Source organism: Paraburkholderia sp. BGA-UO-ETr-F21 (assembly GCF_059567925.1).
Map to the genome: position 1 here is coordinate 1 of NZ_JCAQOY010000011.1, position 42,888 is coordinate 42,888.

The 42,888-nt window shown below is 60.5% G+C and carries 42 protein-coding genes and 4 pseudogenes; 33 read left to right on the forward strand and 13 right to left on the reverse strand.

Annotation, left to right across the window (positions count from 1 at the left end):
* A partial coding sequence (locus tag AC57B1_RS09660) for a tyrosine-type recombinase/integrase (protein WP_496417395.1) occupies positions 1–854 on the forward strand: 854 nt, incomplete at its 5' end.
* Here AC57B1_RS09660 and AC57B1_RS09665 read toward each other — a convergent pair.
* The 4 genes from AC57B1_RS09665 to traA all read right to left on the reverse strand — a co-directional run bounded on the left by AC57B1_RS09665 (position 811) and on the right by traA (position 8,436).
* On the reverse strand, positions 811–2,280 hold the full coding sequence (locus AC57B1_RS09665) for a site-specific integrase (RefSeq protein WP_496417396.1): 1,470 nt from the start codon (positions 2,278–2,280) through the stop codon (positions 811–813). The genes AC57B1_RS09660 and AC57B1_RS09665 overlap by 44 nt on opposite strands.
* Positions 2,273–3,433 (reverse strand): hypothetical protein, encoded by a 1,161-nt coding sequence (locus tag AC57B1_RS09670; protein ID WP_217863861.1) that lies wholly within the window; start codon positions 3,431–3,433, stop codon positions 2,273–2,275. The genes AC57B1_RS09665 and AC57B1_RS09670 overlap by 8 nt, the downstream gene beginning before the upstream one ends.
* A 533-nt stretch (positions 3,434–3,966) precedes the next feature.
* Positions 3,967–5,067 (reverse strand): tyrosine-type recombinase/integrase, encoded by a 1,101-nt coding sequence (locus AC57B1_RS09675; protein ID WP_496417397.1) that lies wholly within the window; start codon positions 5,065–5,067, stop codon positions 3,967–3,969.
* Between the two features lie 543 nt (positions 5,068–5,610).
* Positions 5,611–8,436: a Ti-type conjugative transfer relaxase TraA gene (gene traA, locus AC57B1_RS09680; protein ID WP_496417398.1), complete on the reverse strand. Its 2,826-nt coding sequence runs from the start codon at positions 8,434–8,436 to the stop codon at positions 5,611–5,613.
* A gap of 270 nt (positions 8,437–8,706) precedes the next feature.
* Here traA and AC57B1_RS09685 point away from each other — a divergent pair, with 270 nt between their 5' ends.
* Complete coding sequence (locus AC57B1_RS09685; protein WP_496417399.1) at positions 8,707–9,129, forward strand: conjugal transfer protein TraD; 423 nt, start codon at positions 8,707–8,709, stop codon at positions 9,127–9,129.
* A gap of 269 nt (positions 9,130–9,398) precedes the next feature.
* Here AC57B1_RS09685 and AC57B1_RS09690 read toward each other — a convergent pair whose 3' ends face one another.
* Entirely contained in the window at positions 9,399–11,387 is a 1,989-nt protein-coding gene (locus AC57B1_RS09690) for a ParB/RepB/Spo0J family partition protein (protein WP_496417400.1), read from the reverse strand.
* A 221-nt stretch (positions 11,388–11,608) separates the two neighbouring features.
* Here AC57B1_RS09690 and AC57B1_RS09695 point away from each other — a divergent pair, with 221 nt between their 5' ends.
* From AC57B1_RS09695 to arsC, 11 genes are all read left to right on the forward strand, one after another.
* A complete protein-coding gene (locus AC57B1_RS09695) occupies positions 11,609–12,022 on the forward strand; it encodes an antirestriction protein (protein ID WP_496417401.1) in 414 nt (137 codons plus the stop codon).
* 62 nt (positions 12,023–12,084) lie between these two features.
* Positions 12,085–12,405 (forward strand): hypothetical protein, encoded by a 321-nt coding sequence (locus AC57B1_RS09700; RefSeq protein ID WP_496417402.1) that lies wholly within the window; start codon positions 12,085–12,087, stop codon positions 12,403–12,405.
* A complete protein-coding gene (locus AC57B1_RS09705; RefSeq protein WP_496417403.1) occupies positions 12,402–12,596 on the forward strand; it encodes a hypothetical protein in 195 nt (64 codons plus the stop codon). The genes AC57B1_RS09700 and AC57B1_RS09705 overlap by 4 nt, the downstream gene beginning before the upstream one ends.
* 55 nt (positions 12,597–12,651) lie before the next feature.
* Positions 12,652–12,975: a DUF3717 domain-containing protein gene (locus tag AC57B1_RS09710; protein WP_496417404.1), complete on the forward strand. Its 324-nt coding sequence runs from the start codon at positions 12,652–12,654 to the stop codon at positions 12,973–12,975.
* Positions 12,872–13,282, forward strand: a complete 411-nt coding sequence (locus AC57B1_RS09715) for a hypothetical protein (RefSeq protein ID WP_496417405.1) — start codon at positions 12,872–12,874, stop codon at positions 13,280–13,282. The genes AC57B1_RS09710 and AC57B1_RS09715 overlap by 104 nt, the downstream gene beginning before the upstream one ends.
* 346 nt (positions 13,283–13,628) lie before the next feature.
* Positions 13,629–14,168 carry a hypothetical protein gene (locus AC57B1_RS09720; protein WP_496417406.1) on the forward strand — a complete coding sequence of 180 codons (540 nt, stop codon included), beginning with the start codon at positions 13,629–13,631 and terminating at the stop codon, positions 14,166–14,168.
* 19 nt (positions 14,169–14,187) lie between these two features.
* Positions 14,188–14,505 carry an XRE family transcriptional regulator gene (locus AC57B1_RS09725; RefSeq protein WP_168796000.1) on the forward strand — a complete coding sequence of 106 codons (318 nt, stop codon included), beginning with the start codon at positions 14,188–14,190 and terminating at the stop codon, positions 14,503–14,505.
* A 381-nt stretch (positions 14,506–14,886) separates the two neighbouring features.
* Positions 14,887–15,153, forward strand: a complete 267-nt coding sequence (locus AC57B1_RS09730; RefSeq protein ID WP_496417407.1) for a DUF1488 family protein — start codon at positions 14,887–14,889, stop codon at positions 15,151–15,153.
* A 618-nt stretch (positions 15,154–15,771) separates the two neighbouring features.
* Entirely contained in the window at positions 15,772–16,530 is a 759-nt protein-coding gene (locus tag AC57B1_RS09735; protein WP_496417408.1) for an FAD-dependent oxidoreductase, read from the forward strand.
* Positions 16,531–16,537: 7 nt separating this feature from the next.
* Positions 16,538–16,867 carry a hypothetical protein gene (locus AC57B1_RS09740; RefSeq protein WP_496417409.1) on the forward strand — a complete coding sequence of 110 codons (330 nt, stop codon included), beginning with the start codon at positions 16,538–16,540 and terminating at the stop codon, positions 16,865–16,867.
* Positions 16,864–17,286 (forward strand): arsenate reductase (glutaredoxin), encoded by a 423-nt coding sequence (gene arsC / locus AC57B1_RS09745; protein ID WP_496417410.1) that lies wholly within the window; start codon positions 16,864–16,866, stop codon positions 17,284–17,286. The genes AC57B1_RS09740 and arsC overlap by 4 nt, the downstream gene beginning before the upstream one ends.
* A gap of 261 nt (positions 17,287–17,547) precedes the next feature.
* Here arsC and AC57B1_RS09750 read toward each other — a convergent pair.
* From AC57B1_RS09750 to AC57B1_RS09760, 3 genes and pseudogenes are all read right to left on the reverse strand, one after another.
* Positions 17,548–17,745 (reverse strand): annotated as a pseudogene (locus AC57B1_RS09750) (integrase); the annotation flags it as partial.
* Between the two features lie 199 nt (positions 17,746–17,944).
* On the reverse strand, positions 17,945–18,091 hold the full coding sequence (locus AC57B1_RS09755; RefSeq protein WP_496417411.1) for a GDCCVxC domain-containing (seleno)protein: 147 nt from the start codon (positions 18,089–18,091) through the stop codon (positions 17,945–17,947).
* A 327-nt stretch (positions 18,092–18,418) separates the two neighbouring features.
* Positions 18,419–19,513 carry an ArsO family NAD(P)H-dependent flavin-containing monooxygenase gene (locus tag AC57B1_RS09760; RefSeq protein ID WP_496417412.1) on the reverse strand — a complete coding sequence of 365 codons (1,095 nt, stop codon included), beginning with the start codon at positions 19,511–19,513 and terminating at the stop codon, positions 18,419–18,421.
* 367 nt (positions 19,514–19,880) lie between these two features.
* Here AC57B1_RS09760 and AC57B1_RS09765 point away from each other — a divergent pair, with 367 nt between their 5' ends.
* From AC57B1_RS09765 to AC57B1_RS09815, 11 genes are all read left to right on the forward strand, one after another.
* Positions 19,881–20,132: a DUF4148 domain-containing protein gene (locus AC57B1_RS09765; protein WP_496417413.1), complete on the forward strand. Its 252-nt coding sequence runs from the start codon at positions 19,881–19,883 to the stop codon at positions 20,130–20,132.
* A 213-nt stretch (positions 20,133–20,345) separates the two neighbouring features.
* Positions 20,346–21,464, forward strand: coding sequence for an FAD-binding oxidoreductase (locus AC57B1_RS09770; protein ID WP_496417414.1), 1,119 nt, complete (start codon positions 20,346–20,348; stop codon positions 21,462–21,464).
* 530 nt (positions 21,465–21,994) lie between these two features.
* Positions 21,995–22,510, forward strand: coding sequence for a hypothetical protein (locus AC57B1_RS09775; RefSeq protein ID WP_496417415.1), 516 nt, complete (start codon positions 21,995–21,997; stop codon positions 22,508–22,510).
* Positions 22,507–24,111: a phospholipase D family protein gene (locus AC57B1_RS09780; RefSeq protein ID WP_496417416.1), complete on the forward strand. Its 1,605-nt coding sequence runs from the start codon at positions 22,507–22,509 to the stop codon at positions 24,109–24,111. The genes AC57B1_RS09775 and AC57B1_RS09780 overlap by 4 nt, the downstream gene beginning before the upstream one ends.
* Positions 24,112–24,512: 401 nt before the next feature.
* Positions 24,513–25,058 (forward strand): sigma-70 family RNA polymerase sigma factor, encoded by a 546-nt coding sequence (locus AC57B1_RS09785; protein WP_496417417.1) that lies wholly within the window; start codon positions 24,513–24,515, stop codon positions 25,056–25,058.
* Between the two features lie 85 nt (positions 25,059–25,143).
* Positions 25,144–26,142: a hypothetical protein gene (locus tag AC57B1_RS09790; RefSeq protein ID WP_496417418.1), complete on the forward strand. Its 999-nt coding sequence runs from the start codon at positions 25,144–25,146 to the stop codon at positions 26,140–26,142.
* Between the two features lie 103 nt (positions 26,143–26,245).
* A complete protein-coding gene (locus AC57B1_RS09795; protein WP_496417419.1) occupies positions 26,246–27,232 on the forward strand; it encodes a permease in 987 nt (328 codons plus the stop codon).
* 28 nt (positions 27,233–27,260) lie between these two features.
* A complete protein-coding gene (locus AC57B1_RS09800) occupies positions 27,261–27,503 on the forward strand; it encodes a thioredoxin family protein (protein WP_496417420.1) in 243 nt (80 codons plus the stop codon).
* Positions 27,504–27,594: 91 nt separating this feature from the next.
* On the forward strand, positions 27,595–28,866 hold the full coding sequence (locus AC57B1_RS09805; protein WP_496417421.1) for a hypothetical protein: 1,272 nt from the start codon (positions 27,595–27,597) through the stop codon (positions 28,864–28,866).
* Positions 28,863–29,594 carry a hypothetical protein gene (locus tag AC57B1_RS09810; protein WP_496417422.1) on the forward strand — a complete coding sequence of 244 codons (732 nt, stop codon included), beginning with the start codon at positions 28,863–28,865 and terminating at the stop codon, positions 29,592–29,594. The genes AC57B1_RS09805 and AC57B1_RS09810 overlap by 4 nt, the downstream gene beginning before the upstream one ends.
* Entirely contained in the window at positions 29,595–30,257 is a 663-nt protein-coding gene (locus AC57B1_RS09815; RefSeq protein ID WP_496417423.1) for a hypothetical protein, read from the forward strand.
* A 180-nt stretch (positions 30,258–30,437) separates the two neighbouring features.
* Here AC57B1_RS09815 and AC57B1_RS09820 read toward each other — a convergent pair whose 3' ends face one another.
* Genes AC57B1_RS09820 through AC57B1_RS09830 form a run of 3 tightly spaced genes read right to left on the reverse strand, consistent with a single transcriptional unit; the run spans position 30,438 to position 32,998 of the window.
* Complete coding sequence (locus AC57B1_RS09820; protein WP_496417424.1) at positions 30,438–31,328, reverse strand: cation diffusion facilitator family transporter; 891 nt, start codon at positions 31,326–31,328, stop codon at positions 30,438–30,440.
* 31 nt (positions 31,329–31,359) lie between these two features.
* On the reverse strand, positions 31,360–32,544 hold the full coding sequence (locus tag AC57B1_RS09825) for a thiolase family protein (RefSeq protein WP_496417425.1): 1,185 nt from the start codon (positions 32,542–32,544) through the stop codon (positions 31,360–31,362).
* 31 nt (positions 32,545–32,575) lie between these two features.
* Positions 32,576–32,998 carry an OsmC family protein gene (locus AC57B1_RS09830; RefSeq protein ID WP_496417426.1) on the reverse strand — a complete coding sequence of 141 codons (423 nt, stop codon included), beginning with the start codon at positions 32,996–32,998 and terminating at the stop codon, positions 32,576–32,578.
* A 382-nt stretch (positions 32,999–33,380) separates the two neighbouring features.
* Here AC57B1_RS09830 and AC57B1_RS09835 point away from each other — a divergent pair, with 382 nt between their 5' ends.
* The 6 genes and pseudogenes from AC57B1_RS09835 to arsA all read left to right on the forward strand — a co-directional run bounded on the left by AC57B1_RS09835 (position 33,381) and on the right by arsA (position 38,146).
* Entirely contained in the window at positions 33,381–33,650 is a 270-nt protein-coding gene (locus AC57B1_RS09835) for a hypothetical protein (protein WP_496417427.1), read from the forward strand.
* A gap of 55 nt (positions 33,651–33,705) precedes the next feature.
* A pseudogene (locus AC57B1_RS09840) lies at positions 33,706–34,254 on the forward strand (arsenic resistance protein); the annotation flags it as partial.
* Positions 34,167–34,433 (forward strand): annotated as a pseudogene (locus tag AC57B1_RS09845) (ArsC/Spx/MgsR family protein); the annotation flags it as partial. The pseudogenes AC57B1_RS09840 and AC57B1_RS09845, both read left to right, overlap by 88 nt.
* Positions 34,426–35,148 carry an arsenical resistance protein ArsH gene (gene arsH / locus AC57B1_RS09850; RefSeq protein WP_496417428.1) on the forward strand — a complete coding sequence of 241 codons (723 nt, stop codon included), beginning with the start codon at positions 34,426–34,428 and terminating at the stop codon, positions 35,146–35,148. The pseudogene AC57B1_RS09845 and the gene arsH, both read left to right, overlap by 8 nt.
* Positions 35,149–35,212: 64 nt before the next feature.
* Positions 35,213–35,491 carry a hypothetical protein gene (locus AC57B1_RS09855; protein ID WP_496417434.1) on the forward strand — a complete coding sequence of 93 codons (279 nt, stop codon included), beginning with the start codon at positions 35,213–35,215 and terminating at the stop codon, positions 35,489–35,491.
* A 651-nt stretch (positions 35,492–36,142) separates the two neighbouring features.
* Positions 36,143–38,146, forward strand: a complete 2,004-nt coding sequence (gene arsA / locus AC57B1_RS09860) for an arsenical pump-driving ATPase (protein ID WP_496417429.1) — start codon at positions 36,143–36,145, stop codon at positions 38,144–38,146.
* An 82-nt stretch (positions 38,147–38,228) separates the two neighbouring features.
* Here arsA and AC57B1_RS09865 read toward each other — a convergent pair whose 3' ends face one another.
* Both AC57B1_RS09865 and modA read right to left on the reverse strand, forming a co-directional pair.
* Positions 38,229–38,456 carry a hypothetical protein gene (locus AC57B1_RS09865; protein ID WP_496417430.1) on the reverse strand — a complete coding sequence of 76 codons (228 nt, stop codon included), beginning with the start codon at positions 38,454–38,456 and terminating at the stop codon, positions 38,229–38,231.
* Between the two features lie 11 nt (positions 38,457–38,467).
* Positions 38,468–38,890, reverse strand: a complete 423-nt coding sequence (modA, locus tag AC57B1_RS09870; RefSeq protein ID WP_496417431.1) for a molybdate ABC transporter substrate-binding protein — start codon at positions 38,888–38,890, stop codon at positions 38,468–38,470.
* On the opposite strand from modA, the gene AC57B1_RS09875 reads away from it, so the two are divergent.
* The 3 genes and pseudogenes from AC57B1_RS09875 to AC57B1_RS09885 form a co-directional block, all read left to right on the forward strand.
* Positions 38,889–40,430, forward strand: a complete 1,542-nt coding sequence (locus tag AC57B1_RS09875; RefSeq protein ID WP_496417432.1) for an IS3 family transposase — start codon at positions 38,889–38,891, stop codon at positions 40,428–40,430. The genes modA and AC57B1_RS09875 overlap by 2 nt on opposite strands.
* A 507-nt stretch (positions 40,431–40,937) precedes the next feature.
* Positions 40,938–42,440, forward strand: coding sequence for an IS21 family transposase (gene istA / locus AC57B1_RS09880; RefSeq protein WP_496417433.1), 1,503 nt, complete (start codon positions 40,938–40,940; stop codon positions 42,438–42,440).
* A pseudogene (locus AC57B1_RS09885) lies at positions 42,427–42,768 on the forward strand (ATP-binding protein); the annotation flags it as partial. The gene istA and the pseudogene AC57B1_RS09885, both read left to right, overlap by 14 nt.
* Positions 42,769–42,888: the final 120 nt, after the last annotated feature.

The following is a 42,888-nucleotide window of genomic DNA, read 5'->3' on the forward strand; positions in this document are numbered from 1 at the left end:
GCGAGCGCTGGGTGGGACCCATGCGCCCGCGCACCTCGCCGGAGTGGCGACCATTCTCCGGTGGGCTGTCGGCCCGCTCGACCGCCTACGCGCTGTCGGTGCTCGGGGCGATGTTCCGCTGGCTGATCGAGCAGCGCTATCTGCTGGCCAATCCGTTTGCCGGCGTCAAGGTGCGCGGCACCAGCCGCTCAACCGTGCTCGACACGTCCCACGCCTTTACCGAGGGCGAGTGGACGCTCGTGCGTGCCATTGCTGACGGACTTGAGTGGTCATATGGCTGGGAAGCGCCGGCGGCGCAACGCCTGCGCTTCGTGCTGGACTTCGCGTATGCGACCGGCCTGCGCGTCAGCGAACTGGTCGGCGCCTGTCTCGGCAACGTCGACACCGACGCCCGGGGTGATCATTGGCTGAACATCATCGGGAAGGGGCGCAAGGCCGGCAAGGTCGCGCTGCCACCACTGGCTCGTACTGCGCTGGACCGCTACCTGGTGGAGCGAAGGCTGCCGGTCACGCCGACCCGCTGGCATCCCGATACGCCTCTCATCGGCAGGTTCGAGCAGGACAACGCGGCAGGCATCAGCGGTGTTCGGCTATGGGAGGTCACACGGCGTTTTTTTGCGAAAGCGGCCGAAGTCATCGAGGCGGACAACCAGGTGCTCGCGGAAAAGCTGCGCCGCGCGAGTCCGCACTGGACTCGGCACACGCATGCAACCCACGCCCTGGCTCGCGGCGCCGAACTGACCACGGTACGGGATAACCTGCGCCATGCCTCGATCACGACGACGTCGATCTACCTGCACAGCGACGAAGTCAAGCGCGCCCAGCAGATCCGGAACGCCTTCGCGGAAAGATAGGGTTCCAGCTGAACCGTCCTGAAACGGCATGCTCTTTCCGGTTTATATAACCTGGACGCTTATGATAGGAATTCGCGCGTACCTTGTTCATCCCCCCCTTACGGGCGTTGTCACGCCCCACAACAGAGACCCTCCCGTGCCGCTTATACGCGACGAATAGAGCGTTGCGATTACGGCGGGCTCGTTCAAGTTCGACTTCCGTCTTGACGCGAGATTGCTCGTCAAGTCGACGGGCGGTTGCTGTATGCTCCAGGACCTTGATCTGATTGTCACCTAGCGCTCGTTCTGGCGCTCCTAGCCGTGTCGCGATAGCAACCGCCTTGCCAACGATCTCCGGCACCATCCACTCTGCTGGTGTCGGCTCACGCTGGAGCTTGTACGTGGTCCCCCGAAGCCAGAAGAACGCTTCGCCGTCGAATCCCTTTCTTTTTACGAAACATCCCACTTCCAGCGACGCCAGTTCCGAGTCGCGCATGCCCGAGAAGGCAGCGCATACGATGTAGCAGGCGGTCCTTAGATGAAGGAGGTCGATCGCTACCTCTCGACGCAGCTGATACCCATGTGCGCCGAGAAGCTGCTTCTCCTCTTTTGAGCATCGATGGTAACCCTTCAACCGAACGTATTTCTCCTCAGTGGCATAAACACTCGAGAAACCGTTCGGGTAGGTCTTCCGGTGAGCCTTTTTGACCTCAGCAAACCGGCGCGTCGCGTACACCGCTAGCTGATCACGCAGGGACAGGAGCGAATCTGAGCGATTCTCGACGTAGTCGAGCGCTGTACGTACTAGCTTGCTCATGAGTCGCTGAGGAATGACTTCAGTCGTTGCCTGCTTCCAGCTTTGCAGTCTCGGTTGACGGCCAGCCCGGGCAAGTTTTGTTGTGCCGCCGTGATCGAGCTGCCATGGATATTCCCGAATCCGGTCGATGAGATGATCCCCGAGTTCGTAGTAGCTCGTGACCGTGCCCAACACGCTCGCAGCCGTTCCGGGCCGGAGTGTTCCCGTCAGACTTGCGGCAAAGCGGGCGCAGTGGGCCGGCGTAAGCTCACTGAACGTCATCAGGTTTTCGTCTAACATCCACGCAAGCAACTTTCTGATCTGGGTCCAGTTTGTTCGCATCGTACTTACTGCTACGGGCGTGCCCCGTTTCCCACCGGCTACGCGCCATCGCGTGTACAGGAAGCGTTTCACCGATGCGAGCAGTGGTGCGTATGTGGAATCAGTCAGTCGACACCCGCCTTTGAACGGGTAGGAGAAGATGATGTGTACTGCTGTACGGTTTCGCGGCGCAAAGTACGGCTCCAGGTTCCAGGTGTCGTCGCCATAACGCGAAACAATCGTGTTGCCTTGCTGACTGACGATGACATCATGTAAATCTTCGGCTCGAACGGAAGCCAGATCGACCAGATGGTTGGTTAGCTCAGCCATCGTCCCGCCCGAGGAGCATGGTTCGATCACGCCACATTGGATGGGGATCAACGAAGGCCTTCTGCTTCGCCCGCTCCACTGTCGAAGTCGCGAACTGAGGCGCGATGACCCGGTCAATTTCCCTGATCACCCACCCGTAGACTTTGTGCCATTGGTTCCTGCCGAGGAGATTCCTCTCCTTCACAAGCAGCCAATAGAAACTGTACATGCGATAAAGGTCGCTTTCCATCACAACCTGGTTGGGACATCGGAAGCAATGAAGGAATGCAGAACATGCCGTGTGGCCATCTTTCGGCGCATACCGCCCATTGAGTGGCGAGGAGCACCGGCCAACACCTGTATTGCTCTCGCCAGCCAGGATACGCTTGATGTCGTCGACTTCGATGCGCATCTCCTTTGCCAGGCGCGCCAGCGTTGCTGCATCCCTCCCGGTTCCCCGGAGTTCGACTTCCAGACACTTGCCGAGGAAATGGTGGTTGCGCATCATCTCAGGCGTCACAGCAAGGTAGTGGGTATCCGTGACGTGCGGCCGGTTGCCAAGGAGGTTTGCAGTCATAGCAACGTCACCACCCGTCAACTCCCACATGCGAGATGCAAACGTCTTTCGCAGGCGCATCACAGATAACATCAGTGGGGCCTGGTTATTGGACACGACGTGATCGTCGTAGGAGACCAGGTGGTGTCGCGTCACGAAACGCTCAATGGACGTGTACAGCACTTTTTTAGAGAAGGCGGTCACGGTACCAAGGCTGACCCAGCGGCGAGATCGGCGATACAGCCAAAGGTGATTCTGCAGATCCGGAGGTGCCTCGGCGACCAATTGCTCGGTAAAGTTCAGGACGTCACGTATGAGGGAGCTCGTGTCCGCAGCAAGTACGCTGATCTCTTCGACGTTGTCTGGCTTGCGAACCGATAGTGTGGAGATGCTGTTGCCGCGTCGCTTGTAAGTCGTCAGCAGCGAATGTGTTTCCGGTTTGAGAGGATGCGGCTGGACAGCATCGCGTCTCATCTCGGACAGGGAGGTCGGATTTCTGCCGGTTCGCGCCGCAACGAGAAGGAAGTACGTTAGTAACCGGTCCGGCTCGGTGCCCACGAATGTCCCTGCGCGGATAGCCCGAAGGTCATTCGCGAGCGCGGACAGGAGTGACTGCATCTCCTCCTTTGTGTAAGGCGCAGGTGGCTTATGCGAGCGCGCAGCATATGGAAACAGCCCTCGTGGAAAGCAGTCCATCCGGAGCTCGCCCGCCGCAACACACTGCATGAGCACTGTTTTCAGGCCCACGTATAACGAACGCACGGTCCCGTAAGACAGTCGCCCACTTTCAGTTCTTGCGGGTCGACTTCGCAGCCACACGACGAAGTCCTCCAACACTTTGCGGTCAATATCCGAGATTCGATGTACGGGGTGGGGCGAGCCTATGGCCGAGTCGAGAAACTCGAACCATACCGATACGCCACCTCGATATATGGATTCGACACTGACGTCCGCAAGAATAGGCTGGAGCCGTCGTAGACCTCTCACCAACGACAGGAGGAGGTCGTCGCGGCCAGCGTTGGCCCGTGTTCTTGCGTGACATTGCCAGCGGCGGAAGTCCAGGCTCCTCTTTGTTTGGACGACCCAGGGGTTGTCGCTGCTAGGAGTCGCACGCTGTTCAGGTGCATGGGCAAGCTTATAACTCTTCCGTTTCACCGCGCGTCTCCTGCAATGAGAAGTGCGTCTATTTCCTGCTCGTATTGGTTCAGATGCATTTCGCCGAGCATGTCGAGGCAGTGAACATACGCGGTCGTCGTCGAGATCGACGCATGTCCGAGTCGATCGCGCACCCAGGCAAGTGCATAGCCAAGGTTACGGTTTTGACTCTCCGCATACAGTTCGAGTGTGGCGAAGGTGTGGCGCAGCATGTGCGGAGTAACCTTGAAGTCGAGCGACGGCTTCGCAGGAGCATCGGGGCTGCACAGTTTTCGATAGGCGTTACATAGTCCTTTCTCGCTCCACGGCGCGCCGAGCCGGTTGAGAAATACATACGGCGAGGCTTTCCCGTAAGTCATGCGATAAAGATTGGCCCGTACGGCTCCTTCACCAAAGTTGGCAAAGTCGAACAGGTCCTTGATGAGTTGCCCGGAGGCGTAGATCCGGCGAGGCCTGCCTCCCTTAAGCTTCATGTCAGACGGAGAGAGATCGATCGCGATCCGGTGCGAACGTCTAGCTGACGCCGGATCGAAGAGGTACTTCATTGGGAATGTTCTACATTCTTCGTTGCGTAAGCCGGTCTGAAGCATCAGCTTTGTCATCAATCGAATGGTGTTGCCGCGGCAGTTCTGTAGGAGCGCGCGACACTGATCAATAGTGAGGAACCGGACGGAGTGGCGGGGCACTTTAGGGAGCGTTGATTCCTTGATCGCGCTGCGAATCGGCTCGTCTCCGGCACCCGATACCCCGATGTCCCACGGAACATCGGCTATTCGATTGCGCGCCGCAGCCCATTCATAAAAGCGCATGATCTGGGACAGCCTCTTGCGCACGGTACTCGGTTGCATGGCGTGTCGACCGGAGCGGCGGTCCAGAACGTCAAGAGACCAGTTGCGATACAGCGCGACGTTCGAGATCTCACCCGCATCGACCGAATGCTGCGGTAAGGCATCCCAGCTCAAAGAGTTTGCCTCGAGCCAGGCAAAGAAATCGTAGACAGCCTCAGCGTAGCTCTTCCATGTTGCGGGACTTCTGGTTCTGGCGTTTTCGAGAGCCACCCACATGAGGTAGTCGCTCGCCGGCTTGACCAGTTCCATGTCCTCGGAACACAGGAACGGTATGCCTGGGCATTGCCGACCTTTGTAGACAAAATCGCGCGTCGTGTAAAAGAGCCTCACGGCAGCCCCGCAGTCGCATTGTTGCGCGCGTCGATGCAGATTTTCACTGACCGAACAAAGTCTTGGCCGGTGATGTGGGCCGCGAGATCAATCGCACCTGCGCCACCTCTCCCGCTCCTGGTTGGCGGTACGAGTTCGTTGACCCACTTCTCGCCAGTGAACACGAAACGGAAGTCCCGGCCGGCGTGGTTCACGTGTACGCGGATGCTTTGATGAGAAGTGGCGGACCTGTATTCGCGGTCCAACTTGCAATACGCCCCAAGGAAATGAAGCAGCACGTGAAAGGGCACAGCTCTCGCTGTTGCGATCTCGTCGGCAGTCCAAGGCCCCATGAAAGCACTCCTGAACGACACTAATGCCACGAAATATAGGCTAGGAAGATCTCTTTTGTGTAACTGTTACTGGATTACAGTTCAGATCAATTGGTTCATTCAACGTTGGCCGATTATCCCGATAACCAGATTAATCACTAATTTCTGGCCCGCCACGTCCGCGCGATGCCGTGCGCTCTCGCGGTGGCTTATCTCGCTCGACCGCCTGGCCCGCCGCTTCGCGCAGTTGAGCCTTGAACTCGTTGCGCCGTTCCTGACGTTCTTCTGGCGTCAGGTCGGCGAAACGCCGGGATGCGGTGGCTGGCGTCGGCGCTCGCGGGTGTCCGGCAGTTGCTGCGTCGATGCCGGCGCGTTGCGCCCGGGCCTGCGCTACTTCGTTGACAAGCGCCGCCGCTCGCGCGGGGCCGCTGAGCTCAACGAGCGCGCGCCAGGCACGGTCATCCCGCTCGACTACGTGGCGGATCTCGCTGCGCATTCCCGGATCGAGCCGGTTCAGGCCGACACTCGCCCGCTTCAGCGCCGCGCGGTCCTTTGCGGGCACCGGCTTGCCTGCCCGGTTTGCGGCTGCCGCAGCGGAGAGGGCATCGGCATACTGCTCGACTGTACGATCGAGGGTCTTTTCGGCCCGTTGCGGTCGAGGTGCATTCGAGAATTCGACACGACGCCGGTTCAGCGTGTGCCGGTAGCCCAGTTCCGGCCGGCGATCACGCTCTGGCTGCAGTTCATGTTGCGCGCTGAACGATTTTTCGTCGGCACGCGACAGGCTGCGCATCAGCGCTGCGCCGTCCGCGAACTCATCCCGGCCGGCCGCTACAATCAGATTTTCCCTGTGCCGGGTCATCGCGACGTAGGCCAGCTCGGCATGCATGCTCTTCGTCGCCAGCACATATGCGCGATCGACTGTCACACCCTGGCTCTTGTGGACCGTGAGCGCGTAACCGTGATCGAAGTGGCCGTACTGCGCCGTATCGACCGCGAGCTGTCGGCCATCATCGAGCCGCACGTGCAGGACGGCGCCGGGCGCTTTCCTGTCAGGCATTTCGATCTGTTCGACCGTGCCCATCGTCCCGTTCTTGACCCGCATCACGTATTCGTTCTGCAGGAACATGATCCGCTCGCCGGCGGCGATCGCGATGTGTCGGTCCTCGGTCCGCACGGTTTGTTCGGCGCCCAGTTCGCCGGCAGCCCGTCGCAATTCGCGCACGCGCGCATTCAACGCCTCGCGCTGCTCGTTGGTGTGAGTCAGCAGCAGCTGGGTCTTGCCGGGACTGGCCCGGCGATCATCCTGCCACTGCGCAATCAGCTGTTCGCGCGCGTCGGCGACGGTCGAATACAGTTGTACGCCACCGCGCGCCGCGTACGCGGACACGGCCGTTGGCACATCGTGCCGGGCCAGCGCCGACGTTGCTTCGCGCTGCCAGGGCTCGTCCTGCCGCTTGATCTCGGTCAGGCTTTCGAGGCGGTTTGCTGCGGCCGCTTCGCGCGACACGGCGCGGAAAGCATCGCCGGCGTCGACCGCATGCAGCTGCCACGCATCGCCCACCAGGCGTACGCGCGCACCGGCTGCCTGCGCGTGGCCAAGCAGTTTTTCCATCTGCCGGGAGCCGACCATCCCGGCCTCGTCAATCACCAGAACCGTTTTTGCATCGAGCGTCACCGTGCCGCGCTCGATGCCCGAAAGCAGACTGTGCAGCGTCCGGCTGGCGATGCCGGCGTCACGCTGCATGTCGTCGGCCGTCTTGCCCTGCAGGGCTGCGCCGATCACGCGCACGCCGTCCGCCTCGAGCGCTTCGCGTGCGGCCGCGAGCACATAGCTCTTCCCAGTACCTGCTGCGCCGTTCACTACCACGAGGTGGCTGCTGCCAGCGAGCGCGACAAAAGCCGCATCCTGTCCTGTATTGAACTTTCGGGTTGCGCGAAGCGTTTCACGCACTGCGGCGTCGCCCACCGCGCTGTCGCCGGCGCGACCCATTGCGCGAGCACGATCGACCAGGCGCACCTCAATCGCACGCAGATCTGCCGACGTGAACCATTCACCGTTGCGACCGGAATCCTTCAGCGCGAGCAGTTCCTTCGAATTCATCAGCCGCGCGTACACCTGCCGGAACTGTTCGGCACCGTCGGTATTGCGAAAGACGAACTGCTCGACGTCGCGACGTGAGAAGGTGGATTGATTGATCGTCAGGGCGGCGACACCAATCGCCGGATTGATGAGCAGTCTCTGCCCATTGCGGTACGCGCGCTGGCGATTCTCTTCGAGCAATCCGGCCATCACACCACGTTCGCCCGCGTAGCGCGCGACGCCTACTTTCACGGACGGCTCCAGGTCGATACCCAGCGTCCGGTAGCTGCGATGGTCAATGCGGGCCTCGATGCCCGCCCGTGCCATAAAGTGATTGGCGGTGACCGCCCATTCTTCCCGCACATCACGAACAAACTGGCGACTGCTCAGATAGCGGTCCTTTCCGGCTCCGCCTTTTTCGGGCTCTTTGGCATTCCATCGCCTGAAGTATTGCACTGGATCGCGGGCGATGCCGTCGTTCACCCGCTCCGTGAACATGATGTGTGCGTGCGGCTGTTCCAGCCCGTCGCTTGCCGCCGGATTGTGGATCGCCCACGTGTACGCATGACGCTCGCCGAGTGTGTGTTCAACAAACTCACGCACGAGCGCCACGCGCTGTTCATCGTCCAGTTCACGCGGAATCGATACCTCGATTTCCGTGTACGGCCGACCGTTAGCCCGCTCATGGATGTCCGCTGCCTGCCAGAAAATGCTCGCGTCGTGCGCGGCCCATGCTGGCATGTTGCCGCTCTCGGTCATCTTGAGGTCGCCACGCTCTTCGTACTTTCCACCGCGAGAAATGTAGGCGTAGTGATCTTCCCGCGCAATGTACTTTGCGTGTTCCCCTGCGGCGGCTTTCCCACCTGCTTTCACGGTCAAATGGTACGTTGGCATTGGCGGCTTGGCTTTCGTCTTATCATAAGCTGTTTCTATGCTAGCATAGAAACGCGGAAGCGCGCTTTGACTCGCTTTGCTCGTCAGATACTGCCGGGTCACGCCTCCCTAGTAGCTCGCTTTTGTGGTTTTCATAATCCGGAATGGCTTGCAGGAAGGGGGCCGAATGATCGGTCTGCGCCCTCGCTCGATGCAACGTGAATTTGATCCAGGAGAAAAATGATGGCAAAGGCCGAATGGCTCACGGAACACGTCCAGTACATCAAGGGTTTGAAGTCGCCCACCGCCACCCAATCGCTGCTGGTCGAACTGGCCGCGATTCCGAATCCGTCCGCACAGGAGTCCCGCCAGCTAGACAAGCTGGTCCGACTGGAGAAAATTAACCAGAAGGCTGACGCGATGAAGGCCGAAGCAGCCCGCATGCTGAGCGCGCGGCGCGAGGATCAGCGCAAGGCCCGCACGCGCGAACTGATCGAACTCGGCGGCATCGTCTCGATGGTTGATTTTCCGGTGGATCGCGGCACGCTGACCGGCGCGCTACTGTGGGCGCTCGATCAGTTCAAGACTGAGGATGAATTGCAGCACACGCTCAAGAAACGTGGCGATGCTTTCATCGCTGAGCGCGAAAATGAGAAGAAGGCAGAGTCGCAGGCCAGCGCGGAAAGAGCTGCTGCGGAGCAAACCCCGGCGTAGTGTGCGGGTGCCCAGCCGGATCGTGCCTGCGCTGCGCTCCGGGTCGGCGCTCTCCCCGCACCAGTCGGCGCGGGTCCCCGTGCGCCTCGATCCGGGCGCGCAGGCGCGCGCGATATCGCAGCGGTCTGCGTGGCTTCGGGCTTGCAGGAAAATAAAAAGCGCGTCGTGGGGAACGACGCGCCGGAGGCCTAAAAAGGGATTCTGGAAAATGAGCCGGTATCGATCAGCGCCCCGGTACAGCTTCTTCCGGGGCGCGGCGCTCGGCTCGCTTAGGCGGCTTCTTCCTCCTCCTCGTCTTCGTCGTCATCCCATACGACCGGCGTTTCCCGGCTCACCAGCACCTCGGGCAACCAGCGTGCATCGGCCAGCAACCGTTCGGCCGTCTCTGCCGCTGCGTCTTTCTTCAATTTCTCCAGTGGTGCCGCCGCTTCGGGGGAGAGCGCTTGCGCTACCACGTCAACGATACGTGCTTTCGAAACGTGGTTCAGATAGCTCGTTCGCGTCGGCGTCCAGTACTGCGTCATATCGACGTTCAGCAGATTCATCAGCACGTTCACCGGGTGTGCGCCATCCGATTCGCTCACGCCGTTGACGGTCGCGGCCACGCAGAATGCGAACAGATTGCTCAGCACGTCTTCGCTCTGCGCCATCAACCAGGGCAGCACATCGCTGAAACGCTTCGGCAGAAGCGCGGCCCACTTTTCGCGCTCGGCCGAAATCTCTTTCCATGCGGCGCTGGCTTCCATGTCGTCCGCTGTCTGCAACAGGCGGTTGTGAGAGCACGTGGCCCGCACGTCGGCGGCATGCTGGTCGTAGACGCAGACATAGCGGTCATCGAACACAACCGGGATCAGGCGGTGCATCAGTACCGCCAGTGCGGCCACCGGGTTTCGTGCAAGTTCGATCTGGACGGCGGCGGTACGGTGTGCCGTCAATCGCCTGCTGAGGTCTTTGCCGTGCAGCGGCTTTTCTGCTGGCGCTGGCAGTTCGGCAGCGCCCGTCAGACCTTCGCGGTTCACGCTGGCCCGGTCCTCGGGTTTGACCAGTCCGCGCTCGATTACGGCCTTGCCGTCATGGTCGAGCGTCACGAATGCACCGGCACGCGCCTTCTGGTCTTCGCTCCAGATTTCGAGGAGTTCAGCAAAGTCGTCCAGCGCCTGGGAAGCGGCGTCCGCAGCGGTTTCCAGTACGTCGCGGCGGGCGTCGTCCTCGGCTTCGTCTTCGGCGTCGTAGTACGCATTCAGTTCCGCTGCGGCCTGTTCGCTCACCTTCTTCAGCGCGCGAAGCTCGGTCTTTTCCTTCTTCGTGTACTCGCGCGACGCCGACGGCAACCGGCCAAAGCGGGCCATTTCGCCAAAGTCACGGCGCACGCGTGTTTCGACCCAACTCCAGCCCTCGTTGCTCAAGGTCTGCGCGACAGAAACCAGCTTTTCTGCGACCAGACGGTGCAAAAGTTCTGCGTCGGTCACATACCCGGCGTTCTGCTCGTCGCTAAAGAGGTCCCGGCGAACGTGACCGCCTGCCGCCTCATACGCGTCGAGCGTAACGAACGCAACCAGGTTGCTGTCGGACACATCGATCTCGCTGTTCGTGATCGCGTCGCGCAGTTGCGCCGGGTTGCGTTGCCACGGCTGGGCGGCATCAAACCACAGACGTTCCTGCAGTTCGTGATCGTCCGTCAGTGCAAGCGTGCGGATCTGTTCCAGCGTCATGCCGTCATCGCGAAAGACGTCGATCAGGCGGGGCGACACGTTCGCAAGTTTCAGGTGCCTTTGCACCTGGATTTCAGACAGCGAGAAAAGAGCAGCAATGTAGTCCACTGTACGGCCTTCATTGACCAGCAGGCGGAATGCTTCGCAGGCGTCCGCCGGATGCATCGGCTCGCGCTGCTGGTTCTCGATTAGCGACACGGCGACGGCATCGGCTTCGCTCACAACCTTAACCGGTACGGGGTAGCTGTCATCGATCCTGCCAGTCGTGCGCAGCAGTTCCAGTGCGAGCAGGCGACGCTGGCCCGCACATATGCCCAGCTTGCGCTGCTTGCCGCGCGCCTTCATTTCATGGGCGACGAGGTTTTGCATGACGCCTGCCGCGTCGATGTTCTCGGCCAGTGCTTCGATGCCGGTAGGCGCTTTGCGACGCACGTTGTGCGGCGACTTGCATAGCAGACCGAGCGGCACGTACTCGATCTGGGTGTCGTTGCCGAAACGGCTTTCGACAACGGTTTCGGTTGCACGATTTTCAACGATTTGATCCACGGTTATCTCCGGTTATGGCCATCGCTACATGCGAGGCACACAACCATTATACGGACAAAATGCCCTAAGTAAAGATTATATTAATGGATGTCATTTGAAATTTTTAATTGAATAGAAAAAATGATTTAAAATGAAAATCAAATTACTCTTTCGTTAGGACAAAATGTCACTATAATTAAGTTGTGCCTCGCATGTAGCGATGGCCATAACCGGAGATAACCGTGATTGATAATGAAACCAGAATCTCTTCAAGCGTTGTTGTTGGTGAGTTGCGTCTGAATTTCCTTCCTCACTACCTGGGCGCGCAATACCTCCAGGGCGAGTCGTTGGTGTACGACTGGGCCGCGCGCCTTTCGAGTGCCTACAACGGCGGTTCGTGGGACTTCTTCCAGTTGTCGAACGGCGGCTTCTATATGGCCCCTGCAAACTGCGGACGGGTGCATGTACGGTGGCATATGAACGGCTACAGCGACATGATGGGCGCGGACGCCTTCGGCATCGTCGTCACGCTGTTTGCCCTGTGCCATCTGGCGGAAAAGTGCGGCGATGACAGCATTATCGAGCACTACCACGAACTGCGCGCCTACGCGACGCAGCACGTAGAGGCCGCGAACATTCTCCGCGCTATCGACTAATCAACCAGCCCCGGCCTGCGGGCTGGGGTCTTTCGCCCTATCTGAAAATCAGTGAGGAAGAAATGGACCTGACGCAAATTCGCCCAACCTGGCTGACCGCACTTCTGCCTTTGCTGGCCGTCTACCAGTACGGGGACCGTGAAATTGTGCGTGCTGAACTGTTCCGTATGGCGCTGTCGGCGGATGCGGCGGCGAAGACCGCCGACGCGCTGCACCGCATCGCCAACATGCTCGACCGGGACGGTCATGCGATCGACATGCACCGCGAAGAGCTTCGCGCGATCGCGCGTGCCGCGCTTTCGGAGTTCGACCGCGTACCAGCCCGCGCGCCTCTGGTAGCGGTTCACGATGCGGTCCGCCACACTCGCGGGCGTGCCGCATGACGACAGAACTGAAACGGGGTTGCGAACTGAAGCGCGGCGACGTGCTGCGCACATGGTTCGGCAATCAGACGATTCTTGAAATGCTGCCGTACCGCGGCCCGTTCGACTTTATCTGCGGCGTGGCGAAGTTGCCGGATGCAGAAATGTCGATCGACCGGGGCGGACTCTACGAAGTGTTGTTCGCCCAATAACCTGAACCGCCCGCGTGCGTATGGACACATTTGCGCGCGGGCTTCGGAGCGTGACATGCCAACCTTTACAATTGCCGAGATTGAACGGGCGATCAACGTGTGGCGAAACCGCCAGGCGTCTGGAGAAGACGCGGCGCTGTGCCCGAAAGCGCGTCACCTTGCCGATATCTATGGCGAGATGATCTACACACACGCAACGGCCATCGACGTGTCTTCGCTGTCTGCCGAGCAGGTGGAAGCTGTGACGACTGCCCTTTATCAACAGGAATGCCGCTATGACCGACGAATCGAAGTTCCCCCCCGAAGCGCTCGAACAGTTTCGCCGCGAGCAGGAGGAAAGCGACGCCCACTTTACTGCCGCGCCTGCGCGGTTTTTTGAGGCATGGAAACAGGCTGTGATGCTGGCCGGTCCGGTGTATTTCGGCGATGGCACCAGCGAGGCTGTTGAGACGGCGAAAGACAAATGGGCGCTCGCGCCCAATGGCGCGGTCATTCTCGATGCCTTCGGTGTTCTCAGCAGCGGCGAGCAGACCTTCCTTGCCGCGCTGTATTCGTTCTACAACTCGCACGATAGCGTTCTTCTGTGGGAGAAAGCGGGCATCAGGGGCTTCGCCGACCTGTCAGGGCTGGACCTTGTTCGTCGCAAGCTGATCACGGAGCTTTTGCTGAACTACGTTGGTTGGTAACGGGCAGGTGTATCTGTGTCCGAGGCTGACAGGCTCCGGCCCGCCAGTCCGATCGCAGACACGGGTGCCGGGCAACCCCCTTCCTGCTAAACCAGGACTCGTATTGGCCGTGAGCTTATCGCGCGCGCCTGCGCGCCCGGATCGAGGCGCACGGGGACCCGCGCCGGGAGGCGTGGGGAGAGCGCCGACCCGCAGCGGCAGCGGAGGGACGATCCGGTGAGGCGCCGTGCAACTGTGGCCGGGGTCGTCAAGCAGCCGCAGGCTGCGTGTTTCCACCGCGGCGAAGCCGTGGGGGCTGGATCGAGGACAGAGGCACCGATGAATCGTTCAGGATCAGGAGGGCACCATGCTTCGAGTGCAGGTCTGGGATGACGACGCGAACCACTACGTCGATGTGGTGCTCAGTTTTGACCAGTGGGGGGCGGTCGGATTCAGGCACAGGCAGCTTGGCGATACGCCGGCGGAATACGACGATCCAGGGGAGGCATGGCGAGATGCGGCTGACCTGCAGAAACGATTCGACGACGTGATCGTTACACTGTTCGACATGTCGACCGGGGAGCGACACTTTGATGAGCGCAACCTGCCGGCGGTTGGCGCAGATGCAAGTGAAGCTTCGGCGGCGCCCGAAATCTGGACGGACGACTGGATCATCCAGCGTGCCGTGCGTATACGGGCGGTGAGTGCTGGCGGTGACGTGTACGAACCATGGCCGGGATATACGCACCCGATGACTCGCGATCAGGCAGTCAAGGCGCTCGAGGAGTGCGAAGCGCGGTGGCCGGAACATGAGTTCCGCGCGCATCGATTACGGCTGGAAGAAAAGGTCGCGGCGGACGTGATCGACCGGGCGCGAAGATCCGTCCGATCCAGGAAGTACGACTAAGGGAAAAGGCGATAGAAAAATGACAGTTGATATTCATACACCCATTCGGGCCGAGTGCTTGCTCCCGGCGGATGAGGGCTGGGAGCGGCCTCGGGGCGCTGAAGTTCAGGAGGTGGTGCGACGCATCGGCCTGTCGGGTCGGGCTCTTGCCCGGGTGCTCGGGCTGAGTGAGCATGGCGGCCGCCAGGTCAGACGCTGGATAAGCGGAGAAACGCCCGTCCCTTATATAGCGTGGGCAATTCTCTGCGATATGGCGGGCCTTGGCACGATCTGGCGTGGCAAAACGCTTGAATTGGGGTTGAGTGGCATGGCTGAATCAGCATCCGATGATGAATGATCTCGGTGCGGTCATCGGCAGCGTTTCCTCTTCGCGCTTGGATGGCCATTCAAACGGCAGTTCCGCTCAGTGTCCGCGGCGCATGATTGGCCGAAACAGTTATTTTGAGCGAGATAACCAGAATGCGGAATGTTCCGCCCTCGGCCGCCCGACGGTTTAGGCCGGCACCCCGCATCGGAACGCTCGTCGTCAGTCGACTTCTCCGTTCTCGACTTTCCGGCTTGTCTCTTCCGGAAGCGCGATTTCGGCACCCCGCTTCCGCTCCCCCAACGCTCAATGTTGGGCAAAAGCGACGAGCGTCGTTTCGGTCTTGTTGAACTTTCCGCCGTCTCACCCGTACGATAACTACAGTACGTGGAAACAATCAATCGAGCGCCTATCGTGGAAACCCTTGAACTTGAAGCCAGCGTTTCAAAGGACGGTGTCGTTTTTGCGCTGTCACTGTGCGGCCGCGACATCGCATGCGTCGTCACGCGGGAGACACTCGAGCAGCATTTCTGGGTGCAACCAGGAGCACCTGATGCGCGCGTTCTCAATGCCTTTTCCGAAGGCCGCAGGCGCATCGTGGCTTTGGCGGAACGTAAGGCCCGTGCCCGGCCAGGCGAGCGTATCGTGCTGACCGTCGATGACTTCGACCTGAGGAAATAGCGCGTCGGGCAGCTTGAAGGACGATGCGGAACCAGCCCCGGGGTGAAGGGGACATGACGGCGGAAATCACGGGATCACCGGAGGCCGTGGCACTTGAGCGCGTCGCTGACGCGGCACGGGAAGTGCAAGCAGCCCTTTGTTCCAGCGGTCCCGACACCCAGCTAGCGCGTAGTACATCAACGCCTCGAGAGCGAGTGTCTCCTGGCCATACTGCAAGACTTCTGATACCCCAAGCGTGACGGAAACCGACACCACCGTGCAGTTTTCGTAAGGTGTTCACGTTCCCACCTGGCTCGTAGCGCCGCTGCAGCGCCTGGAGAGCTCACCGGCAGCGACCGCCGCACGACTCAATTCCATCTGCTGTTTCGCGAGAGGCACGCGCTATCTGGGGCAACAACTCCGCGAGCTCCTGCAGCGTAACGTGCTGCTCGGCGCATGACATGGCACCCACACCGGCATACAGTTCTAACGCCCGCTCTATCAATAGCTGCAGACGTGCGGCGGACGGCCCGAGGCCGCTGGTGATCTTCGACAGGTCAGAAGCCAATACACACCTCACAGACTCACATCGAACACAACATATCCAGTATTATCGAAGTATTATCCACTTGACCTGATATGTCTATCGGCAACGCCTCAGCGGCTACTCCAATCGATGTCGTCGTTGTCGGCGGCGGTCAATCTTCGCTGGCAGTCGCCTATTTCTTGCGCCGGGCCGGCATCGGCTACGTCGTGCTCGATGACCAACCGGCTCCTGGCGGAGCATGGCAGCACACCTGGGACTCGCTTCACCCCTTTTCGCCGGCACAGTGGAGTTCGCTACCCGGATGGTTGATGCCCGCTACATCAGAGCAGCTTCCGTCGCGAGACCATGTCATTCACTATCTCACTGAGTACGAGAAGCGCTACGAAATTCCGGTCCGTCGTCCTGTGGACGTGACATCGGTGTCGCGTCGCGAAGGCGGGCTGCTTGTATTGACGGACCGCGGCGAGTGGCTTGCAAAGACCGTGGTCAGTGCCACCGGAACATGGGCGCGCCCATCTATTCCGGACTATCCGGCGCAGGCCTGCTTCGAAGGTGAGCAGTTGCACTCAGCTCACTACAGAAAATTGGAGATATTCCACGGAAAGAATGTACTGGTTGTAGGTGGTGAAAACTCAGGTGCACAGATACTCGCTGAACTGCCGCAGGTCTGTCACACAACATGGGTTACGTGGGAAGAGCCCACTTTATTGCCGGATGATGTTGACGGACGCGTGCTCTTCGAACGGGCAACAGAACGGTGGAAAGCCCGTGCGGAAGGTCGCGCTGACCCCGCACCGACAGGCGCGGCTGGGCGACATTGTGATGGTGCCGCCCGTGCGCGACGCTCGTGAGGGGGGAGTGCTGCATTCTGTGCGACCGTTCACGCATTTCACGGTCGACGGCGTCGTATGGAAAGACGGCTCCCACGCGTGCGTCGATGCCGTTATCTGGTGTACCGGCTTCCGCCCGGCACTCGAACATTTGCGGCCTCTGCATGTCCTTAACGACGCCGGCCGCGTCGATGTAGTCGAAGGTCGCGCGGTGCTGGAGCCCCGGCTCTGGCTGGTCGGATACGGCGAGTGGTGCGGCTTCGCATCCGCCACGCTCATCGGCGTGATGCGCTCTGTCAGGTCAACGGCAACACAGATTGGCCAATATTTAACTTCTTTTGAGGACACAACTCCATGAGCGTCACGATTTACCACAACCCGGAATGCGGCACCTCGCGAAACACGCTGGCCATGATTCGCAATGCCGGCATCGAACCGATCATCATTGAATACCTGAAGACACCACCGACCCGTGAACGGCTGGTGGAGCTTATCGGCAGGTCCGGCCTTAGCGTGCGTGAAACATTGCGGCAGAAAGGTACGCCTTACGCGGAACTTGGTTTGGATGCCCCCTTGCTTGGCGACGACAAGCTTCTGGATGCAATGTTAGAACACCCAACACTCATCAATCGTCCTTTCGTGGAGACTCCGCATGGCGTTCGGTTGTGCCGGCCGTCCGAGGTCGTTCTGGACATCCTGCCGGAGGCGCAGAATGTGCCGTTCACGAAAGAGGACGGAGAAATTGTTGTCGATGAGCATGGGCGTCGCGCGAAGTAGAGAAATCCACCGCTGCCAGCGGAAGACTCTGAAATGTCCTCATCCGTGATGGATCGCGAGTGGCCATAGGCGCGCTATCAACCGCCGATGAACGACATTTCAACCTTAGTGTGACCGTGGGGGGCGCTGCTTTCGCCACCCTGCTCTGAATAGCGGTCTGCCCTCCGCCTCCCCAAGTCAGCAACCAGTTGGCGCAACGCACTATCAGCGCGTCCGTTTCGCAGTGGCGTTCGTATGTCCAGGCCGCGGGAGCCGAACAGACACCAGTTGGCGACGGATGCGCCCGAGGATGCCATGTGCGGACTGTCCCGCGCGCAGGTTGCTAGACAGGTAACGGCTGATCGCGTCCCGAGCCGGCAGGCCTGCATACCAGGCGCGCAGCGCAGCCAGTGAGTCGGCATCGGGAAAGCCATCCAGTGTCGGGGCGGAAGCGGAGGAGGACGTGAGGCGCGTTTTCATGACATGGAGTTTGGTCCATGAAGGTGTGCCTTGAGATAAGAAAACTTATCTTAATATCATTGTTAAGTGCGCTTCCTTCTACCGGCAATCCCGAAAAATTCATCACGTCGCATCTGGCTCGCCATTGCAATTGGTCATGCCGCCTGGACTGCAAAGTCTCACGAATGCCGCTCAGCAGCGAATGAATGGACCAACCGACTCAAGCGCAGCAGCCGTGTTGCCGTTGGATCGGCGGGCATGGTGCCGAACCAAACGAACAGAACACGCAGCAGTCCCTCGACCTCGGCCGCAGTAAAGTCTTGCAGTTGAGGCACTCGTAGTAGAACTGGCAGGCGTCCGGCGACATGATTTCCTGGTGTGCGAACCCGCGTGGCGGACAGGTCAGCACGGATTCGAGAACTGCTCATGGTGGCCTCACTTTATGCGGTGGCCGGATTGCCTGCGGGCGCGGTTCGGGGGCGTCAGATTTTCTGCCCGGGCCCTGCCGGGGTCGTACGTGACGGTGGCGCTCTTCTTGCAGATATCGACCTTGACAGCACAGACGTCAGACACCTTGTCCGGTGACGTCTTGACCGTGATCGACACGGCTCGCAATCTATGCTGAGCGGTGCCGGCGGATTGACGCTCCCGATACGGTCACAATCTTCATGCGAGAACAGAAAGGAGGCCGTTCTCACGGGGTTGACAGATACGCATGGATTTCGCTTACGGCTTCCCTCGCGCTGCGCATAACTCCAACGAGCGTCGCAGACGCGTAGCCGCACCAATCCCCATATCCGACGAGCCACAAGCGAAGCTCTCCTGTGGCCCGCATGCCATCAGTCTGCACCATCCCGCTCTTGTCCCGGAGATCTAACGCGTCGAGATGGTCCAGCGCCGGGCGAAATCCGGTGCACCAAATAACGACATCGACGTGGGAACGCGAGCCATTTCCCCAGATGACACCGTCCGCCTCGAATCCGACGAATGGGCGAACCGCTTTCAGGACGCCGCGCTCACGCGCCTCGCGAACGGGCGACACCATGACGATCTCTTTGAGACTCCCGACGGGTGCAGGGCCAGTTGCCTCTTCGCCGCGCGCCGTCCATTTTGCCGTCGCGCGCTCAAACAGAACGCGGCCGTCGACTTCATCAGGCAGGAATGTGGGTACTTCCTGCGTGACCCAGACTGCCTTACAGACCTGCGACACCTCGGCCAGAATCTGTGCACCTGAATTGCCGCCGCCAACCACCAGTACATCTTTCCCGCACAAGCCGTCGGGGTTCCGATATTGGGCTGAGTGCAACTGCTCTCCCCTGAAGCCACGCTGTCCGGAATACTCCGGAATGTACGGGCAGTCCCACGTGCCAGTCGCGCTCACGACCACCTTGGCAAGCCACTCGCCGTGGTTCGCTGTCACCAGAAGCCGGTCACCACTGCGCGACACGGACGAGACATGGACGGGGCGCCGCACCGCAATCTGGTAGCGCCGCTCATACTCGGCCAGATAGCGAACCACATGGCCGGCAGGCGGGTACTCATCTCGCGCGGGCGGCATCTGCCAGCCGGGAAGCGAACTCCACTGAACAGGGGAAAAGAGGTGTAGCGAGTCCCAAGTGTGCTGCCATGCTCCCCCCGGTGCCGCCTGTTCGTCCAGGACCACATATTCGATCCCGGCTCGCCGCAAGAAGTACGCCGTAGCCAGTGCCGACTGGCCGCCTCCGATGACAACGACATCGATTGCGACGGGTACGTGTGTCTTTAAGTTGAGCATAGGTGAAATGGTCATTTGCAGAATAATCGAGACAGATTGCCATCAGCATGTTGACTTGCATCAACACCCGCCGCAGTCTGCAAGCGATGTGCTGTTATCGGAGCTTCCGGGGTAGCGCAGCGACCGGGTTGGCGGCATTGCGGTTGCGACGGCGGCTCGAAAAGCGCTTCGTCGTCGACAAAGTAGTTCGGCATCGTGATCTTGTTCTCGTACTCGATACCTTACCCTTCCCAAGGGTCTGCAAGGTTACATTATGGATTGCTCGGCCAAAGGCTTCGCATGCGCCTAGCGCAGTGACCAAATTTGCCCGATATCGGCGATATCCTGGCATGCGCCGAGATCGACCGGCTATCGTCCTGACGGCGAAGGCGAAAATTACCCGGTGGACGTACAGAATGCGCAACGTGCGTTGACTGCCGCGCCGAACGCCGCCACCTCGGTGGGTGGAACGCCTGCGGGCACTAGCGCAGCGGGTGCGCCGGCGCGTCTTGGGAAAACGCGTGATCAGGTCAGACAGGAGCTCGATCAAGCTCGCAAGAGCGGCGAGATGGAGCGCACGGTCTTTTCTTCCGGTGACTCCCGTAGTGATGAGCAGCACACGTCAACCGTCCTCGAGCAGGGTACACATTATTGACGTGCGTCAATCGGCTACATGCCTGTCACGCGCATGCTGCAGAGAGAATCCGGGGCGACGTACATGATCAGTCAGACGGCGCGCTGCGATCACAGCATGTTGCCAGGTAATCATAAGGGTGGGCGTGACGCTTCAGGTTCGACAATGAGCCGCTCCTTGCCGCGCGCACCACTCGCGCCACGCGCCCCTGCTCAACCTCAATTGGAGACACAGATGATGCCGAACCTGCCCACGACGGCCAACCCGGTCGCATCCCCTTTTTCACAACCCTGGTTTGCCATTCCCAGGGAGCTGATTTCATGGAATCCATCGGTTAACGAATCGGCCTGTATTGGCTGCGGGACATGCGTGACGACTTGTGGCAGACACGTTTACAAATTCGACTTTGAGAGCAAGAAGGCAGTCGTCGTGAATCCGACTTATTGTATGGTCGGCTGCACCACGTGTGGCAATCTTTGTCCAGGCCAGGCGATCACCTTTCCCAACCCGAAAGACGTTCAGGTCGCCCTTGCCCGTCCTGAGGTTCATCAGGCGGTGGAGGACAAACTTCTCGCTAGAGCGGATGAACTCAAGCTCAACGACGCCTTGCCGCATCCTGACAAGCAGGTTCACCTGGTCGTAGAAAAGATCGTCGAGTATGGCGACAACATCCGCGTAATTACCCTGCGTGGGGCGAAGTTGCCTGATGACTGCATGTGTCAGTTCGCCGCTGGCGACTACGTTGAAATATGGACGCCTGGAGCCAAATGGCTGTCTCGCGCTTACTCAATTGGCAATGCACCGCGCGCAGACGGAAGCCTGGAAGTTCAGATTCACAGAGTCCCAGGTGGACGATTCAGCACCTGGGCCTTTGAAAAGGCAGAGGTTGGACAAGTGCTCACCGGGCGGGGTCCAATTGGCCATTTCCGACTGCGTTCAGCTCCGGAAACACCGCTGCTATTTGTAGCGCGCGGGACGGGCTTTGCGCCAATTAAGGCCATGATCGAGCAGGTTCTGGCAATTGACGGAAGCCGTGACATCCAGCTCTTCTGGGGTGTGACGGATACTGCCGACTTTTACGAACTCGATATTGTTGGAGCCTGGATGGCAAGCGCGCCGAATTTCCGGTGTACGCTCACTGCACGGGTGACTCGACCTGGATTTCTTGCCCCACCACGTATGACTTTTGCGGAGGGGACGGTCTATGACGCTCTCGCGCGGACCACTGACCGTTTAATCGGGCGGGACGTCTATATGGCGGGTCCGACAAAGACGATGCACGAATCGATCCGCACGCTTGCCGCATTGGGCGTTCCTCGTGAGCGGATACTGGCGGATTCATACGGCGAATAGATGCTGCGCGGATTGTATTAGAGAACCTGCGCTCCCTGCCAGGTGAGGGGCCGATGACGGCAATGCCTCAATGATCCCTCTCATATTGCCAGGCGTAGATGCGCTACCTTGGTTACCCGTTTCGCGGTGCGATGCTTGCGACCTATTTGCGAATTTCAGCTTTGACCTACGTTTCCGTTGACTCATCGCAGTGACGAAGGTCGTCTCGGTCGTGCTGAGTTCGCATAGCGTTTTCGCTCTGGTTATCTGCACGCCGAGTCAAGGGTCATATCCAGACCCCTTTGTTTGGTATTTTGGTAGTTGGTGCCAGAACTTCCGAACAGCGGAACGATGCGAAATTTTTTGCAGGAGTTAGCAGTTCTGCGCGACTCACAGGACCGGTTGGTGGGATCAGCTACGCGCATTCCCCGTCGTCTACCTCGTCGGCTGGAAGAAGACGAGGAATAGGTGCAGGAGGCGATCGGACATTTCCCACTCGCGATGATGCTCACCGTCGTCCTTGTGCCGTCGAAGCTATTTATGGCCCGAAGGTGGATACCGTGATCTTGTTGGCCGATGCTGGTCACCATTTGAGTAACGTCGTTGGCCTGGTGCTGGCCTGCGGTGCCTGGCAGCCTGGTTGCACGCTGACCGCCTGCCGTATTCACCAGCATGCCTTCCGCCTTCTTCAACGCGCTGCTACGGTTGGTGCCACGGCTTCACTAGCCAGGGGAGTGGCGGATCGGTCTCGATCACCCGAGCCCCGTGACGGCCACACGATCATGACAGGCGGGGACATTGGCATCGCTGTTGAGACGGCCACCGCGCTGCTGTTCATGCGTGATCGCGAGGTCAACTGCAATAGTCGCGGCACATTCGTGCAACACGTCAACCGGCAGATGCACGACCTGGCACGGCGGGCTGCGCAACCAGTTCTTCCGCTCACCGAGGACCTCTTGTGCGCGATGACATGGGGTCATCGGGCGGAACACGGTTCTTCAGATATGCGTCGAGCCCGTCGTCGCGACTTGTTCCACAAAGTTGAACCATCGGTGAGGATGCCGTGATCCATCCATTCGATGGCGTAATCGCCAATCTCAAATGCGGAATCTCCCGCCGATGGGTGGCTACGATTGCGCTGACGCTGCTCTTCGCTGGTTGCCTGTCCGCTCGATTCGCCGTGCCGCGAGTGCCGTCGTATGCCTTCGACCAGCCGCTTATAACGGTGCTGGGGAGAAGCTATCTGCCACAACTGGCAGCCACGCCGGGCCAATCGGGCTTTTACCTGCTGGTCTCCGGACAGGACGCCTTCGCCGCACGCGCAGCTCTTGCAGAATCATCGCAGCGCACGCTTGATCTGCAGTACTACATCGTCAAACAGGACACGACTGCCACGATGCTGCTATACGCCGCACTGCAGGCCGCAGAGCGCGGTGTGCGTGTGCGCCTGCTGATCGATGACATGAATGCCGTTGATCACGAGTCGGATCTGGCAATCCTCGCGCAGCACCCCAATGTAGAGGTGAGACTGTTCAATACCTTTGCGCTGCGCGGCGGCTTCGGCCTGTCACGCGCGCTTGAGTTGCTCGGCGACAGTGATCGTTTGAACCGACGCATGCACAACAAACTATGGATTGCCGACGGCGCGGTTGCGGTGATCGGCGGGCGCAATCTGGGGGACGCGTATTTCAACGCGTCGCCGGAGCGAGACTTTGGTGACCTCGATGTGCTGGCCGCCGGGCCCGTCGTGAGTGAGGTATCCAGCAGTTTCGACCAATTCTGGAACAGCGAGTGGGCGCTGCCGATCGAATCGATCACCGGTCCCTCGAAGACGAACGCCGGGTTGGAGCAGGCACGCAGCGAGATGGGCGAGCGTGCGAACCGGTTCCGGGAAGGCGACTACGTTCGCTCGCTGCGCGAGAGAGCATTTGGTCGCCGCGTGCGAGCGGGGACGGTTCCCTTGATCACGGCACCTGCGGAGGCCCTCTACAACGTGCCAGGTCTTCGACGGATTGACGCAGCCGAAACGAAGGGGCCGATCTTTTCGGTGTTGCACCAATCCGTCGAGAATGCGCAGAAGGAGGTAATCATGGTGACGCCCTACCTGGTGCCTGGCGAACGCGGATTACCGGTGCTATGCGGGATTGCCCGCCGCGGGGTACGGGTGCGCATCCTCACCAATTCGCTGGTGTCCACCGACGTTCCGGTGGTGCACGCGGGTTACGCGCGCTATCGCCCTCGCCTGCTGGCTTGTGGCGTGGAATTGTATGAGCTGCGACCCAGCCGAGCCGATACCAGGCCAGCGCGCACGGGGCTGTCTTCTGGCGCGAGTCTGCATACCAAAGCAATCGTGGTCGACGGCAAGGATGTGTTCCTCGGGTCGATGAATCTCGACCCACGATCCAAGCACCTGAATACAGAGGTGGCGCTGAGAATCGAGAGCCACGAATTAGGAAGACAACTGACAGGCCTGTTTGACGACGCTACCGCTCCGGACGAGGCGTTCCGCGTTGAACTCGATGAAGCCGGCAATGCGAATGCATCGCTGCATTGGGACTGCATCGAGAACGATCGCCCCGTGCGTTATCGCCACGAGCCATTAGCTAGCGAATGGCGTCGCTGGATGACTCGTCTGCTGGGGGTGCTGGTGCCGGAAGCGTTGCTGTAGCCGACCCAAAGCTGAAGGCGAGGCAAGGTTAGATGGCGTCGCCGTGGGTATCGTGGCGGCGTCTGGACGTCGCTGCTTTCTGTCTCGCAGCGGCACTGTCCGGCGCGGTAGTTGTGTTCGCCCCGCCACCACTACGGGGTCGCATCATGACATAACACTTTTCACCACCATGCCGATGGCGCGGAAGGCCAAGCGACTTTCGGCAGATGGCGAAAGGGCGACGGCAATCGTGAAGAAATCATCAGTGACCGGGCCTTGTTAACATTGTTCGCCAGGATACGACGTCGGCTACTGCCGCCGATCTGTGGCTGCAGTTGCAGCCACAGATCGACGATACATCGGGTCAGACTGATATCGGACTGCAAGAAAACCAGGTGCATCAACATGGCTGTGAGGCTCAAATGACCAGATCACCCAATGCCTGTGCGCTGAGTGCGTGGCACCAGTATCGATCGGAGATCCAGGGGTATCTGACCCACCGTCTCGGGAACCCCGCTTTGGCGGAAGATGTTCTGCAGAATGTCTTTTTGAAGGCCATGCAGCAGGGTGGCGCATTTTGCACACTCGACAACCCGCGCGCCTGGCTGTTTCAGGTTGCGCGCAATGCACTGGTCGACGACACCCGTCTGCGCAAGAACGCGGTACCGCTCCCGGACGATCTGATTGAAGATCGCGACGACATTGCGCCGATCGACGCGCTGGCTGATTGCCTTGGTCGCGTGCTCATGGAACTGTCCGATCAGGACCGGGAGATCATTCAACGTTGCGATCTTGAGGGCATGAAACTGCAGACATTTGCCGACGCGCATCATCTCAGTCTGCCGGGCGCGAAATCCCGCGTCCAGCGGGCACGACAACGGATGCGCGACGTTTTGACGCGCAACTGCCAGGTCCGTTTTGATGAGGGCGGTCGGGTTTGCTGCCATGTGCCACGCGAACCGGAATGAACGCGACATTGTTTATTGCCGGGGGCTGCATCCTTTTCGGCGCCCATTCGTCTCCTGTAAGAAACCATCGATCTGGAGCACGGGAATGAATCCTGTTTTTTCCGCAAAGCGTCGCCATGTTCTTGCCGCGGCGCCTGCTGCCGGCGCTGCCCTGGTTGCCGGCAGCGCCCTTGCAGGCACTGATGCGCTCCAGTCCGTGGATGATGGCACAGTCAAGGGGCCGGTGACTTTTTACGCGGAGCTTCGCTTGATGCCCCAGATCAAGGCTGGATTCGATGCCGCCATGCAGAATTTCGTAGAGCGTGTGCGCGCCCAGCCCGGCTTTCTCAATGCCGCTCTCAAGCAGATGAGTGGAGAATCGACCATGGTCAAGAACTATCCGGAGTCCTACAAGGGGGCGCTGGCCACCGCGTATCTGGACGGGTTGCAGGCGCGCACCATGCCTTTGTTCTACAGTCTGTTTGCACGATTTGCCAGCCTGGGGGAATTGCGGGCAGCCGGAATTGATGCGACGTTTGACCAGTTTCTTTTGCCCCACCTGCATCCGGTCTCAGCCAGGGACGGGAGAACCACTCCAGGCTCCGCGTCCATGGCCGTTTATCGCCGCATATTCGAAACGCGGGTAGCCGGCGATCGCGACGGTATTTACCACGACCGCGAGGCGCTGCTGCATTTCTTCCGGCGCCCCGTACATGCCGCGCCAGGCGAGTGGGTGACCGTCGCCAATCACGTGTTTGTTGCCGAGAAACGCGTGGCTGAGTTTGATGACCGAATTGGGCCGCTGCTCGAGGTCGCTCAACAAACCTGCCAGCCCGAGGGTGAGGCCGGCGGCTCCGGCATGCCGGGCAGCCGCGATAACCGCTTCTATCGCAAGGCGGTGAGCACGGAGATCCTCCGGGAAATCCGCCCCGAGGGGGCGCTACGCGCCTATCTGATGCACGGGATCTGGGAGTCGGTGTGGGATCACGAAAATTCGCATCTCGATGCGCGCTTCAGGGCCGCAGCGGCGCCAGTCGGCGCAATGGTTGAAGTTGGTCCGGTGGAACCCTTTTATCTCACCCGGCTCAGTGTAAGCCCGGTTTGAAGCCAGGAAGATGTGCTCTGGAGAATATGGCATGACTACGCAAACGCAAACCTCGAACATCCCTGCTGGAAAAGGGCACCGACCAGCCTGGCGGGCGTGGCTGGTGCCGATCCTGTTCATTCTGGCCTGGTGCCTGCTGTACAGCGTCCTCGAACCGGCAACGGGCGCGGTGATGCATCTGCTGCCCATGGCGTCCGATTCACGTCTGTATAGCGCAACGAGCTTCTTCCTGTTTGAAGTGCCCAAGGTGCTGATGCTGCTAACGCTGATCGTGTTCGTTGTAGGCGTACTCCAGAGTTTCTTCAGCCCGCAGAAGACACGCGCGATTCTGGCAGGCAAACGTCAGACGTTGGGCAGTGTTCTGGCAGCCGCGCTCGGTATCGTCACGCCCTTTTGTTCCTGCTCGGCGGTGCCGATGTTCATCGGTTTTCTGACCGCTGGCGTTCCGCTCGGCGTCACCTTTTCGTTTCTGGTGTCGGCACCGATGGTCAATGAGGTTGCACTCGCCCTGCTGCTCGGCATGTTCGGCTGGAAGATCGCCGCGCTGTATCTCGGCCTGGGCCTGGCAATCGCCATCGTCGCCGGAATTGTCATCGGGCATATGAATCCGGTGCAACTGGTCGAGCCCTGGGTATTCGACATGCCTGCCGTCAATGCTGACGAGGCCGGACTCGACTGGGCACAGCGCTTCGCACAAGGCTGGAAGCATGTGCGGGAAATCGTCGTGAAAGTGGCTCCCTACATTGTTGCGGGTGTGGGTGTCGGGGCATGGATCCACGGTTACGTGCCCGAGAACTTCATGGCGAGTCTGATGGGAAAGAGCGCCTGGTGGTCCGTACCGCTGGCGGTACTGATCGGGGTGCCGATGTATTCCAATGCCGCCGGGATCATTCCCGTGGTACAGGCGCTGCTTGGCAAAGGCGCGGCGCTTGGCACCACGCTCGCGTTCATGATGTCGGTGACCGCGCTGTCATTACCCGAGTTCATGATACTGAAGAAGGTGATGCGACCCAGGCTGATCGCCCTGTTCGCCGCCGTGGTGGCGATTGGCATCGTTCTGGTTGGCTACGTATTCAATCTTGTGATGTAGCCGCAATTTTATCCACAGGAGAAGGATCATGATCGAAATCAAGGTACTTGGCACAGGCTGTTCGAAGTGCAAGGCTACGCAGAAGCTGATCGAAGATGTGCTCGCGGTGAAGCGTATCGCAGCGAGAGTAGAAAAGGTGGAAGACATCCCCGGCATCATGAAATACGGTGTGTTGGGCACGCCCGGCGTAGTGGTCAACGGCAAAGTGATGCACGCTGGCGGCGTGCCCAGCCGGGCACAGGTGGAAAGCTGGCTGGCCAGCGTGTCCTGAGGACCGGCTGGCTGGCCGCGACCGGCATCCACGTCAGGCGGGGCATAAAGATGATTCTGGCAACCAGGCTTCAGAGGCAGGCTCTGATCTGATGGACAAGCTGACGCTCCCGGCAAGTACAGACTCGCGCGCCGCATTACCGGCGGTGACGCCGGGATTCATCCTGCTGTTTTCTGTCTCTTTGGGGGCGCTGACAGGAGAGCAGGACATCGGCTCGCGTATTGAAAGATTCGCGCGCGATGCCCCGAGCTCGCCGTTCACCACAGAGCAGTTGGCGGCATATCAGACGCTTCGCGCCGAGACCGAAGCCCACGTTCTCGGCGTACCTTTCCTCGCGGCGGAACGGCAACAGCATTGGCCAGTCGGGCGCATCCTGTTCGATGTGGATAGTGCCACGCCCGAGACTCCCAACGTGGCAGACGTGCATCTTTACACGCATGTCGCAGGCATCGCGCTCTGGGAGGTCTGGTTACCTGGCCCGCTGCAGGGACTGGATGTCAGTCGCTGGATAGCGTGGCTTGATGATGCGCCCGAGGGCCTTCCGGCGAGGATGTGGCAGGTACTGCAACCGTTAAACCACGAATTGGGCGGATCGGATCACTACCGGCAGTACTTGCCCTGCTGCGTGCTTCGTCTGGAGGATCAAACGCTGGACGCCTTCCTGAACGGGTTCTCAAACGATATCGTGCGATTGCTGTGGCGCGACCGGTCCACCCGGGCGCTCAAACAGACGGTGGTGGAAACCGAACTGGCGCGGGACTATTGTGCCCGCGAGGGTGGCATCACCCTGCTCGGCCGCCGTGCAGCACTCGACATCCATGACAGGCAGGACGACGCGGCCATCCCCGCCTTCGACATCGGCGTGCCGCCGCGCAGCGCGATGCCGTTTGTCCTCACGTTGGAGCTGCTGCTGATCGAGCGCGCGGTACTGGTGCAGCTTTACGAACGCCTGGCTCGCACCGGGCCAACGACGATTGGCGGCTTGCTGGAATTGAGGCGCGAGGTTACCGACAGCCTTGAGGAATATTACGGCGCCACCATCGCGACGACACGATTCGGCGACACCGTGGCAGAAGACGGTGAGCGCATACTCGGTATCGTGGACGCCTACGATGCGGTGATGGAACGTCTTGAAACGGTGAGCTTCATGCTCACGACGCGCTACCAGTTGCGCATGACCGAGCTGCAGTTCTGGTTGACGGTCGTGTTCGGGGCGACGGAAATTGGCTTTATCGCGTCTGGCCTTGCCACCTGGTTCTACCGTACCGAACTGGGCGCTGTACTGGCCTGGACTGTCGGCGCCACGCTCGTGGCAGGCGGTGTGCTGGTTGCTCTGCTCAGAAGGCGGATGGAGAGGCTATGACACGACCACGATTGCCTGATGACGCGCTCGCGCGTGCGAGTGATGTCGACGCATCCGTCGTCACGGCTGGTCACCTGGATAGCGAGAGAACCACAAGCGAAGCGCTGAACCGTGAATGCTTCTGTATCAGTCTGGACGCTGAGGCGCTGGACCGTGCGCTCGAATCGGAGTTGGGTCAGCCGGGCTTGTATGAACTGGTCAGGCAGCGCTGCCCCTACCTGTTTGCAGCACAGCCAGTTTTCATCTCCGATGTTCACGTGCAGCGCATGGCCCAGGTGGTACGGGCTATCGAATCCGTGGTCGCATTGCCGGCGTACCAGCAGGAAGTTTTGGCGCGAGCCCCGGTCGTCGCCCGTCACGAGCCGGGCAACCGGGGAGTGTTCTTCGGCTATGACTTTCATCTGGACCAAGGCTCCCTGGGACTGATCGAAATCAATACCAACGCCGGTGGAGCGTTGCTCAATGCCGTCCTGGCCCGGGCGCAGCGCGCCTGCTGCCCCGCAATGGCAGGCATGGTTCCGTCTCCAGCGTCCATCGACGCGTCCGAGCGTGGCATCGTCGCGATGTTTCTCAGTGAATGGCGACTGGCGGGACGCACGCGACCGCTGCGCACCATCGCAATCGTTGACGAGGCGCCGGAGCAGCAATATCTGTATCCGGAATTCATACTATTCCAGCGCCTGTTCGAGCGCCACGGCATCTCGGCCCTGATCGCCGATCCTGCCTAGTTGGTGCTGGAGGCCGGTGCGCTTTGGCACAGCGGGGCGGAAGTCGACCTTGTCTATAACCGGCTGACGGATTTCGCATTGGCGGACCCCAGCAGCGCGCCGTTGCGGGAGGCCTACGTGCAACGCAGCGTCGTGCTCACACCACATCCGCGAGCTCATGCCCTATACGCGGACAAACGGAACCTCGCGCTGCTCAGCGATGCCAGTAGCCTTCGGGCACTTGGCGTATCGCCGTCCGCGCAAGCGATGCTGCTGGACAGCATCCCGCACACGGAAATTGTTGACGTCGCGCATGCCGAACGCTTGTGGACGGAGCGACGTACATTGTTCTTCAAGCCGAGCGCGGGATTCGGCGGTCGCGCGGCGTATCGTGGTGACAAGCTCACAAAGCGCGCATGGCAGGACATCCTCGCGGGTGACTATGTGGCCCAGACCATGGTTGCGCCTGGCCTGCGGATCATCGGGCACCACGACCTGACACAGGCGCTCAAGTTCGATTTGCGCAACTACGCATACGACGGCTCGGTTCAATGGGTTGCGGCTCGCCTGTATCAGGGCCAAACCACGAATTTCCGAACTCCGGGCGGTGGGTTTGCACCGGTGTATACCAGCGCGGATGGCCAGTCCGGCACAATCCCGTCGCAGCGAGTGGGCAAGACATAAAAGACACAAGCCCCGACCGGACAACGGCGGCGTCCGGTTCGGACTCAGGAGGCAAAGCAGGCCGCCCTCGATCGAGTTGAGTCGACACGGGACAATGACGCATCAGTTCGATGGATTGATCTTGCGATAAAGGTAATGGCGATACGCGAAACACATAGAAAGCTGGCAGGTGTCCGGCCGCTAGACCCTGTCGACATGCTCGATCGCGCCCGTTTCGACCTGAATCGTAGGGTGCGTGATACTGAAGCGGGCGTGCAGCGTTTCGTCGAGTTCGCGAAGAAACGCATCGCCGGGGTGGCCGTTCGGCATCACGAGATGCGCGGTCAGGGCCACTTCGTGGGTGCTCATTGCCCAGACGTGAAGGTCATGCACATCCTGAACACCAGGCAGTGCCAGCAGAGTCTGGCGCAGGGCCGATAGGTCGACATGTTCGGGGACGCCGTCAAACAGCAAATGCAAAGATTGCCGCAGGAGCGACCAGGTGCCGACGACGATCACGGCCGCAATCGCCAGGCTTGCAGCGGGGTCGATCCAGGTCCATCCCTGCCAGACATAGAGTGCTCCTGCGAATACCACGCCGACCGAGGTCAACGCGTCGGCGAGCATGTGGAGGAAGGCGCCGCGTATATTCAGATCCTCTTTCCCGCCGGCCATGAACAGCGCCGCCGTAATGCCGTTGACGGCGACGCCGATGCCGGCAACCACCATCACCGTTGTGCCCTCGACAGGAGCGGGCGAGTGTAATCGTTGCACCGCTTCCCACGCTAACGACCCCATCGCCACAAGCAGGATCACGGCATTGGCAAAGCTCGCCATGATGGAGCCACGGCGCCAGCCGTACGTGTGGCGGTCATTCGGATGCAGACGATCGGCCGCCAGGGCCGCCCACGCCAGCAGAAGCCCGCCCACGTCGCTGAGGTTGTGTCCCGCGTCAGCGAGCAGCGCGAGCGAGCCGGCACGCCAGCCGAAAAGCGCTTCGATCACCACAAAGGTCATATTGAGCGCAATGCCAATCGCGAACGCGCGGCCAAAGCTCGACGGCGCGCGATCGTGGTCGTGGGCGTGGCTCAAGGCGATCGCTCCCTTTCGCTTCGCGCGGACATCACAACATCTCAAGCGCGAGCGCAATGCCCTGACCGCCACCAATGCATAGCGTAACGATGCCACGTCGGCCGCCGCCCCGCTGCATCTGGTGCACAAGACGAGTCGTCAGGACGGCGCCGCTTGCCCCAATCGGGTGTCCATGGGCGATCGCACCGCCTTCCGTATTGACGATGTCCTCCGCAAACCCCAGCTCACGCAGGCACGCCAGCGCGATCGCTGCAAACGCCTCATTGATTTCCACACGGTCCACGTCGGCCACCGACCAGCCAGCACGATCCATGGCCTGCCGCACGGCAGGAATGGGTCCCAAGCCGAAGAAGCCCGGCTCCACGGCCCCCACGCCATAACTGACGATCCGCGCCATCGGGGTCAGGCTGTTGCGCTCAGCCCAGCCACGCCCGGCAACGATCATCGCGGCGGCTCCGCTGTTCAGGCCGGGCGCGTTGCCAGCCGTGATAGTGCCGTCCTTGCGGAAGGCCGGTTTAAGCGCGGCGAGCGATCCGGCTGTGGTGTCGGGCCGATTGTGTTCGTCCCTGGCAAATACAGTTGGTCCCTTGCGACCGGGCACCTCGACTGGCGCGATCTCGGCGTCGAACAGGCCCGCAGCCTGGGCCTGGGAAAAACGCTGCTGTGAGCGCAGCGCCCAGCGATCCTGGTCTTCCCGGGAGATGCCGCACTTCGTCACCAGGTCCTCGGTATGCCAGCCGGAATGCTGGCCGCTGAAGGCGTCGTTGAGCCCATCCATCAGCATGCTGTCGAACAAGGTCACGTCCCCCATGCGGGCGCCCCAACGCCCCTGCGGCAACAGGTAAGGGCTGCGATCCATATTCTCCATCCCGCCGGCGATCGCACAATCAATCATGCCGGCCCAGACCTCCGTCACTGCGCTGGCGATCGCCTGCGCGCCCGAGCCGCAGACGCGATTGACGGTGAGCGCAGGAACTCCAACCGGCAGGCCACCGGCGATACCTGCCTGCCGCGACGGGTTCATTTTTACCCCCGCCTGAATCACGTTGCCCATGACGAGCGACTGAACCTTGTCCGCGGACAGTCCGGCACGCTTCAGACTTTCGCGGATAACGACAGCGCCGAGCGCTGGCGCTGGCACATCCCTGACTGCCCCGCCGTAAGTGCCTATCGCGGTGCGGACCGGGCTGCACAGGACGACCTCTATGTTGCTCATGGACTTGCTCCTGACGGTAATGGCGCGAAAATCACATCGCGCGCCGGATCGTGCCCGACAAAGCGGTGCCCGGGGCGATGGTGTTAAAGACGGTTCCGTATTTCTTCACGTTCTGATGCAGCAGATCGAGTTGCCGATCGTCCTCGTCCGTGTCGACGACGATTTCATAGTCGACGGATTCGAGACGGGGCGGTTTATCCTGGCGAACTCCACGTACACGCACCTCGACGCCGCGTAGCTGAAACTTGATGATGGGGGCGACGCGCTCGATACTCTTGATCATGCACGCCGACAGCGCGGCGAGTAGCAACTCAGCAGGATTCAACGCGTCTTCGCGACCGCCCAGGTCCGTGTCGAGGGTGATCGATGCGTGCTTGCAATGCGCGACACTACCGTGTGCGTCGATGCGTTGGGCGTGAACCAGAAAAGTCATCTTTGGCTGGGTTTCACTCATCGGACCATACTCCTGGTTCTGGCTTGGCTATGCCCAAGGCGCCTATCTAAAGACTGACGTGTCAACCGCGGGATCGCGGCAACGTTCCGGTTTTGCCGGTCGCCAATCGCACTGGCTAAGTCTGTGCGAACCGGTTCGACGGCTTGACTCGATGAGGTGCCGCGTAATGCCTTGGAGTCCCCGCACTGCGCTGCGCGTGCCTTGATGCCGGTACCATGATGTCGGCGGGTGCCACCAGATGACTTGATGCAGGTCAACGAGTCTATTGCGCCCGAAAGGCATGCTGTCCTGAGTATCATCCGGGTCTCAATGAAAGAAGCTCTCGGTTTGAACGACGGCGGCGATGGTGGCGCGACGATCCAAGACGAATGAGGGAACGGCCTTGAAGGATATCGAGCAGGAAGTCGGCCAGCTCTGGGCGCGGATCAATCTCATGCAGGCACAGACCGAGGCGGTCGAAACCGTGCTCCAGGCTACATTGCCTCTAGTACAGGATTTGCCGGCGTTTTCGGTGGCACTGCGTGCGATCCTGAATGAACGGAAGGCAAACTGGCTGTGTCGCGGCGTTGACGAGAAATTCTCGACCGAATACACCGAGCGTCTGCGTTCATTGGTGCCTCAGCATGTCATGGACATCGTGAAGACGTCGTAGCCCTGCTTACTTTCATTGAGGATGAGGAATGGTGAGGCTCGGGTAGCAAAGCGACAAGAACATCAAGGGCATCGGCGTCACGCTGGTGGTGAACTGGCTGATCAAGCCTTTCTCGATGGCGTTTCTCGGCTGGCTGTTCATCAAGCACCTCTTTGCGCCAATGCTGCCTGCGGACCAACTGGACAGCTATATTGCCGGCCTGATCCTGCTCGCCGCCGCACCGTGCACGGCGATGGCGTTCGTCTGGAGCCGGCTGACCGGCGGCGATCCGCTGTTCACGTTGTCACAAGTCGCGTTGAACGACAGCATAATGGTGATCGCTTTCGCGCCGCTGGTAGGCCTGCTGCTCGGCATTTCCGCGATCACGGTGCCTTGGGCGACGCTGCTCACCTCGGTAGTGCTCTATATCGTCATCCCGGTGGTTCTCGCGCAGATCATGCGAAAGGTATTGCTTGCCAGGGGACAGGATGCATTCGATGCGGCCATGGCAAAAATCGGCCCGTGGTCCATCGCCGCGTTCCCGTGCGTGACGTGCTGCGCCGCAAAGGCACGCCGTACGAGCAACTCGATCTCGACAACCCGAAATGGAGCGATGCGGATTTGATCGACTTTATGCTCGCTCATCCGATTCTGATCAACCGCCCGATCGTGGTCACGCGGCTGGGCACGCGCCTTTGCCGACCGTCGGAGGTGGTTCTCGACATCCTGTCGAATCCACAGACAGGAGCGTTTTCCAAGGAAGACGGCGAAGTCGTGATTGACGCAGAGGGAAAGCGTGTCTGACCTCCTGAATGACTTGCCGCAAGTTGATGCCGCGCTGTTTCGCGTGCCGGACGCCGGTCAGTTGCGACCGCCCGAGCCGTCTACCGATCCACCCCGGTTCCTGCTGCTTTATGGATCGCTTCGCGAGCGATCGTTCAGCCGGTTGCTGACGGAAGAAGCGGGGCGGCTGCTCACTGCGATGGGCGCAGAGGTGCGCGTTTTCAATCCGGGCGGATTGCCCCTGCCGGACGATGCACCTGAGACTCATCCCAAGGTGGTCGAGCTTCGCGAGATGGCGCAATGGTCGGAGGGCATGGTGTGGTGCTCCCCGGAGCGGCATGGTGCGATGACCGGGATCATGAAGACGCAGATCGACTGGATTCCCCTGTCGGTTGGCGCAGTTCGTCCGACTCAAGGGAAAACACTCGCCGTCATGCAGGTCAGCGGCGGATCGCAGTCGTTCAACGCGGTGAACCAGATGCGCGTGCTGGGACGCTGGATGCGTATGCTGACGATCCCGAACCAGTCGTCAGTCGCCAAGGCATTTCTGGAATTCGACGATGCAGGCCGGATGAAACCTTCCGCTTACTTCGATCGGGTCGTGGACGTCATGGAAGAACTGGTCAAGTTCACGTTGCTGACCCGCGATATCGGACCCTACCTCGTCGACCGGTACAGCGAACGCAAGGAAAGCGCCGAGGAACTGTCGAGGCGCGTGAATCAACCCGGCATCTAGGATTCCGTGACCGGGTCGCTGCAAGGGAAAATGCAAACTTCGCCCGATCGGCGGGGTGTTTTGCGTGAACCGCATCCACGCTACCGCATACCCGGCGCTGCGGGCCGAGTTCGGCGAGTCGGAACAGAAGCGGCTTTTCACGCCGACTAACCCGGTAGTCAACGACGATCCTGATGCAACGCTCGCCCGCTGCAACGAGCACATCGCCTTTGCCGGTAACCACACTTTCCCGTTCATGCTGCGTCCGTACCGCAACCTGCGCTCGCTGCTGTTTAATGTGTGTCAACATGCTGTCGCTGAAGTCAAGTTCTGCTCAATTCCAGTTGCCGCTTCCGAGCGATGAGTTAGGGGAGCGGACTGACGCAGCCCGACCGATACTGTTGAAAAAGTCGCTGACCGTCTTTCTAGCGAGATTTTTAGGGGTATTCTTACCATTACCCGGCATCCGCGAGCGGTTTATAGGCCGATCTGAGAGGTCGATTTTGTCGCGAGCGGATCGCAAAATCCATGCAGCGACTTTTTCAACACTATCGACCCGAAGCGGTCTGTCGTCGCGCTCGTAACCGGTCATTCATCTCGCGGATCTGGTCGCCATATTCTGCCAGCAAACCATCAGTTATGATCTCCGCCATGGGTGGCGCAGGCACTGACGTAGCCTTGGAAACCGCCGATGTGGCGCTGACCTGTCCAGGCTGCCGTTTGCCATTGCCTTGAGCCGCGCCTCGCACGCGATCATCCAGCAAAACCTGTGGGCCGCGTTTGGGGTCGTGGCGCTGCTCATCCCGGTCACGCTGTTTGGATGGGCTAGCATGGGTGTTGCCGTGTTGATTCATGAGGGTGCCACGGTGTTGGCGGTGCTCAACGCGTTGCGCCTCTTGCGTTTTGTGGATGCAGGCACTGGACGGGCTGCGCCAACGGGCGCACCGTAATTCCGCTGTCCGCGCAGTCGTATCTGCGCGAGAGCTTTGAAGAAATCAAACCAAGGATCATCGTTATGGAAATCAAAGTTTTGGGTCTGGGGTGCAGTAAGTGCCACATCACCATCGAGATGATCGAGCGGGTGGCCAACGCCGCAGGCGTCGCGGTGGAGATCACCAAAATCGAGAACCCCGACGAGATCAAGCGCCTTGGCGTCAAGGCCACACCTGCCGTCATGATCGGTGGCCAGATTGTGCATAGCGGCGGCTTGCCATCGCATGAGGAAGTGCAGGCCTGGCTCAGGCCACAGCCCCAGTCACAACCCTTGGCCTTTCTGAACCATCCGACCCGGCACCTTTTCTACACGGGAAAAGGCGGGGTTGGCAAGACGTCCTTGTCCACTGCGACCGCGTTGACGCTGGCAGACGCGGGCAAAAAGGTGCTGCTGGTCAGCACCGACGCCGCATCGAACCTCGATGAAATGCTGGGCATCGAGCTTCGCAACATCCCCACCCCCGTGCCAGGCGCACCGGGCCTGTCGGTGCTCAACATCAACCCCGATGTGGCGGCCGAGACCTACCGCCAGCGTGTGCTGGCGCAGATGGAGGCGCAAGCCACCGAGGCCGAGCGCGCCACGGTGCGTGAGCAACTCTCTGGCTCATGCACCACCGAGATCGCCTCGTTCGACGAGTTCTCGAACCTTCTGGCGGGTGATGCGGCTGAATACGACCACATCGTGTTCGACACGGCGCCCACGGGGCACACGCTGCGCCTGCTGAGCCTGCCCAAAGCCTGGAGCGGCTTTCTCAAGGACAACGACCGGGGTGCCTCCTGCTTGGGGCCGCATTCGGGCTTGAAGATGCAGGAAGTGCGCTTCAATGTAGCCCTCACTGCCTTGTGCGATCCAGTGCTCACCACCATCGTGCTGGTGGCGCGCGCCGACCGCAGCGCATTGGCCGAGGCGGCTCGTACTTCTGATGAGTTGCGGGTGCTGGGCTTGAACAACCAGCAGTTGATGATCAACGGCGTGTTCAGAGCCACCGACCCGAACGATGCTGTGGCACGCGCCATCGAGGCCATAGGCCAACAAGCGCTGGATGCCATGCCCGAGGCCTTGCGGGCCTTGCCCCAAAGCACTGTGCCTTTGCGGGCCTTTGACACAGTCGGCTTGCCCGCCTTGCGCGCCTTGTTGACCGACGCGCCTCCAGCCAATGGGCAGGGTAGATCCATGATCGATGAAACGCCACTGTCCACGGAGCACATTGACAAGCTGGTGGATGAGCTGGCTGCTGCCGGCAAAGGCCTGATCATGGTGATGGGCAAGGGTGGCGTCGGCAAGACCACCATCGCAGCGGCGCTGGCCATCGGGCTGGTCAAGCGCGGTCACGCGGTTCACCTCAGCACCACCGACCCGGCGGCCCACCTGGCCATGACGCTCGATGGCGAGTTGCCGGGCCTGCAAGTTGGCCGCATCGATCCCAAGGTGGAGACTCAGCGCTACATCGACAAGATCATGGCGGCGCGCTCGCCCGGGCTGGATGAGCAGGAAAAAGCCTTGCTGCTGGAGGATCTGCAGTCGCCCTGCACCGAAGAGGTGGCCGTGTTCCACGCGTTCTCGCGCACGGTGGCCGAAGCCCGCAGCGCCTTTGTGGTGCTGGACACGGCGCCCACCGGGCACTCTCTGTTGCTGATGGATGCCACGGGCGCCTATCACCGTCAGATGACGCGCGAGTTTGAAGGCAGGGCCCCTGTTCATATGGTCACGCCGCTGATGCGCCTGCAAGATGCCAGCTACACCCGCATCATCCTGGTCACCTTGCCAGAGGTGACGCCGGTGTCCCAAGCGGCTGCATTGCAAGACGACCTGCGCCGCGCCAAGATCGAGCCTTATGCATGGGTGGTCAACAAATCCATCCTGGCCGCAGGCACACACGACCCTTTGCTGCAAGCCCGTCTGGATGGCGAGCGGCGGCAAATGGCCAGGCTGTCAGGCCGACTGGCTCAGCGGACGTTTGCCGTGCCATGGGTGGCTCGAGCGCCGGTTGGGCTGGCAGCGCTGTCGGCGTTGCTGTCCTCATGATGGAACTGGCACACAAACTTGCGCGTGCGTGCTTCCACATGTTGAAGGAGCGAAAGCCATTTTGTGTGACCCGCTGCTTCGCTTAAGCCTTACGACGGCGACCGGCAAGCCCTAATCGTCGACTGGCGAGAAACTGAGGTCGGTCGGAATCCGTGGACGCCAAGCGGTACGAAACCGGCAGTCTCAATCTGAAGACGCCGACCAGCACGGGCAGGCGAAACTCGGCACCGCCCAAGCCGACCAGGCCGCCCAGCGTGCCGATCAGGGAGCCAGCGACAAAGCCCTGGCGCGTGCGCACGCGGGCGCTCATGGCGGGCCGGCTCATTTGCCGACCGCCTCACCCGGCAGGACGAACCCGTATCGGGTCATGACGTCACGCGCCGGCGGAGAACTCATGTAGTCGGCAAAGCGGTGCGCCAGCGCGTTTCCTGCCGCGCGCTTCGTGACGACGTAGCCCTGTTCGAGCGGCTCATGCAGGTTGGCGGGGATCAGCGCATAGCCGCCTTTGCTTGCCAGTTCTGGATTGACAGCAAGCGAGAGCGCGATGATGCCGACCTGTGCATTGCCTGTCTGCACATACTGGGCGGTCTGCGCGATGTTTTCGCCATAGACCAGCTTCGGTTCGATCTTCTCCCACAGACCTGCCGCGCGCAGTGCCTCTTCGGCCCGCTTGTGTCGCGCGCAGTTGTAAATTGATACAGCGGGGGTGCGGACAAAATCTTGGACTACCTGGAGGTAGTTCATGTTCTCATACGAAGATCGCATTCGAGCGGTTCGACTTTACTTGAAGCTGGGCAAGCGCATCGGAGCTACCATTCGGCAATTGGGCTACCCGACCAAGAACTCTCTCAAAGCCTGGCATCGCGAATACGAGCAGTGCCACGATCTACGGGCGGGCTATGTCCGTTCGAGGCCGAGGTATTCCGATGAGCAGAAGAAGGTGGCCGTCGATCATTATTTGAGCCATGGCCGCTGTGCTGCCGCAACCTTGAGGGCTTTGGGTTACCCGAGTCGCGAGACGCTGGCGGCCTGGATCGAAGAGCTGTGTCCTGAAATCAGAAGACGTATTGTTGGACGAGCCGTTGATAGCGTTCCAAAATCACAAAAAGTGAAGCAGGCGGCGGTCATCGAACTGTGCACCAGAGAGCATAGCGCGCGCGAGGTTGCCGAGAAAACAGGCGTGAGTCGGCCAACGCTGTATAACTGGAAGAATCAGCTACTCGGTCGAGAGGTTCCAGCATCCATGAAACGCAAAAAGAAGCCAGCGCCGGACCATGAGCGTGCGGAACTGGAACAACAGGTCGAATCGCTTCGACGCGACGTCCGACAGTTGCAACTTGAACACGATATTCTGAAGAAGGCGAACGAACTGATAAAAAAAGGAATGGGCATCAACCCGCAACTCCTGAGCAACCGGGAGAAGACGATGCTGGTTGATGCCCTGAAACAGACCTATGCGTTGCCAGAGCTGTTAGCCGCGCTGGGTCTTCCCCGCAGTTCTTACTTCTATCACCGTGCACGGCTGTTGGTTGCTGACAGGCATGCTGATGCGCGTCGCGTCATCGCGGACATCTTCGAACTCAATCACCGTTGCTACGGTTATCGTCGGATTCGCGCGGCATTGATCAGGCAACAGGTCGTCATCTCGGAGAAGGTAGTGCGTCGTTTGATGCGACAGGAAGGTCTGGCCGCCGCCACGACCAGGCGACGTCGCTACGGCTCCTATCGTGGAGAAATAAGCCCTGCGCCGGAGAACATCATCAATCGCGACTTCTGTGCCGTCGCTCCTAATCAGAAATGGCTAACGGACCTTACCGAATTCCAGATCCCGGCAGGCAAAGTGTATCTGTCGCCGGTTATCGACTGCTTCGATGGACTCGTTGTGAGCTGGTCAATCGGTACGCGGCCGGACGCCGAACTCGTCAACAGCATGCTGGATGCGGCAATCGAAACAGTAGCGGGCTGCAAGGAGCGGCCCGTAGTTCACTCGGATCGTGGCGCGCACTATCGCTGGCCAGGGTGGCTCTCGCGTATGCAGTCTGCCAGACTGATTCGCTCGATGTCGCGCAAAGGATGTTCGCCGGATAATGCAGCCTGCGAAGGTTTCTTCGGGCGACTTAAGACGGAATTGTTCTATCCTCGTGACTGGCGAACCACGACCGTCGATCAATTCATCGAGACCGTTGACTCGTACATCCGCTGGTACAACGCAAAACGGATCAAAGTCTCGCTCGGCTCGCTCAGCCCCGTCGAATACCGGCAGAGTCTTGGAATCGCGGCATAACTCAGTCCAAGAATATAGCCGCACCCCCGACCTGTCGATATTGCATCGGCATTGACAGGGATTCTCGATGCCGGCGTCAGGTCGACTGTTCGTGTGCGTGCGCTGTCGGGCGCAAGTCCTTGTTTGCCGCCGTTGCGACCGCGGCCAAATCTATTGCAATAGCGACTGCGCCGAGCTTTCTCGCCATTCCAGCATGCGCGAGGCCGGCCGACGCTACCAGCGCAGCCGCCATGGCCGCTTTGCACACGCCGAACGGATGCGCCGCTATCGCAGCCGCCGGAATAAAGTGACGCATCACGGTTCCGTCATGCCTGCCGCTGATGCTCTACTGGCACCGACTTCGACGACGTCGGCGGCCACAGCACCGGTACCCATAACCATCCCACCTGTGCTTGAGCTTTGCCATTTCTGCCAATGCGTCTGTTCGGCCTTCGTACGCCTCGGGCCACTTCGCCGTCAGGTCTTCCGTGATATTTGCATTCCTACGCATTTCACAGGACATGACCCATGACCATTGGAACCGAACTTGAAGCACAGATCCTGCGCTACTACCACGTCGAGAAGTGGCGCTGTGGCACCATCGCGCGCCAGCTGCACGTGCACCGCGGCACCGTCCAGCGCGTGCTAGCTCAGGCCGGACTGCCCCGGATTGGCACCGTTCAGCGGCCCTCGCAGATCGACGCATATCTCCCATTCATCCTCGAAACGCTCAAGAAGTTTCCGTCGCTCACGGCCAGCCGCCTGTATGCCATGGTCTATGAGCGCGGCTACCGCGGCGGTCAGCACCACTTCAGACACCTGGTTTCGCTTCATCGTCCGCGCCCGGTGGCCGAGGCGTACCTTCGGCTACGCACCTTGCCCGGAGAGCAAGCTCAATGCGACTGGGGGAGCTTCGGCCATCTGCAAATCGGACGTGCGCGTCGACCCCTGATGGCCTTCGTGATGGTGCTGTCGTGGTCGCGACAGATCTATCTGCAATTCTTCCTCGATGCGCGGATGGACAGCTTCCTGGCCGGTCACGCCGGTGCCTTCGCGGCATGGTCCGGCGTCTCAAGGGTCATCCTGTACGACAACCTTAAAAGTGCAGTGCTCGAACGCCAGGGCGACGCCATCCGCTTTAACCCAACGCTGCTCGCGTTCGCCGCACATCATCGCTATGAACCGCGGCCCGTGGCCGTAGCCAGAGGCAACGAGAAGGGGCGCGTCGAGCGGGCAATCCGGTTTGTACGCGAGAACTTCTTTGCCGCGCGCAAATTCGTTGACCTCGACGACCTCAATGCCCAGGCCGCGCTCTGGTGCGCCGGACCTGCGGCCGATCGACCGTGCCGGGAAGAGCCCACCATCACCGTGCGTGAGGCCTTCGCCCGCGAACAGCCCAGTTTGTTGGCCTTGCCGGAGAATCCGTACCCCTGCGAACTGCAACTGGCTGTGCAGGTCAACAAGACGCCGTATGTTCGCTTCGATCTGAACGACTACACAATCCCGCATACGCACGTTCGGCGAGCGCTCATGATACGGGCCAATCCGCGGCAGGTCCGCATTCTCGACGGCGCCGATCTGCTCGCCACTCATGAGCGCAGTTACGATCGCGGTGCACAGATTGAGATTGCAGCGCACATCGACGGCCTCGTCGAGCGCAAACGCGAAGCGCGTCACCATCGTGGCCTGGACCATTTAAGCCGGGCCGCGCCGGCCAGTCAGGCCCTGATGCTGCGTGCCGCTGAACGCGGCGGTAATCTGGGGAACATCACATCTCATCTGCTGCGCCTGCTCGATCGCTATGGCGCCGCCGAACTGCAGGCGGCCATTGAGGAGACCCTCGCCATCGGCGCGGCGCCTCATCCGAATCCAGTACGTCTGGCGCTGGAGCGCCGGCGCGCGGCGCGGCAAGCGCCTCCACCCGTCGAAGTCCCGTTGCCCGAACATGTACGCAAGAAGGACACCTTGGTAACGCCCCATCGGCTCGACATTTACGACCAGATTACGGGAGACTCTGATGAACACGCCTGATGTACTACAAGCCCGCGCACACGCCTTGCGCCTGTATGGACTGCTGGCGCATTGGCCCGACGTTACGGGCGAACAGTGGGTCGCACCTCTGCTGCAGTGGGAAGAGGACGAGCGCGCTCGCCGCTCACTGGAGCGACGTATCCGCGACGCGCATTTAGGCAGCTTCAAACCGCTGTGCGACTTTGATTGGGCATGGCCCAAGCGGTGCGATCGAGCCGCCGTCGAAGAGCTAATGTCGCTTGAGTTTGTCAAAGACACCGCCAACGTCGTACTCATCGGCCCAAACGGCGTCGGTAAATCCACACTGGCGCTCAACCTCGCCTATCAGGGGTCGCTTGCGAAAACGGAAAATAAAGCACGTTAGCGGCGGACGAACGTTGCCAGACGACCCCTTGGAGTCATTCAAAATCGAATCTCGAACGGCCGCTTCCGCCCTTGCATGAGCCGA

Excerpts from the sequence above, each read along its gene's own strand:
- AC57B1_RS09665 (WP_496417396.1), bottom strand. The coding sequence starts at position 2,280 with ATGGCTGAGCTAACCAACCATCTGGTCGATCTGGCTTCCGTTCGAGCC.
- AC57B1_RS09670 (WP_217863861.1), bottom strand. The coding sequence starts at position 3,433 with ATGCAGTCACTCCTGTCCGCGCTCGCGAATGACCTTCGGGCTATCCGC.
- AC57B1_RS09675 (WP_496417397.1), bottom strand. The coding sequence starts at position 5,067 with ATGGAACTGGTCAAGCCGGCGAGCGACTACCTCATGTGGGTGGCTCTC.
- traA (WP_496417398.1), bottom strand. The coding sequence starts at position 8,436 with ATGCCAACGTACCATTTGACCGTGAAAGCAGGTGGGAAAGCCGCCGCA.
- AC57B1_RS09700 (WP_496417402.1), top strand. The coding sequence starts at position 12,085 with ATGGACCTGACGCAAATTCGCCCAACCTGGCTGACCGCACTTCTGCCT.
- AC57B1_RS09705 (WP_496417403.1), top strand. The coding sequence starts at position 12,402 with ATGACGACAGAACTGAAACGGGGTTGCGAACTGAAGCGCGGCGACGTG.
- AC57B1_RS09710 (WP_496417404.1), top strand. The coding sequence starts at position 12,652 with ATGCCAACCTTTACAATTGCCGAGATTGAACGGGCGATCAACGTGTGG.
- AC57B1_RS09715 (WP_496417405.1), top strand. The coding sequence starts at position 12,872 with ATGACCGACGAATCGAAGTTCCCCCCCGAAGCGCTCGAACAGTTTCGC.
- AC57B1_RS09720 (WP_496417406.1), top strand. The coding sequence starts at position 13,629 with ATGCTTCGAGTGCAGGTCTGGGATGACGACGCGAACCACTACGTCGAT.
- AC57B1_RS09725 (WP_168796000.1), top strand. The coding sequence starts at position 14,188 with ATGACAGTTGATATTCATACACCCATTCGGGCCGAGTGCTTGCTCCCG.
- AC57B1_RS09735 (WP_496417408.1), top strand. The coding sequence starts at position 15,772 with ATGTCTATCGGCAACGCCTCAGCGGCTACTCCAATCGATGTCGTCGTT.
- arsC (WP_496417410.1), top strand. The coding sequence starts at position 16,864 with ATGAGCGTCACGATTTACCACAACCCGGAATGCGGCACCTCGCGAAAC.
- AC57B1_RS09755 (WP_496417411.1), bottom strand. The coding sequence starts at position 18,091 with ATGTCGCCGGACGCCTGCCAGTTCTACTACGAGTGCCTCAACTGCAAG.
- AC57B1_RS09760 (WP_496417412.1), bottom strand. The coding sequence starts at position 19,513 with ATGACCATTTCACCTATGCTCAACTTAAAGACACACGTACCCGTCGCA.
- AC57B1_RS09770 (WP_496417414.1), top strand. The coding sequence starts at position 20,346 with ATGATGCCGAACCTGCCCACGACGGCCAACCCGGTCGCATCCCCTTTT.
- AC57B1_RS09785 (WP_496417417.1), top strand. The coding sequence starts at position 24,513 with ATGACCAGATCACCCAATGCCTGTGCGCTGAGTGCGTGGCACCAGTAT.
- AC57B1_RS09790 (WP_496417418.1), top strand. The coding sequence starts at position 25,144 with ATGAATCCTGTTTTTTCCGCAAAGCGTCGCCATGTTCTTGCCGCGGCG.
- AC57B1_RS09800 (WP_496417420.1), top strand. The coding sequence starts at position 27,261 with ATGATCGAAATCAAGGTACTTGGCACAGGCTGTTCGAAGTGCAAGGCT.
- AC57B1_RS09805 (WP_496417421.1), top strand. The coding sequence starts at position 27,595 with ATGGACAAGCTGACGCTCCCGGCAAGTACAGACTCGCGCGCCGCATTA.
- AC57B1_RS09810 (WP_496417422.1), top strand. The coding sequence starts at position 28,863 with ATGACACGACCACGATTGCCTGATGACGCGCTCGCGCGTGCGAGTGAT.
- AC57B1_RS09825 (WP_496417425.1), bottom strand. The coding sequence starts at position 32,544 with ATGAGCAACATAGAGGTCGTCCTGTGCAGCCCGGTCCGCACCGCGATA.
- AC57B1_RS09830 (WP_496417426.1), bottom strand. The coding sequence starts at position 32,998 with ATGAGTGAAACCCAGCCAAAGATGACTTTTCTGGTTCACGCCCAACGC.
- arsA (WP_496417429.1), top strand. The coding sequence starts at position 36,143 with ATGGAAATCAAAGTTTTGGGTCTGGGGTGCAGTAAGTGCCACATCACC.
- AC57B1_RS09865 (WP_496417430.1), bottom strand. The coding sequence starts at position 38,456 with ATGAGCGCCCGCGTGCGCACGCGCCAGGGCTTTGTCGCTGGCTCCCTG.
- AC57B1_RS09875 (WP_496417432.1), top strand. The coding sequence starts at position 38,889 with ATGTTCTCATACGAAGATCGCATTCGAGCGGTTCGACTTTACTTGAAG.
- modA (WP_496417431.1), bottom strand. The coding sequence starts at position 38,890 with ATGAACTACCTCCAGGTAGTCCAAGATTTTGTCCGCACCCCCGCTGTA.
- istA (WP_496417433.1), top strand. The coding sequence starts at position 40,938 with ATGACCATTGGAACCGAACTTGAAGCACAGATCCTGCGCTACTACCAC.